This is a genomic window from Asticcacaulis excentricus CB 48 (assembly GCF_000175215.2).
Classification (GTDB): Bacteria; Pseudomonadota; Alphaproteobacteria; order Caulobacterales; family Caulobacteraceae; genus Asticcacaulis; species Asticcacaulis excentricus.
In genome coordinates, this window is the sequence record NC_014816.1 from 612,672 (window position 1) to 669,056 (window position 56,385).

The following is a 56,385-nucleotide window of genomic DNA, read 5'->3' on the forward strand; positions in this document are numbered from 1 at the left end:
TGCATTCTGAGGTAAAAGTTGCGTCCTGAGAGGCGATGAAATTGTTGCTCAGTTTTTCGTCCGCGCCCATGGCACTGAATAAGACGACGGTCATCTCCTTAGCCTTGTCATAGGTTTCCGGCCCAATAACACCCTGACACTTATAGGAGGTCTCCAGCAGATCGTGCGTCGATAGAACCAACAATTCCGCGGCTTTCTCTTCGGATACTGTCAATGCGGGTTCGGCGGCGAATACCGCTGGAGACACAGCTATCAGAGCCGCCACTAGGCAGCGCGAAAAGGAAGATCGGTTTAGTTGCATGGAAATGTCCTTGGCTAACAGGCTTCGAAGGCTTGGGTGTCGGAATCTCTGCCTGGTCAAGATATGGCGAAAACAAAGTGCAACTGAAAACGATGCCCATAAATCGGGCTTTGGTTCCGACTTTGGGAGTTTGGGGAATAAATGTTCACAAGTCCCGTTACAAACACCGTTAGGGATGCGAATGCACATGCCATTTGAACCGTGGGCAGTGAGCGGGCGGCTTGTGATTTAACAAATTCGCGTTGGCTTCCTAAACCTTGAGTGCGAACGCCACCCATGACGAGCGATGACGCTCAGGTATCGTGCGGTCACGGTCGCTACGTGATTTAAGCCGAAGTTGGCCGGACATCAAACTCGGCTCCCGCTTTTGGGAAAGAATTGCAAACCGCCACTTTCGCGGTTCCATTTCCGGTCAGGGCGCAGCTCCGACAAGGATTCGGGTTTCAGATTTCAGGTTTCAGGCCATTGTCGTGCGGTATGGAGCACTCTCAGAGTCGATATCTTCTCAGCGTCGAAAGTGTATATTACTACGTAGATGGGACGAACCGTCATTTCGCGTGTTTCCGATACTCTGCCCAGTCGAAACAACTTTAGCCGATGTTGGAGTTTCGCTACCTTGGTCTCGATGATATCTTTCAAGCGCTGCGCGGCATCTGGATTATTGTCAGAGATGTAATCGATTATCGCGAGAAGGTCTGCGCGCGCCGCCGAACGCCATTCAAGCGCCAGCACGACGCTTCCTATCAATAAGAGCTTGGGCTTCGTTCATCACCTGCTGATGATTGATGCCGGGACCTTCGTCCTCAAGAGCTTCATAGACCTTCGCTCTAAACCACTCATCATAGGCTTCTGGTGAAGTCATGAGACCAGCTGGCAGCCCGCCGTACTTTGCTTCACGAGTGAGCAAGATGCGTGCGGCATCGGAGATGGTTAGCCCGAAGTCAGCGAGTTTCTCAGCGGCAGCCGCTTTAAGTTCGTCGTCGATTCGAACGTGAAGCATGGAAGTCTGGGCCATAGAAGCCTCCTCTCGCATTGCGCGTATGTCTCTCAATTGAGAGACGCGCAACTCATTTGGCGATTGTATCTGATCATAGACAATTGAACTTTTCGCGACGTCGCCGATGGTCGATGATGGCCGAACAGTTGATTTTCGCCTAAGCTTAAGCCTGTGTGTTTGCCGGGGGGTGACCCAACCCTACCCTTATCGGGTAACGGGTTCATCGCCAAAACGAGGGTCACGGTGAAATGAAAATCTCGACCTTCAAGGGGTCATTTTCTGGTGAGACTCAACAGGCACACCGTCACAGGTGGGCCTTCTGGGGGAGCCATATGCGCCAGACGCTTCAAACCCGCGTCAAGCGTTTCACGACGCGTTCGCGGCCCATGGCAGACATGACCTCATGCAGGTCGGGCGTTTGCGGCTGGCCCAGTAGCAGGACGCGGAAGATCTTGGCGACGTCGGCGACGGTGCCTTTGTAGAGTTCCGGATTGCGCTTGTAATCCCCGGCTTTTTCGGCAAAGCCGCGTTCGCGGGCAATGGTTTTGACCTTATCGAACCAAGCGTCCTTGTTGTCGGCTTCGTCATAGATGCTGAGGAAGTCGCTCACGATCTCACGCACCTCTTCGGCCGTGCGATTGCCGAGAACGCTCAGCGCGTCTTCCGCGGTCGAGGTAAATTCGGAGTCGAAGAAGGGCGCCATCAGGGCTTTGGCGTCCTGCCATTTGGCGATGTCCTTGCGCGCGTTCGGACCGCCGCGCTCGATCGACAGGATGGCGATGGCGTAGGCCTTTTCGGCCTCCAGTACCGCCGCGAAGTGTGCGTCGTGGGTTTTGGCCCATTCGACGATCTGCGCATAGACCGCTTCGGCGCTCAGGCGGGCTACGATGTCGCGGCTAATGTTATCGAGCTTGGTAAAGTCGAACAGTGGTCCGTTGCTCTTGGCCAGACGCTCGAACGACAGCGGGAAGCTGCGGTAATCTGCAGTGGGGTTTTCCTTGCGCCAGTCTTCGAAATTGGAGTTGGCGAGGTTGAGCAGATATTCGATCAGGGCAGCGGGCGGATAGCCGTGATCCATGAAATAGATGACGCTGGCCTCAGGGTCCTTGCGCTTGCTTAGCTTGCGCTTGGAAGACCCGTCGAGCTTGTTGATCGGCGCGATATGGGCATAGGTCGGTGGTGCCCAGCCCAGCGACTGAAACAGTTGCAGGTGCGTCGGCAGCGAGGCCAGCCACTCATCGCCGCGGATGACGTGGGTGGTGCGCATCAGGTGATCATCGACGGCGTGCGCCAGGTGGTAGGTCGGCAGGCGATCGGACTTCATGATGACGATGTCCTGATCGCTTTCGGGGAAGGTGCGATCACCGAAGATCAGATCGGTAACGGCGACCTTTTCAGCCGGATTGCCGGGCGAGCGGAAGCGGATCACATACGGTTTGCCAGCTTTGAGGGCCTCAAGCGCCTCTTCAAGCGATTTGTGACGCCAGATGGCCCACTCGCCGTAATAGCCGGGAGCTACGCTGCGCAGTTGCTGTCGCGTGCGGAGTTCATCCAGTTCCTCGGGCGAGCAGAAGCACGGATAGGCTTTGCCTTCACGCATCAGGTGGCGGACATAGGCCTGATAGAGGCTCATGCGGGCGCTTTGGGTGTAAGGACCGTAGGCGCCGTGTTCTACGCCCTGAACGTCACGGCCTTCGTTGACCACGACGCCGAAGTGCTCAAAAGCGCTGGAGATGAAGTCCGTGGCACCTTCGACCTCACGTTTTTTGTCGGTGTCTTCGATACGCAGGAAGAAGACGCCGCCGCTTTGCTGCGCGAAGCGTTCCGAGAGCAGGCCGACATAGAGGGTGCCGATGTGCATCATACCCGTTGGGCTCGGGCCGACACGGGTGACCATGGCCCCTTGCGGAAGGTCGCGCGGGGGGTAGCGGGCTTCCAGCTCGGCCGGCGTCGGCAGGGCGTCCGGGAAGATCAGGTCGATCACTTCGGCCAGTAGCTCGGAATTGTGTGCAGGGGTCATGGTCTTCTAAAAATCAAGAGGCGCAACGAGGAGCGGGTAGTTACATCACATTCAGTATGATGGCTACCCTGTGAGGCGCTAGGGGGCGCGGGGAAACAAGGATTTTTTGAAGCAGAGGTGGTGGTTGGAGGCGGGATCGAACCGCCGACCTGCGGGTTATGAATCCGCCGCTCTAACCATCTGAGCTACCCAACCAGCCGGGTTTCCGCAGGCGGAAAACGTCCACGCCTTGGGAAGGCGCCCGCTATATCCAAATTGAGGCGGGGGTTCAAGTGCGCTTTTTCAGTTTTCCGGCTCAAACTGGTTGATAAGGCTTTTGAGGCGCGTTTGACCCGCAATCAGGCCGTAGGTTTCCAGCGCGTGGGCCTGCGCGTGGCAGGCGCGGTCGAGCACGGGCAGCCAGTCCTGCATCAAAGCCTCAAGGGCGTCAGCCAGAGCGTCCGGGTCTTCGGGTGGGATCAGGGTGGCCAGTTCGCCGTCCCGCAGGATATGTCGTGGCCCGTCGATCCGCGTGGAGACGATGGGAACGCCAGCGGCCATGGCTTCAGCCACCACCAATCCGAACGGCTCAACACGCGACGATAGGACGAACAGGTCGAGCGACGCCACAAAATCATCTGCGGGCTCAATCCAGCCTGTTAGGGTGACACGATCTTCCAGCTTCAGTTCCGTGATCAGGGTGTTTAGCGCCGCCTTTTCCGGGCCGTCTCCGGCGATCAGCAGGGACAATTCTGTGCCGCGGTCGCGCAGCTGGCCAATAGCGCGGATCAGCACGTCAAACCCTTTGTTGACATGTAGCCGCCCGAGCGAGCCTATTCGCGGGCGATCGAGGGGGAAGGTCTTGACCGGGTGCATGACCAGAGCGGTGAAGTTTTCCAGCATGTGCGTGTCCAGGCGCGGATAACGGGCGGTAATGGCCGCCTGAACGGCGGGAGACACGGCAATGGCGGTGCGCAGTTTGGTCAGGCTCGGCTTGAAGCGGAAATTGTGCACTACCCCCAGGCTCTGACGACCCAGCCCGGCCATCGGATGCCCGGCCAGAGCGATGGCGCGGTTGCCGTGGGCGATGACCAGTGAGGCCTGAAAGCGTTTGGCCAGGGCTTTCAGGCTCAGGGCCGCCAGCGGGTCACCGGTAAAGCCGCTGTTGAGGCGGGCGAACTGTTCGGGTTTGATCTTTTCGGCCAGCACGCCCTTGGCGTGACCGACGCTCAGCACCTCAAAGCCTTCAGCCACCAGCGCCTCGTGATATCGCACGGCCATTCTCTCCAGCCCGCCGCGTCCCTTGGCCAGCATCAGATTGAGAATACGCATGAGTGGCTCCCTTTGCCCCGGTTTACTCTTCCCAGCGCCCAGCGCAAAGCCCCCGCGACACAAAGGGGCGGTTTTCTTGTAATTGCTCGCAGTTTTGGCATTGGCGCACAGACGTGGCTAGACCGCAGCTTTTCATGCCATTGTTTTGTTGAATAATTTTCCGATTGAGCCTCTATCATGTAGCCTCATGATACCGCGAGTGGCCAATCCCGAGAGCCATTACGATTTCTCGTCGAACAAAGGCTGGGGAGGCGGAATAAGGGTGGATTTTTTTGCAAAATGCGCTTTTATGGAAATGTCTTTTCATAAAATGCAAGCGAGGGGGCAAGGGTGTCCGCTGATATCGATGAACTGGATGCGCGGATACTGACTCTGGTGCAGGAAGATGCCAACCTGTCGGTGGCCGAGATCGCCGAGAAGGTCAATCTGTCGCCCTCACCGTGCTGGCGACGTTTGAAACGGCTGGAAGACATCGGGGTTATCCGCAAACGCGTGACGCTGCTGGAGCCCGATCAGCTGGGGCTGGGGTTTGAGGTCTATGCGGCGGTCAAACTGTCCCTCCCGTCGCGTGATAACCTCGAAGCCTTTGAAGCAAGGTTGGCCGAGTGGCCGGAAATCGTCTCTTGCGCCACGGTGACCGGCCGTGAAGATTATATGCTGCGTATCGTGACGCGCGATATGCACGCCTATGACGATTTCATGCGCGACAAATTATTGGCCTCTGACCTCGTTTCCGCCATAGAAAGTCGTATCGTCATTCGCTCTGTGAAAACCACGACGGCCTTGCCGTTGAAACTTGTCGTCCCTGGAGCCGAAGGCTAGTTTCCGGTCAGGGCGTACTGACGAGAGAGGACCGGATGAAGACTTCCCTGATCGCGTTGGCGGTATTGGCGACGGTAATCGCGGGCCCGGCAGCCGCGCAAAAGATTGATCCGGCCTCTGACCTTGGCCGCTTTCATGCCCTGCGCACCGAAGGCATGGCCGCCTTGCAGAAGAATGATCGGCAGACCGCACTCGATCGCTTGACGCAGGCCGGGGAGATTTTGCCGGATTCGCCGTCGGTCCTGCTGCTAAAGGCACAGGCGGCGCTGGAACTGAAACGAAAACCGGCGGCACGGGCGGCACTGATAGACTATCTCAAGCGCGGTCTGGTGCTTGATCTGGCGCGCTATCCGGAGTTCAATGCGATCTGGGACGCGGATCTTGAGTCGCTGCAGGCGGCCAATACCGCCCGCACGGGCAGCCTGAAGACGCTCAATCGCCTGACGGGTCTCAACCTGATGGAAGGGGTGGCGGTGCTTGACGACGGGACGCTGCTGGCCACTAGCCTGCGCAACGGCGTCGTCGGTCCGTTGAGTGATATGGGCCTCGAAAAGCGCCTTTCGTTGCGCGCCGGTGCGGCCGCTAACGCCATTGCGGTCAGGGAGGGTGTGCTGTGGGCCTCGACCTCGACGTCGCGTCAGACCGTAGGCTATGCGCCCGATGCCAAGATTACCTCCAAGTTGATCAAGGTTGATCTGGCCACTGGCAAGATACTGGCGCAGTTTGAAGACACGCGGCCGGACCGGCGGCTGGCTGACCTATATGCCGGCAAGGAAGACCTATATGTGTCCGATGGCAATACGGGGGAGGTGCTGCGCCTGAACGGCTATCAGGGCAAGCTACAGGTGCTCATCCCCGAAGGGTATCTCGGCTCACCGCAGGGTCTTGTTGAGAATGCCGACGCCAGCGCACTGATCGTCGCCGACTATGCGTCGGGGCTTTACCGCGTCGATCTGGGCAAGGGGACCTTAACGCGCCTGATCGCGCCCGACGGGGCAGCGCTGTTGGGGATTGACGGGCTCTATCGTTACGGCAACGATCTGATCGCGGTGCAAAATGGGTTTAAACCCAACCGCATCCTCCGCTTGCGGATGCGTGCGGACTGGAGTGCGGTGGAAAAGGCTGAGGTCCTGCTGCGCGGGCACCCCGACCTTGAGGAACCGAGCGGCGGCCAGGTGATCGGTGATCGCTTCGTCTTTGTGGCGCGCAGCCAGTGGTCGGAGTTTGACGATAAGGGCAATATCCGCCGCGCTACCCCGGCCCCCGTGGTCATCGGTGAAATCGCGCTCAAGCCATAAATCTGGCCCAAGACCCTTTTGAAGCGTCTCTTTCCGAAACATGAAGCGTTAACCGCGTTACGCCGGATGCGCGAAAAACCTAATTGTCTCAGTCCCGTATTTGGTTAACAAAAGAACTTTACCGCCGTTAACCTTTGTGGCAGTGGTTGGCACCGATCCTGCTTAGAACAGGACACGCAGCCTATCTTGTACTCATACGGGATAACAGCGCTGCACAAAGGCGGAGACGACGATGCGGGCACTGGCAGTGGCGATGGTGGGTATGATGTTAGCGGGCAGCGCCTGCGGCGCTGATCTGCGCACTGATGTGTCCAAGGCCCCGTTTAATGGTCTGTCCACCTTGCTCAAGGGCGACTTTGATGGCGATGGCCGTATAGACGACGTGGTGTTCAGCGCCGAAGAGGGCGACCGTCAGGCGGTCTATATGCGCCTAGGCCGCGGTGAAGAGGTCAAGGTCATCAGTCTCGATGCGCGTCTGGCCGCTCAGGTGCAGCGCGCCCCGGCGGCCACCTATGCCGTCGATTGCGGCAGCTTCGCCGACCACTGCAATGGCGATATCGAAACGCACACGGACGGTCTGATCTTGTCTCTGGATGACGGTGTAACGGTACTTGTGCACTGGAACGGTCAGGCCTTTGATCAGGACTTTGTCCATAGCGATGAGGTGCGCCTGAGGCGCGCCGTAGCGACCCTGTTTGCGTTTAATCCGTAAGCAAAAACAATGCTCTGGTGTCTAAATACCGGCACGCTTAATATAGCTTTGTTTTTTAGATTTAATCGCATTCTCAGGCCTGCGTTAGCCCTGAATTTTAGGTTTTCATCAACCCACTGTCCGTAAGCCTTGGACATGGGGTGTGGCGACGCCATGGCTGGCATCGCACAGAAGAAAAGACGTATTATGGGACGATCGGCTGACTATTCCGGCGAAAGGTGCGCCATTGCGGCGGCCATAGACATCGTCGGAGAACCGTGGACCCTGCTCATTGTGCGCAATGCCTTTCTGGGGCATAGCCGCTTTGAGCAATGGCAAAAGAGCCTGGGCGTTGCGCGCAACGTACTCGCGGCGCGACTGAAGCGTCTGGTGGCGCTGGGCCTGATGCAGGCTGTGGTGTATTCCGAACGGCCACTGCGCCACGAATATGTGCTGACCGAAAAGGGGCGCAGCCTCAAGGGCGTTCTGGTCGCGCTCTATGGCTGGGGGCGTCAGCACGTCTACGACGACAACGATGGCCCCTTCTTTGAGTTGGTCCACGACGACTGCAAGGGTATCTTTATCACTCAGCCCAAGTGCGAGGCCTGCGGTGAGATGATCGACGAACACAGCGTGCTTAAGGCGCGCGAAGACGGCCGGGGTATGACCCTCTCGGAACTCTATGTTCGCAAAGGCATTGGTGTTGACTAGAGCGCCAATTCTACGGGGCGGGTGCGTTCAATAAAGCCGCCCCCCAGCACGCGGTCCTCGTCCGCTGGATCATAGAGGACGCAGGCCTGGCCGGGAGCGACGCCTTCTTCCGAAGCGTCAAACACCACCTCGACCTGGCCCTCGCGCAGGTTGAGCCGCGCGGGGACCGGCGGGCGGGTCGAACGCACTCGCGCCAGCACTGGTAGGTGGGCGGCCGCGGCGCTCTCTAGCGTTTCGTGATCGCCCAGCCAGTTGGTTTCCTTCATGACGAGGGCGGCGGTATTTAGCGCTTCACGCGGGCCGACGATAACCCGGCGCGTCTCGGCATCGAGCTTGATGACAAACAAAGGCTCGCCCACGGCGATATTGAGCCCGCGCCGCTGACCAATCGTGTAACCGGTGATGCCCTGATGCTTTCCCAGAACGCGCCCGTCGAGGTGCACGATATCACCCGCCTCACGGCCCTGCGGACGCAGCCGGTCGATAAGCGTGGTGTACTTGCCTTCCGGCACAAAACAGATGTCCTGGGAATCCGGCTTGGCGGCGACATTGAGCCCCATCTGGCGGGCAATGTCGCGCACTTGCGGCTTGGGGATATCGGCCAGCGGAAAGCGCAAGAAGTCGAGCTGTTCACGCGTGGTGGCGAACAGGAAATAGGACTGGTCGCGGTTGCGATCGATAGCACGGCGCAGCTCGGCGCGGTTACCCGTGTCGCGGCGTTCGACATAGTGGCCGGTGGCCATCGCCTCGGCCCCCAGATCGCGGGCGACGTCCAGTAGATCGCGGAATTTGACCGTCTGGTTGCAGCGGATGCAGGGCACCGGGGTTTCACCGCGCAGATAGGAGTCGGCAAACTCTTCGATCACCGAATCCTTGAAGCGACTTTCATAGTCCAGCACGTAGTGGGCAATACCGATCTTTTCGGCGGCGACGCGGGCGTCGTGGATGTCCTGCCCGGCGCAGCAGGCTCCGGTCTTTTTCAGCGCCTGCCCGTGATCATAAAGCTGAAGCGTAACACCAATCACCTCATAACCAGCGGCATGCAGAAGGGCTGCGGCGACCGACGAATCCACACCGCCAGACATGGCAGCGACGACGCGCGCGCCTTGCGACAGGCCGACGCTTTGGCGCACGCGGGCAATCGCTTCGCCCAGATCGGCGGTGTCGAAAACAGGGACGGGGCAGGCGGGTGCAGACGCAGTCATGGCTCGCTAAATAAGGCTTTTGAGCGGAAAAGAGTAGGGGGCAGCCGAAGTATTTGGCTGGATCACTATCACTTCTGATAGACACCAAATGATCTGGATCCTTGTTTTTGCCCGTCTCCGGTGCGGGCTGCGCTATTTTGGCTGGCGCTTCAACAGCGGCTCGGTCAGAAGGATCCCAATAGAAATCAACCGGCTCTAATCAGAAGGCCCCGTCGGAAGACGGGGCCTTTTTGCTTTCATCCCGAATGAGCAACTCAGGCGCGGGTACGAAGACTTGGGGCGACGATCCGGCGGGAGGGCGTCCCGGGTTTTCATCTCAAGGCCTTCGGACCCAGGCGTGAACGGCACAACATTCAGATGGCCCCGCGCGGGGTCTTTGGATGTGGCTTACCACGGGCTTATAATAGACCCTGTGGCCTTGTGGATAAATTCACAAAGCGGTGAGCGTGTTTATCTTAACAGGTCGAGCAGCGACACCGACTTGAGATTGGCCACCACCTGTGATGCCGCCTGCACCGTCAGGTCCGCTTGTTCCAGCTTGGTATAGGCTTCGGCCATGTTGATATCGGTTTTGTTCGAGATGAGATTGTTCAGGCTGCTTTCCTGACCTTCCAGCGACTTCAGGGTGTTTTCGACGCGATTTTGGAACGTACCGTTCAGGGCTGTATGGTCCACCATCTTTGTGTAGGCGGCATTCATGCGTGTAGCGAGGCCCTGAAGCGTCGCTTGCTGCGCATCGGTCATCGCGCCCTGCATGGGCGCGTTGGCATCAATAAAGGCTTTCAAGTCGCGAAAGAGGGTAGCGCCTTCGGTGCCAATATCGCTGGCGAGCATGCCGGTTTGCAGGGTGGTGGTAGCGTCGATCTTGGAGGCTTTTTTCACACTGCCGTTCTTGAAGACATCCGCAGCTGGCGTTCCGGCGAGGTCATTCAGAGACATGGCTGCCAGCGGGGCTTCGCTCTCATTGCCGCCGCCGAAAAGGTAGGCACCCTGATGTTTGTAGTTTAGGCCGTCGGCAAACGCCATATAGCTCGACTGCAGCACGGTGGTCAGCCCATCTAGTGACTTGCTGGCGATGGCGTCCATGATGCCGTCCTTACCGGTGGCTATGCCGTCGCTGGCGCGTTCCAACGCGATGTTCTGGCTGGCGAGACGGTCAGACACGCTTTGCGCCACCTGGCTGTAGGCGGTGATGCGTTCCAGCGATGACTGATAGGCGGCGATGATTTCCGCACCTCGGCCATAGCCCGCGAAATCGGTCGCCACTTTTTGAGTCGACAACTGGTTATTGGCCTCGTCCTTGCGGATCTGGGCCTGCATAAGGTTCGACAGGGCATTGCCCCACATCTGACCGGTTGAGATACGCATCCGTGTTTACCTCAGAACATGTTGAACAGGACATCGTACATCTCCTTCGCCGCCTGAATAAGGCGCGAGGAGGCCGAATAGGCCTGCTGATAGGTGGTCAGGTTGATCAGTTCCTCATCGAGGTTGACGCCTTCAGCGGCGGTTCGGCGTGAGGTGGCTTCGGCGGCGAGAGCGTCGGCCCCGTCCATGCGCGACTTGGCGGTCGCAGCGGTGGCCCCCACCTGTCCGGCGAGGTCGGCGGCATAGCGGGTGAGCGTGGAGTTGCCGCCGGCATTACCCCCGGCCGCTTTGAAGGTGACGCTCTTTGTGGCGATTGTTGCTAGGCGCTGAGCCCCGCTGCCGTCCCCGGCCACAAGTGCCGGTGTCCCCGAAGCCGCCGTCAAGTTCAGCGTGGCCATCGACAGACGGTCGAGATTGTTGGCAATAGTCGGGTCGAGCGCCAGGCTATCGGTGCGTTCGGCCGCCAGTCCACCCAGGCCGAACATCTCACTAAACGAGGCTCCGGTGCCGAGGCGCGTCGTAGAATCTTCGGCTATACCCAGACTGTTGGCCGGGTTTCCAAAGCCGCGGAAGGTCAGTTCGCCCGACGTGCTAAGCGAGAAGGTGCCATAGCGACCAAGCCCGCTCGAGGTATTGTTCAGCGTATTGACGAGGTCCGTCATGGTGCCGCCCGCGGGGAAGGCGATGTCCACGGTTTGCACGCGTGACCCCGAACCATTCATCACGTTGAACTTCACGCTGCCACTGTCAAAACCGTGGGCAGAGCTGGCCGTCAAACCGGTGGCGTAGTCAAAGGGCACGTCGCTACGCACCAGATCGTTCAGGCCGAATAAGTGCGAGAAGCCCTTACCGTTTTTCAAGGCGGGGTTGCTCGGGTCGTCGGCGATGGCCACGCCATAGGTGCTGTTGGTGGCAGCGAAGCTCAGCTTGCCGTCGGAGAAGCTGAGGGTCCCTGTGCCATTCAGGGCGGTATTGATTTGCGACAGCAGGGTCGAGTCGGAGGTTAGGACCGCTGTCCCGCCGTTAATAGACACCTGGCTGTTGCCGGAGGCGTCGCGGCTGAAGGTCAGGTCGACCTTGCTGGCAATCTTATTGGTGTTGTCGAGTACGGTCAGATTGGTCGTCCCGCTGCCCGTGCCGCTGGCGTCCGCAAATCCGTTGAGAGCCTCGGCTAGGGTCTGGTTCATCGCCTTACCCGTCAAGGAATTCGGGGCGGGCACAGCGGAGGCCGCGTTATGCGCGGCGTTAAGCTGATCGGCATAGACCGACATATATTCGGCCAGTTGCGCGCTGACGGCAACGGACTCTTTATCGCGGACGTCCAGGAGGCCGCGCAGTTCACCGGTCTTAATGTGCTCGGAGAAATCGCGCTTTTCCCCGTTTGGCCCGGTAACGATGACCGAGTTAAAATTTGTTGCGGCGCTAACAGGGCTGGTCGGCTCGTAAGACAAGCTCGCCCGCTGATCTCCTGCCAGTACCATCCCCGAGGATGTGCGGACAGTTACACCACCGTTGCTATTGGTGCTGACTTCGACGTCGATCAGCTTGGACAGCTCGTCAATATATCCGGTCTGTTTCGTCTGGGCACCCGAAGCGTCGCTGCCGTTGATCGTGGACTGAGAAATGGTCGGGTTGAGGTCCGAAATGTTCTTGATCAGGTCATTGATGGCCTTGACCGTTGTCGCTATGCGGCTGTCCGCATTGGCGCGTGCGTTCTGGATTTCTCCGGAGATGCGCTTGCTTTCGTCCAGAAAGCTCTCAAACGCCGACAGGACTTCCTGACGCGCCGCGCTCGAAGCGGGTGTTTCTGCTGCCGAGGCCGCGGCCGATAGGGCCTTGTCCCCCAGATTGAATAGACCGTTTGTGTCGGTTAGGTCGCCAAATTGCGACTGAATCTGGTCGAAAAGTTCGTGAAAAACCTCGGCTTGTGAGGCCGATGAATTCGCCCGCATCGCCGCTTGTTGCAAGTATTTGTCGGCCGCCAGCATGACTTGACCGGACATGACACCGGCCCCCTGAGAGCCGATGACGCTGGCTTGCTGCGTGCCCACCTTTCGGATGTAGCCCGGAGTATTGACGTTAGAAATATTGTCCGAAACGACGCGCAACTGGCTTTGGGCCGTCATCAGACCGGAGGCGCCGATATTCAGAATCGAGTTGAGCGACATGATCAGGCCTCCTGGTGAAGCGTTTTAGGCAAGCCTTGCCCGACAGACGGCAGAATTTGCCGTGCCTTTCGAGCCGAGTTAGAAAATTTGTTCATAATTTTCATTGACTTGCTTTTCTTCGCGCGCATCGCAATGCGTAAACTAAAGACTGGGTTTCAAATAGGATGCCACTCTGACATCGCGGCGCCGGCCGGCGGCAGAGACCTCTCGTCCCCGGCAAGTTTGTTCCGGTGGATGCGCCAAGTTACCGGCAAAATACGCCGGGCATAATTTATTAAAATGAATAAAAACAATAATTTAGGGTTTGGCACAACATTTGCGATCCTCGGTTGATGATTTTCGGACGCAAAAGGCGTTCGTCTGACACTCGCCGTCGACCGTGAACGGAAGCGACGGCTCTCAGCGAAGATGATCCTTTTGCCCGCAGACCTGCAGCCTTCGAACGCGTCCCCTGTGCCAAGCTCCCCTGCGGTTGCTCCGGGTGGTGTGGGTGTGGCCTCTGCCGAGGTGCGGTCGGCGAAGTCAACGCTTTTCAATCATGCGCTGGAGGCGGCGCAAACTGAAGACGCCGGTGCGCTGCCGGAAAAGGTCTCTTCGCAATCCACCGATGATAGCGAAGAACAGACAAACGAGACGGGAGAGCTGAGCCCTGGACTGTTGGCTGTTTTACTAGGACAGCAAGTCCCCCAGCCCGGTGCTGCGCTCGCTCAGGTTCAAGCCGAAGAGACTGTCGACGAGGCGCAGCAGACGCAAGCCCTTGCTGTGGGAGTGCGGCCGCCACCTCTAGACCCCCAAGCGGTAGGGCTGCCCCTAACGGCCTTGATGGCTGAGGCCGCAGCTAAGATATCCGATGAGATTTCAGAAGACGCGACGCCCGATGATCTAATGCCTGAAACAGGTGAGGACGGAACTGCAGCGACCTTGGTGACGGCTTCGACGAAGGCCGAGCTTCGTTCCTTGGCCGACACTTTACAATCTCTGTCCGGCGCACTGAAAGGTGATGGAGCCACGGAGGCCAGCAACCGCCAAGTGGCGGCGCAATCCCAAGCCGCCGCCAATTCGGCACTCAGCCAAATTCAGGCGCAGACCTTGCCCCAAACCGACAGCGGCGTGCGTTTCACGCCGCCTGCCACGAACGCTCAAGAAACCGCGCGTACCTACAGTCAGTCCGCCCACGCGTTAGAAAACATTGCTGCCCTCAGCGCCCAGATCACGCGACGGCTTGGAAGCAAATCGACCAGCTTTGATATGGAACTGCGCCCCGCTGATATGGGTAGGGTGGAGGTAAAGCTTGAAATTGCGCATGATGGCAAGCTCACGGCTCATCTACGTTTCGACAGTCCGGTGGCAGAAAGCGAATTCAAGGGTCGCCAGGACGATCTGCGCCGTCAGCTGGAACAGGCAGGCTTTAAGATGGATGACGCCTCTCTGAGCTTTGCCTCGGGCGATCAGGGCCGCGGTCGTCAGCGCACGCCTTCGGAGTCGTCAGACTACGGATCACCAGTGAGCGATACCGAGGTCGCATCTGCCGACGCTCATAGTCTCATTGATGCTCAGTTGCTTGCTGAAGCCTCTACTGACCTCGCCTTTTATAACCGCTTGTCTGCCGATGGCTACGGCCCGGCGCGCACCCTTTCTCTCAGTCTGCTCGTGTAAGGCACTGTCATGGTCACGTCTGTATCCAATACCTCCGCCACGAATTCGAGCGCCACCTCTTCGACCTCATCCACCAATGGGCTGGCCACCACCTATGAGACCTTCTTAGGGCTCCTGACCGCGCAGATCAAAAATCAGGATCCATTGTCGCCGATGGATTCTACGCAGTGGACCAACCAGCTTGTCCAGTATACCAGCGTCGAACAGCAGCTTAAGGCAAATGAATATCTGAAGTCGCTCGTGGGGCTCGGGGCGGGCAATATGGCCAGTTCAGTCAATATGATCGGCAAGACCGCAATTGCCGACATTGACACCCAGACCTTCAAGGACAAGCCGCTCACATGGCATTACGAACTGGCCAGCACGGCGTCACAGGTGGGGGTCGAAGTGCTCGATGCTGACGGCAAAACCGTCTGGAAGGGCACCTCTGATCAACTGAATAAAGGGGACAACACCTTTACCTGGGATGGCAAAGATTCGACCGGTAATACGGTGAAAGAAGGCGATTACACGCTCAAGGTCACCGCTACATCAGCCAGTGGCTCGGCTATCGCCAATGCGATCTCTGTCCAGCAGCGCGTCGATGCCACCGAACTGATCGATGGCGAGATTGTCCTGCGCATGGGTAATTCGCTGATCGCCATGTCCGCCATAACGGGCGTTCGGGAAACCGCCGATGCCTGATCCCATCTTCCCTTCTTCTGCGTTTTCGTCCGGAGTCTGAACTATGAGCCTGAGCGCCTCGATGCAGGCCGGCGTTGCCGGTCTGGCCGCTAACTCTAACGCCCTGTCGGCGATTTCTAATAACATCGCCAATTCCACGACCACCGCCTATAAGCGCGTGCGCACGGATTTTCAGTCCATCGTGACCGCATCCTCGACGCCGACGGGTTATAATGCCGGCGGGGTCATTTCGACGACGCGGCATATGATTTCGACCCTTGGCACCTTACAAAAGGCGTCGAGCCAGCTCGACCTCGGTATCGACGGACAAGGCTTCTTTATCACGACCCAGAAGTCCGAGCCGGGCGCCGAAGACGCGCGATTATTCACAAGAGACGGCTCTTTCTTTGCCGATGAGGATGGGTATCTGCGCAACGCGTCGAATCTCTACCTTCAGGGCTGGCCAATCACGGCCGGTGGTGGTCCAACCTTGTCGGCAGCGGACCTCAGCCAGTTGCGCACAATTAATGTTGAAAACATTGCGGCACAGATTGAACCGACGACCTTCGCGGAGATTGTTGGCAATCTAAATGCCAATCAGACGATTTCGGATCGTGCCGATGAATATGCGGCCAGTCCGACCACTCTGCCGATGGCGACCTATGACGCCTCCGCGCCGGATACGACGACCTCCACGCGCCCTGATTATGAAATTACCATCCCGGTGTCAGACAGCCAGGGCGGCGAGCGTAGGCTGACCGTTTCAATGATTAAGCTGGCCGCTGATCCGACCGCGACACCGCCCATCGCGGCAAATACCTGGGCCTATGAAGTCTGGTCGCCCGATGTAAAGGATTCGACCATATCGCCCGCTACCGAGGCCTCTACCAACGGGATCGTCTCACGCGGACATCTGGTCTATAACTCGGCTGGCAAGCTCACGGATATTGTGGACTCGACCGGCACCTCCACAGGGGCCACGTCGCTGAACCTCAGCTTTAACTGGAACAGCGCAATCGGCGTGGCCGCTCAAACGGTTCAGGTTGAATTCAATGGGGATCAAGGTGGCCTGACGCAGCTCAATTCCGCGAGCACCAATCGCGTCGACGCCGATGGTACGCCCTTCTCTGGCCTGGATAAGGTGCAGATCTCCAAAGAGGGGCTTGTCACCGCTGTCTTTAAGAATGGTTCGACCCGTGACATCGCCCAATTGGCTCTGGCAACCTTTGTCAATGCCGACGGACTAACGCCAGTGTCCGGCAATGCATACACAGTGTCAAATGACTCTGGCCCCCTGACGCTGAAGGTGCCTGGCGTTTCCGGTGCCGGTCTGCTTGGGGTGGGGACCCTTGAGGCCTCGGATGTCGATCTCTCCGAAGAATTTACCAACCTGATTGTCACCCAGCGCGCTTACTCGGCAAATTCCCGAACAATCACAACGGCGGATGAGATGTTGCAAGAATTGCTGAATATCAAACGCTAATTATTGACTTTGATTAACTTGTAATAACGCGCGGTAAAGCATGATGAATGGAGTGTTAATATCCTGAAGTGCCGTTATTAGTAATATATTTACTAAGGCAATTAAGTGGATATTAGATTCCATGCGTTATCTTGTCATCCATGGTGATGGTAAGAAAGGCGTGAAGAATCATGCTGCAAGAACAACGCCGCGATAGCAAAGGCGAAAAATACGTGATTGGACCAACCGGTGCCAAATTAACCCTGAACGACCTGCCGCCGCCGGGAACGGAGCGCTGGGTCATTCGGCGCAAGGCCGAAGTCGTGGCCGCCGTGCGCGGGGGCTTGCTGACCTTCGAAGAGGCCTGCGAACGCTATGGCATTACATCCGAGGAATTCCTCGGTTGGCAAAAGGCGATCGACAGCCACGGTATGGCGGGCTTGCGCACCACGCGCATCCAACAATACCGCTAAGGATGCAGGGACCCGGTGAAAGCCGGGTCTTCCTGCTTCACGACCGCAGCTTTTCGCCGGTCCGTGTTAAGAATTTACCCGTTTACCTGATCCCTTAACGGCTCGTTTACGCTTCACTGGGAAATTACTGCCTAGTGACCCGCAAACGGGTCCATAGTTGTGTCTGATGGCAGGGTATCGGGGTCGTGGATTTCCTCAAACAGTTTGGGCTTAGCCGTCTGGCCGTCATAATTGGCGTTTCAATCGGTGTGGCTGCCGTGCTGGCGGCGATTGCGCTGAACATGACGGGCAAGCCGCAGGCGTTGCTCTACTCCAATCTTGATCTGAAAGAAGCGTCTGAAATCACCGCTGCGCTCGATCAGGCGGGGATCAAATATCAGGCAAAGGGAGACGGCTCGACCCTGATGGTGGACCGCGATACGGTGGGCGAGACCCGCCTGATGCTGGCCTCCAAGGGGCTGCCGACCGCTGGATCAGTCGGGTACGAGTTGTTCGACAAGGCTCCGGCGCTAGGCCAGACCGAATTTGTACAGAATCTCAATAACCAGCGCGCCCTCGAAGGCGAGCTGGCGCGCACCATTGCTACGCTGAAAGGCATTAATTCGGCGCGCGTACACCTCGTCATGCCCAAGCGCGAACTGTTTCAGGAAGAGGCTGCGGCTCCCACGGCTTCGGTCGTGGTCGGCCTGAGCAATACAGAGCTGAGCGGCGAGCAGGTGCGCGCCATCCGCAATCTCGTCGCCGGTGCTGTGCCGAACCTGAAGGCCAATGCTGTCACGCTGGTCGATGACAAGAACCGTTTGCTGGCCGCCGGGGGGGAAGATGACAACCTGCTGGGGGCCGGTGGGGCCGAGCGCAAGACTGAGATTGAGGAAACCCTGCGCAAGCGGGTGAAGGATATTGTCGAAGGCGTGGTCGGCCCCGGTGCGGCGCGCGTAACCGTGACGGCCGACATCGACCTCAACTCGCTGACACGCGAACAGACGCAGTATGATCCTGACGGTCAGGTGGTGCGCTCCACCCGCACGGACACTTCGACCGACTCCTCCACCGACAACGCCAATAACGGCACTGTGACAGCGCAGGCTAATATACCCGGCGGCGCGGCGGCTCCCGGGCAGGGCACGACGGGCAATCAGAGCGAGACGACCGGCGAACTGACCAACTACGAAATCTCCAATACCAAGACGACCGAAGTCATCGCGCCCGGTGCTATCAAGAAGCTGGCCGTGGCGGTGGTGGTCGATGGCACCTGGACGCCGGCCGCTGATGGCAAGTCGCCGCCGACCTATGCCCCGCGCTCGGCGCAGGACATGCAGCAGATCGAGGAACTGGTCCGCGCCGCGATCGGCTATACGGATCAGACGGCCACCAATCCAAATGGCCGCAAAGACGAGCTTAAGGTCACCAATATTCGCTTCGCGCGCGATGCGGCAGGTCTGGGCGGCACGACCGCATCGGCGGGCATGTTCGATTTCACCAAGGACGACATCGTGACGGCCATTCAGTGGCTGATCCTTCTGGTGGTGGCTCTGCTGGTGCTATTCTTCGTTGCCCGCCCGCTGCTGAAATTCGTCAATAACGGCGCGGTGCCCGCGCCGGGTGGTGTGCCGGCACTGGCCGGAGCAGGGGGCGCGGTCCAGATGGTGATGGGAGCCGATGGTGTACCGGTCGCCGTACCTGCCGGGGCGCTGGACTATCAGGGCGTGCCGGGCACCGGACTGGCGCTTTCACCGGTCGATAGCCGCATTGATATTGCGAAGATCGAAGGTCAGGTGAAGGCCTCATCGGTCAAGCGCGTATCGGAATTCGTGGAACGCCACCCGGAAGAATCGATCTCGATTCTGCGGTCGTGGCTGCACGACGGTTAAGGCGTAACCTATGGCGAAGAACATCATAGACGACCCCAAACGACTGAACGGCGTGGAAAAGGCCGCCGTGGTCATGCTGGCGCTCGGCGAAGACCATACCGAGCTGTGGCGTCAGCTCGACGAGGAAGAGATAAAGGAAATCTCTCAGGCCATGTCGTCGCTCGGCACGGTGTCCTCGAACGTGGTCGAAGAATTGCTGGTCGAATTCGTGTCGGGTCTGTCGAATTCCGGCACCATCATGGGGTCTTACGAACAGACCCAGCGCCTGCTGCAATCCTTCCTGCCGTCGGACAAGGTCGATGCCCTGATGGAGGAAATCCGCGGTCCGGCTGGTCGCACCATGTGGGATAAGCTAGGCAATGTTAACGAAGGGGTGCTGGCCAACTACCTGAAAAACGAATACCCGCAGACGGTGGCCGTCGTGCTGTCGAAGATCAAGTCCGACCACGCGGCGCGCGTCCTGTCGGCCCTGCCCGAAGACTTTGCGCTGGAATGCGTGCAGCGGATGCTGCGTATGGAGCCGGTTCAGCGCGAAATCCTCGACAAGATCGAACAGACCCTACGTGTTGAGTTCATGTCGAACCTTGCGCGCACCTCCAAGCGCGACTCGCACGAACTGATGGCTGAAATCTTCAACAATTTCGACCGTCAGACCGAGAGCCGCTTCGTTGCCGCACTCGAAGAACGCAATCGCGAGTCGGCCGAGCGAATCCGTGCCCTGATGTTCGTGTTCGAGGACCTGTCGAAGCTCGATCCGGGCGGCGTGCAGACGCTTCTGCGGGCAGTGGAAAAAGATCAGCTGGGGCTGGCGCTCAAGGGAGCGTCGGACAGTTTACGCAACCTGTTCTTCTCCAACATGTCCGAACGCGCGGCAAAGATCATGCGCGACGATATGAACTCGATGGGGCCGGTGCGGCTGAAAGACGTCGATTCCGCGCAGATGGCCATGGTGCAGGTCGCCAAGGACCTCGCGGCCAAGGGTGAAATTATGCTGGCCGGTCAGGGAGGCGATGATGAGCTTATCTATTAAAGCGCTAGTCTCCTACCTGTCGCGCAGCGATCAGCAGGTGGTCGCGAAGCGGTCTCAGAGGGATTGCGCTGCCCTCTCAGCGCGTGATCCTATTTGGCGTTACCCCCTTCCGTCCCGCCGTCTCACGATGTCGATTGCAGCCCGCTCCGGCGACTTGCAGGGGGCCTTCGCATGACCCATACCCCGCCCCGATACAAGAAGTTCGACTTCGGCACAGTCTATGGCGACGGCGGGCATGTACTTGCCAGCACCCCGAAGGAAAAGAAATTCTTCACCCCCGATGAGGTCGAGGCCATCCGTCAGCAGGCCTATACTCAAGGCGAGCTGTCGGCCATGGCGCGCGCTCAGGCGGCGCAGGCTCAGGCTGTGCAGGCTCTAGCCGATGCGGCCGGTCATGGGCTTGAGGCGCTCAACTCTGTGCTGATGAGCCACAAGGCCGAATGCGTCGAACTGGCACTGGTCTGTGCGCAGAAGATCGCCGCTCAGGCGCTGGAGCTGTTCCCCGAAGCGCCGGTCAAGGCGGCTCTGGAGGCGCTGGGCGAAGAGATTTCCGGCGCGCCGCGCCTGATCATCACGGCCTCTTCGCCAGACGCCAATCTACAAAAGGCCGCGCGCGAAGCCGCCGCCCTGACGGGCTTTCAAGGCGCGATTCAGTTTCGTGAGGCCGGTGGTCGCCACGTCGGCGCGTTTGAGATCCAGTGGCCGGAAGGGCGCGCCGCCTATGATCCGGACCGCATCACCGAAGCGCTGCGCGCCGCGCTCAAAGAAGTCTTGCTGGCCGAAATGGCCCACAGTCAACACCCGGCCCACACGCCGGCAACCCGAGAGGCATCATAGCCATGTCTGAGAATTTCCAGCTGGAAGAGTTCGGCGAAGGTCAGGCCATGGTGCCCGGCGGCGACGACGAAGGTACCAAGGCGGCGGCCGACCTCGCGCCGGTTTTCGACGTGCCGGTTAATATCTCCGCCGTCTTGGGTAAGGCCTATATGTCGGTGTCGCAGCTTCTCAAGCTGGGGCAGGGCAGCGTGCTGGAGCTGGACCGCAAGGTCGGTGAAGCCATTGATATTTACGTGAATAACCGCCTGGTCGCGCGTGGCGAAGTGGTGGTGGTGGATGAACGTCTGGGCGTGACCATGACGGAAATCATCAAGTCTGAAGATTCGGCCGGGTAAGGAGTAGGGATATGAGACTGCTGGTTGTTGGACGCCTGAGCGGGCAACTCTCCGCCGCCGTGAAGATGGCTATGGATGCTGGCGCCAAGGTGGCGCACGTCGAAACCGTGACCCAGGCCACGGACGCATTGCGCAAGGGGCAGGGTGCGGACCTCCTCATGGTGGACTACGAGCTGGATATCGGCGCGCTGATCGAGGCCAATGAGCGCGAACGCATCCACGTTCAGGTCATAGCCTGCGGCGTCAATCCCGATCCACGCAAGGCGGCGCAGGCCATTACCGCCGGGGCCAAGGAATTCATCCCCCTGCCGCCCGATGCCGAGCTGATTGCCGCTGTGCTCGCCGCCGTCTCTGACGACTCGCGCCCGATGATTTCGCGCGATCCGGCCATGCAGGCGGTGATCAAGCTGGCCGATCAGGTGTCGGCGTCTGACGCCTCGATCATGATTACCGGTGAAAGCGGTGTCGGTAAGGAGGTGATGGCGCGCTACGTCCACGAAAAGTCGAAGCGCGCACAAAAGCCCTTTATCTCGGTCAACTGTGCCGCCATTCCGGATAATCTGCTGGAATCGGAGCTGTTTGGTCACGAAAAGGGGGCGTTCACCGGGGCCATGGCGCGGCGCATCGGCAAGTTCGAAGAGGCCGATGGCGGCACCTTGCTGCTCGACGAAATTTCCGAAATGGACGCCCGCCTTCAGGCCAAGCTGCTGCGCGCTCTTCAGGAGCGCGTTATTGACCGCGTCGGCGGGGCAAAGCCTGTGCCGGTCAATATCCGCGTGCTGGCGACCTCCAACCGCAATCTGGCGCAGGCGGTCAAAGAGGGCACCTTCCGCGAAGACCTGCTCTACCGCCTCAATGTTATCAATCTGGCCATCCCGCCGCTGCGCGAACGCCCGGCCGATATCGTGGTCCTGTCGGAATTCTTCGTGAAGAAATATTCCGAGGCCAATGGCATCCCGCTGAAGCCCATCGGGATGGAGGCCAAGCGCCGGCTTCAGGCGCACGGCTGGCCCGGCAATGTGCGTGAGTTGGAAAACGCCATGCACCGAGCTGTGCTTTTGTCCGCCGGGTCGGAAATTGACGCAGAAGCTATTCGTCTGCCGGACGGTCAGCCGCTCAATCCGGTGGCCCCGATTGGCATGGACTATATCAACCGCGCCGCGCAGGCCGCCGAGAGCGCTGCGCGGACCTTTGTCGGCTCGACTGTGGCCGAGGTCGAGCAGAAGCTTATCCTCGATACGCTGAGCCACTGCCTTGGTAACCGCACCCACGCGGCCAATATCCTCGGCATCTCGATCCGAACTCTGCGTAACAAGCTGAACGAATATGCGGCTCAGGGCTTAAGTATCCCGGCCCCGCAATCGGGTGCTTCGGCGGCGTAAATGTCGGTCTTGAGCCTGTCCGGACGTGTCAAAAGTTTTGTATACGCCTTTGCCGGTATAGGTTTCATGCTGCGCACCCAGCATAATGCCTGGCTTCATGCCATAGCCTCCGTCGGGGTCGTAGGTGTTGGATTGTGGCTAAAGGTTACGCCTGCCGACTGGCGCTGGTTGATTGTCGCTATGGCTATGGTCTGGGTGGCGGAGACCTTTAACACAGCGATCGAATATGTCTGTGATGTGGTCTCTCCCGGCTATTCCGAGAGTGTAAAACGCGCCAAGGACATAGCCGCAGGAGCGGTTCTTCTCTGTGCCTTTGCGGCGGTTCTGACTGGTGGGTTCACCTTGTGGCCCTATATCAGGTCGATAGGGTAGGAAGTGGCCCGCGCCCGCCTGATCCGGGTGCAGGCCCCGTGCCTCTGCCCGCCGGAGGCCCTTTTAAAAACGGCTCTCGTTAACCGGCTTTAACCCTTTCTTCACCACGCCATAGGTAATTTTTGCCTAATGCCCGCAGTGCGTCTGCGGGTGCGTAGAGGCTTTTGTTTCGGGGACAGTGAGTGGCGGACGCGGCAACAGCCAATACAGGGGTTCAGCCCTTTAAGCTGTCTGAGGTCGCGGGCTGGCTGAAGCGCGGTGAAGTCGTGATGGCCGTCGGCATCATGATGATCATCGTCTTTCTGATCATCCCGATCCCGGCCATCCTGCTCGACCTGCTTCTGTCTATCTCGATTGCCACCTCGGTGCTGATCCTGATGACGGCCATCCTGATCAAGAAGCCGCTGGAATTTTCCGCCTTCCCGACGGTGCTGCTGATCACCACCCTGTTCCGACTGGCGCTGAACGTCGCCTCAACGCGCCTGATCCTCAGTCACGGCCACGAAGGTCACGCCGCCGCCGGTGCGACCATTCAGGCCTTTGGCCAGTTGATCATGCAGGGTAACTTCATCATCGGGCTGATCGTCTTTGCGATCTTCATCCTGATCAACTTCGTGGTCATCACGAAGGGGTCCGGCCGGATTGCCGAAGTGTCGGCGCGCTTCACCCTCGACTCTATGCCGGGCAAGCAGATGGCCATTGATGCCGACCTGTCTGCGGGCATCATCGACATGGAAGAGGCCAAGCGCAAGCGCAAGGAAGTCGAGATGGAGTCGAACTTCTTCGGCGCCATGGACGGTGCCTCGAAGTTCGTGCGCGGCGATGCGATCGCCGGTCTGATCATTACCGGCATCAATATCGTCGGCGGTATCCTGATCGGCATTCTGTCGCACGGTATGCCGGCGGGTGAGGCGGCTTCGACCTATATCCAGTTGACCGTCGGTGACGGTCTGGTGACGCAGATCCCGGCCCTAATCATCTCGATGGGTGCGGGTTTTCTGGTGTCGAAGTCAGGCGTCGATGGCTCGGCCGACAAGGCGCTGGTGGCTCAGCTGGCCATGAACCCGGTCGTGCTCGGCATGGTGTCGGCCACGGCGGGCGTGCTGGGCCTCGTGCCCGGTATGCCGATCATTCCGTTTGCGGCGATTGCGATCGGGGCGGGTTTCCTGGCGTGGAAGCTGGGGCGCAAGCCCAAGGAAGATCCTGCCGCGGCAGCCGCCGCTCTGGAGGCCGCGCCTGCCGCGCCGACCGAAGAAACCATGGCCGAAACGCTTGCTATTGACGATGTGAAGGTCGAGCTGGGGCTGGGGCTTCTGGGCCTGATCAACGATAATGACGGACGCAAGCTGACCGATCAGATCAAGGCCCTGCGCCGCACGCTGGCGCAGGAATACGGCTTCGTCATGCCGTTCGTTCGCCTGATGGACAATATGCGCCTGCCGACTCAAGGCTATGCCATCCGTCTCAAGGAGATGGAGGCCGGTGCCGGTGAGGTGCGTCTGGGGCAACTGATGGTGATGGACCCGTCAGGGCGTCAGGTCGAACTGCCGGGCGAGCACATGAAGGAGCCGGCGTTTGGTATTCCGGCGACCTGGATCGACAATGCCCTGCGCGAAGAAGCGACATTCATGGGCTACACGATTGTCGATCCAGCCACCGTCCTGACCACGCACCTGACCGAAATTCTCAAGGACAATATGTCGGAGCTGCTGTCCTATTCGGAGGTAGCCAAGCTGCTGAAAGACGCGCCGGAAGGTCAGAAAAAGCTGATCGACGACCTGATCCCGTCTGTGGTGACGGTGGCGACGCTGCAACGGGTTTTGCAGGCGCTATTGAAAGAGCGGGTCTCAATCCGCGACCTGCCCGCCATCCTCGAAGCGCTGGGCGAAGTGGCCCCGCATACCAAGTCGGTGACCCAGATGGTCGAGCATGTGCGCTCACGTCTGGGGCGACAATTGTGCTGGCAGAACCGCGCCGAAGATGGAGCCTTGCCCATTGTTACCCTGTCGAACGACTGGGAAAACGCCTTTGCCGGATCGCTGATCGGAGTGGGCGAGGAGCGGCAGCTGTCGATGGCCCCGTCGCAGCTTCAGGAGTTTATCCGCGCGGTGCGCGATACGTTCGAGCAAGTGTCCATGTCGGGTGAAGTCGCCGTCCTGCTGACCAGCCCCGGCATCCGCCCCTATGTGCGTTCGATCGTTGAGCGCTTCCGCGGCAACACCACCGTCATGAGCCAGAACGAAATCCATCCGAAGGTCCGCCTGCGGACGGTGGGACAGGTTTAGGATGACGAATGCACTCGATAGGGATGATGAGCATTTCAGTGACTACGAACGTAAGATCGTTCGTTGCGTGCGTGAACATGGCTGGTTCGCGACAAGTGTGTCAGCGGACGAGGAAGGTCCGGATTTCACCTATTCTATTGGGTTTGAAGCCACGGTTTCGCAACCTGAAATCATCATGTTCTCTATCAAGCACGGGCATGATTTTCTTGGCGATATCTACAGCCTTATGAAGAACGGAAGAACCTTAGAATTGGGCATCAGGGTTCCCGAAATTTTGCGAAATCTCGATGTTGTTTTCCTTCCGGTTGATAAGCGGTTTTATGCTGAATACCCCTTATCTGCCCGTTGGTTTTACGGACATGAGAATTTTGCCCTTTGGCAAATGGTATGGCCGGATCATAACGGGCTGTTTCCATGGCAGGATGGCTTTGCACCTGAGTTCGCGGAGTCTCAACCTGACCTGAGTTTTGGCAATTGGGGTGGCTTGAAAGCGGCATAGTTTGGCTCTTATGCCTTTAGCGATTCTCCGCTATCACTTGACAGAGGCGGCCGTTTTCCGGCTTTAGAACCAAGGCGCTTCAGCGTTTCAAAGGAACCAACATGGGCGTTATCAAAAAAGCCTTCGGCAGCACAAAGCCGAAAGACATCGTCGTCGATTTGATGACCTTTGACCGCCTGCTGACCAAGCCGGTCATCCATATCATCTACTGGGCCGGTCTGGCGCTTGTGGCGCTGGGCCTGTTTGCCGTGGTCGGTGGCGCGGTCGGCATCGCCATGCGCGAAGAAATGCCGTGGGGGATTTTTCTGGCCGTGCCGTTCCTGATCGGCGGGCTCCTTTTCCTCCTCGCGGCGCTGCTGCTGTGGCGGTCCTTTTGTGAGTTTTACGTCGCCATCTTCCGGATCGCCGATGACCTCCGCGCCTTGCGCGCGGTGACCGAAGGCGTAAAGCCGGTGGTGGCGGAGCCCGCCGCCAATCCAGTGTTTACGGCCCCTGTCGAGGCCCCGGCCGCCGAAACGGTCGAAGGTGATGTGCTGGAAAATCCGTTCTTCGTCGCCAAAAAGGCGGACTGAGCTACAGCGCCTTAACGAAGGCCTGACCGACGGGTTTCAACTGCCCCGCATCATCGAACAAGAGTGGCTCGTCGGCGATCAGCCCTTTGTCCTTGCGATTATACCACGAGTCCTTGTCGCGCAGGCCCCAAACGGTCAAGCCGAACTGTTGAGCAGTGGGCAGGGCCGCATAGGCTTCGGCGGCCTCTTCATAAAGGGCGCGCTGGGCGTCGCGGTAATTGCGAAAATCGAGCGCGTTTTTCGCCGCTTCTTTCAGGCTGATGTCGAGCTCTGACAGATGGATTTTCAGGCCCGTTGCCGCCAGATCACGCAGGGTTTCGCGGATTGCGCCTCTGGGCAGATCAGCGGCGATATGGGTTTGCGTGCCCAGAACCTGCAGGGGCACGCCGCGTTTCAGCATCCCCTCGACCAGAGCGAGGAAGCGTTTGCGCTTGGCCGGATAGTATTCGAGATTGTAGTCGTTGAGGATCAGCGGGCAGGCGGGGTCGGCTTCATGCGCGGCCTGATAGGCGATATCGATGTAGTCGTCGCCCAAAACCTCGCGCCACAGGCAGTCGCGCAGGTCCGAACCGTCGTCGAGGATTGGTTCATTGACCACGTCCCAGCCATCGACATAGCCGATGTAGTGGGCCATCACGTCGCGGATATAGGCGCGATAGGCGGCCTCGAACGCCTGGCGTTGGCTTTTCAGCTTCTGGAAATAGTCGCCGTCCTGCGCGTACCAGATCAGGGTGTGCCCCAGAACGGACTGACCATAGTTTCGGGCCTGCTGCACGATGCGGTCGGGCGCATCAAAGCGCAGGCTGCCGTCGGGCTGGAGGATGTATTCCATCTTCATCTCCCATTCCGGCGTGATGCGGTCGAAATGGGTGGCGATCATGGCGGCCCATTGCGGGTCGCCCATCTGCGCGGTCATCGCGCAGACGCCGAGCGGAAACGGCACGTGCGATTTCAGAGGCGCGATGGCACCGGTGGCCGCTTCGCCGCGCCCGCAGGCGCTGAGCAGGGCGGCGCCCATAGCGGCCAGAGCCGTTCGACGGGGAAGGGCCTGGGATTTCGACGTCACCTGTCCCCCCGCGATAGTGTTAACCGGCAAAGCGCAAACGCAGGGCGGCTTCGTCCATAGCCGCGCTTTCGCGCTTCAGTTCAGCGGCCATCTTCGACAGCCGGGTCGTTTCGGCGACGTGCTCAAACTTTTTTAGTTCTTCAAAGGCCCCGTTCAGCGAGTCGCGGATACCGGCTTCTTCGTGCGCGATCAGCTCCAGCTCAGAGACGCACTGTTCGCGGCGTTGAGTCCAGCCTCTTTTATAGGCGGTCAGGTCGAAGCTGAAGGCGGGTTCCTGCGCGGCGCGGGCGATTTCAAGCGCCAGTTCGGCATCAAGCGTCGAAATTTTCATTTCGACATGCGTGCGGCGGGTGGCGACCTCGGCCAGACGTTTCTGCAGCGTCTCCACCTCGAAAGTCGAAATACGGATCAGAGACTTTACCCACGAGGCCATCACGCTACTCCCTTATTGAGAGCTGAGAATCTGGCCCAAAAGGGTAAAGGAGTCGTCAAGACTTGTGGCCTCATCGGGGCTTTGCGACAGAAATTGTTCGATGCTGGGGTTGAGCTGAATCGCCCGATCGACCAGCGGATCGGCGCCTGTGCGATAGGCCCCGATGCGGATCAGTTCTTCCATGTTCGTATAGGCCGACATGACGGCACGGGCATTGCGCACCACCTCACGTTCGGCGAGCGTCTGGCACCCTGGCATGGTGCGGCTGATGCTTTTTAGCACGTCGATGGCCGGGAAGCGGCCGCGCTCAGCAATCGAACGGCTCATAACGATGTGGCCGTCAAGGATACCGCGCACGGCATCGGCAATCGGCTCATTGTGGTCATCGCCATCGACCAGAACGGTGAACAGCCCGGTGATGGGGCCGGTTTGCGTCCCGTCGGGCAGCAGCGGGCCGGGGCCAGCGCGCTCCAGCAGCTTGGGCAATTCGGCGAAGCAGGTAGGGGTATAGCCCTTGGTCGTCGGCGGCTCTCCGGTGGCCAGACCGATCTCGCGCTGGGCCATGGCAAAGCGCGTTACAGAGTCCATCAGACACAGGACCTCAAGCCCCTGATCGCGCAGAAACTCTGACAGGGCCAGCGTCATATAGGCGGCCTGACGGCGTTTCAGCGCGGGCTCATCGGAGGTGGCGACGACGACGATGGCGCGGGAAATGCCAGCTTCGCCCAACGTCTCTTCGACAAATTCACGCACTTCGCGGCCGCGTTCGCCGATCAGCCCGACCACGACCGCGTCACAGGCCGCTTCGCGCGCCAGCATGGACAAAAGCACCGACTTGCCGACGCCGGAACCGGCGAACACCCCCAGACGCTGCCCGCGGCAGCAGGTGGTAAAGACGTTCATCGCCCGCACACCGAGGTCAAGGCGCTCCCCCACCCGCGCCCGCGAATGGGCAGGCGGCGGTGCGGCTTTCAGCGGATAACCAATGCCGCCCTTGGGCAGGGGGCCCAGCCCGTCGATGGGATCACCAAAGGCATCAATAATCCGCCCCAGCCAGGCGGTCGAAGGATAGACCTTCGCCCCTTCGTTGGAGATGCGGATTTCTGCACCGGGCGCCACGCCTTCGACCGGGCCGAAGGGCATCATCAGGGCGCGGTCTTCGCGGAAGCCGACGACTTCGACGGGCAGGGGGGTGTCGTGCCGGCGCATGATCTCGCAGCGCGAGCCGACCTCCATGAACGACATGCCGCCCTTGGCTTCGATCAGCAAGCCATTGACCACAGCCACACGGCCATAGACCTGCATCGGGTCGATATTGCGAGCGGTATGGAGAAGGTCCTGCATGGCCACGATTATGGTGAACGGGGCCTTAAGAAAGGTTAACGGATTGCCGGTTTTCAATAGTCAGAAGACCTGGCAGGTTGGCTTCTTAAGGGGAACAGATGCGCGCCTATTATACTGCCGACCGGGAGAAATTCTTCAGCGATTCCGATGATCAGATCCTCGGTGAACTGGCACGCGCCAATCCCTTTGCGTTTGATCTGGAACAAAGGGCGCGTGGCTTCAACGGCTGGCAGCACTACAAATTCGCCGGCACCAAATGGCGCCATGTAAACGATGCCTATGCGCAGCTTTATCTGAAGAACGCCTATCGGGTTATTCTCACCCGCGTGCGGCAAGGCATGGTTGTCTTCGTGCCCAAGGGGGATGCCGATGATCCGACCCGTCCCCCCGGATTCTATGATGCGATTTGGCAGTTTCTGATAGACTGCGGCTTGCCGGCGCTGGCGGTATCGGGTTAGCTCCGCCGCAGGTTCCGGAAGGTCGTCACATATGCTGTCTGTCAAAAATTTCGGTGCCACGGGCACTGGGGAGGCGCTGGATACCGCTGCCATTCAGGCGGCCATTGAGGCGGCGGCGGAGACTGGCGGTGTGGTGCGGTTTCCGGCCGGGCGGTATCTCAGTTTTTCACTGCATCTTAAATCGGGCGTGACCCTGCATCTGGACAAAGGTGCGGTGCTGATCGCCGCCGATCCGGTCCGGCATGGCGGGCAATACGATCTGCCCGAAGACAACCCGTTTGACCTCTATCAGGATTTTGGCCATTCGCATTGGCGCAACAGCCTGATCTGGGCCGAAGGGGCCGAGCGCATTGCGATCACCGGCGAAGGCATGATCGACGGCGAAGGCCTGACCCGCGAAGGGCCGGGATCGCAATGGAAAAAGCAGGCGGGTGAATTTCCGCTGTCGATGCGCGGTCTGTCGGCCGAGGTGATGGCCGAACTGGCCCCCGAGATGTCGGCCATGCAGGGGCTGGGCAACAAGGCCATTGCGCTGAAAACCTGCCGCCATGTGACGCTGAAAGACTTCACGATAAAGAATGGCGGGCATTTCGCCCTGCTAGCCACCGGGGTCGAGGATATGGAGATCGACTCCTTAAGCCTCGATACCAACCGCGATGGGCTCGATATCGACGCCTGCTGTCGCGTGACCATCCGTCGTTGCCGCGTCAACACGCCCAATGACGATGCCATTGTTCTGAAATCGAGCTTTGCCCTGGGCGAGACGCGGTCTTGCGAGGACATCATCATCGAAGACTGCACCGTGTCGGGTTATGACTTAGGCACACTGCTCGATGGCACCTATGGCCGCACGCAGGACCGCGCCCCGGATCAGGACCGCGTCACCGGCCGCATCAAGATCGGCACCGAATCCAATGGTGATTTCCGCCGCATCCGAATCCGCAACTGCCGCTTTGAGCGCTCGCGCGGACTGGCTTTGGAGACGGTCGATGGGGGCGTCATCGAGGATGTGGTGTGCGAAGATCTCAGCCTGAGCGAGATCACCACCGCGCCTATCTTCTTTCGCGTCGGAGCGCGCCTGCGCGGGCCGGAAGGCACCACAGTCGGCGCCATCCGCGACGTGACCCTGCGCAACCTGACGGCCACGGACATCCTGCCCGACTACTGCGCCCTGATCATGGGCCTGCCCGAAAGCCCCATTCAGAACGTCACACTCGAAAACGTCGCCCTGACCTATCGCGGCGGCTTGAACCCGACGGTAGTCGCGCCTTTTGTCGATGATCTGCCGGGCGCCTATCCGGAGCCGTCCATGTTTGGGGTAACGCCTGCCTGGGGGCTATGGGCGCGGCACGTCGAAGGGCTCGAGCTAACGGGGCTGGAGATGGCGACGCAAACCCCGGATGCGCGGCCACAGACCCTTTATCATGGCGTCTCGCTTAAGCGATAATTTTTCGCATATGCAAAATTATACAGAAAATTCCGTGTGTTAATTTTGTGACGATTGCCGCCAAAACGTCACAAATTGACGGTGCGTCACACTTGTCATTCCTACCAAACGGGCATTCCCTCCTGTGTATAACATAAACCCCGTACAGGGCGGACCCACACATGAAACACACCAGCCTTATCGCGCTGACCTCCCTCCTTGCCTTGTCGGCAGGGGCGGCCTCGGCCCAGACTTATGATCGCGTCATTACCTTTGGTGACTCGCTGAGCGATTCCGGCAATCTCTACGCCGTGACAGGCGGGACGCAGCCGCCGGCGCCGTATAATCGTCGCTTCACCAATGACAAGGTATGGGTCGAATATCTGATCGGGACGATGAACGGCTATACGACGGCCGGAGTGCCGACGGGCAATGTCAATTTCGCCTTTGGCGGGGCGCGCACCGATGCGCAGGCCAATCCGCCGGGCACAGCTGTGCAGCTTCAGGCCTATCAAGCGCGCGGCGGCACCTTTGGGGCGCGCGACGTTGTTACAATGTGGGCTGGGGCCAACAACCTCTTTCAGGGCCTGCCGGTCGCGGCAACTAACCCCGCCACGGCGACGGGTGTAATGGGCAGCCTCGCCTCTTCGGCGGCTGGCGATATCGCGTCTCAGGTCAATACGATCGCCGGCGCAGGGGCGGGTACGGTGCTGGTGCTGAACCTACCCGATCTCAACAATACGCCACAGTTCAAAGGCACCGCAGCGCAGGATCTGGCCGGGTTCTCCAGTTCGTCCTTTAATTCTGCGCTGAACACGGCCGTGAAGACCGTCGCCGCTAGCCGTCCCACCACCAATATTGTGCAGGTGGACATCAATACGGCGTTCAAGCTGATTATCGCCAATCCGTCGGCCTTCGGGCTCAGCGACGTGACCTCAAGCTGTGTGGCGACCACGGCCTGCGTCACCGGCGGGGCTTCGGTTCAGAATAATTACCTGTTCTGGGATGGGGTGCACCCGACCGCTGCCGGGCATAGGCTCGTGGCCGCCGTCGCCACGCAATACCTCTATACACCGACCCTTTCCGAGGGGGTGAGCCTGTTTGCCGATGTGTCTTATGCGGCACGGCGCAATGCCATGCTGGGCTTCAATCATCGTCTCTATGAAGGTCAGAAGGGCGTCTTTGTCGAAGTGATCGGCGATCAGGCGCAATCGGAACGCACGGTTAACCTGCAATCGGCCCCAGGTGCGACGGCGGCGGGTTTGAAGACCAAGGCTTATGATTACGACCTGACGGGGCTGCGCTTCGGCACGGTGTTCGGACATGGCGAAGCCGCCACCTTTGGCGCGGGTGTGACCCTGCTGAAGGGCGATGCTACGGGCTATCTTTTGACCGCCAAGCCGACGCTGATCAGCTTCGATGCCGGGGCCAAGTGGGATAAGGGGCCGCACTTCGTCACCCTGGGTCTGGGCATGGGCTATGAGGAGTTTGAGGACTATCGCCGTCAGACGACGCTGGCCGCTGTCACCATCCAGCAGGAAAAGGTTCAGGGGTGGTCAGCCTCTGCGCAGGTCGAAACCGGTTGGCGGCACGATATGGGGACGCTGTCCCTGACGCCGGTGGCGCGCCTGTCGTGGGTCAGCGGCCATATGCGCGGCTTTGACGAAAACTATACCGTAGGCGCCGTCAGCTTTGACGGGCGCAAGGTTTCGGCCCTGTCCGGAGCACTAGAGCTGCGAGCGCAGGCACGCTTGAGCGACAAGACGCGTCTGACGGGTTCGCTAGGCTATGAAGACGTGCTGAGCGGTGAGACAGACCCGCTGAAAGGCCAGTTGATCAATAACACCGCCCTGCCGTTCAGCCGCGAGATGGGCGAACGCCCCACGGAAGGTGTCATAGCCGGGGTCGGCCTAACGACCGAGGTGATGGGCTTTGGCGTGACAGCGCGCTATGCGGGCAGCTTCGGCAAGGATGACCACAAGACTCAGTCCGCCCTGATCGCCCTGACCAGGGCCTTCTAAGCCAATTTTATAAAATACCTGATCATCTGATACGGAGGCTTCCGGCAGGAGGCCTCCGTTTTCCTTTGCCGGGGAAGGTCTTTTCGGATTCAAGCGGGGGAAAAAATCTTGAAAATCAGAAGTGTAAGGGCATCCCTTGCCGCATTTCGCCCTGACTGTGTGCGAAAAAAGACTCTTTCTTAAAAAAGAATGAAAAAAGACCTGGGGAAAAGCCACCCTCTTGACTCGCGACTCTTGTCAGCGATTCGCAAATCAGCGTACCCCTTTTTGAGATTTTGTTAGGCTTAACTAATCTTAAGGGATTTGCAGGCTAGCCTCCAATTCTCACCAACGGGGGCGTTTGCGCCTTCACCTTTGTGTTTGCCTTAGCCGGGAGGGGCTACATGCGCGTACTGCTGATTGAAGACGACAGCGCGACTGCTCAAAGCATTGAGCTGATGCTGAAATCCGAAGGGTTCAATGTCTATACGACGGACCTGGGCGAAGAAGGCGTGGATCTGGGTAAGATCTACGACTACGACCTGATCCTGCTCGACCTGTCGCTGCCTGACATGTCTGGCCTCGAAGTGCTGCGTCAACTGCGCGTCGGCAAGGTCAATACGCCGGTCATGATCCTTTCAGGCACCTCCGAAATCGAAACCAAGGTCAAAACGCTCGGCGGCGGTGCCGACGACTATATGACCAAGCCGTTTCACAAGGACGAGCTGATCGCCCGCATTCATGCGGTGGTGCGTCGCTCCAAGGGCCACGCCCAGTCGGTCATCAAGACGGGCGACATCATCGTCAATCTCGACGCCAAGACGGTCGAAGTCGCGGGCAACCGCGTGCACTTGACCGGCAAGGAATATGAGATGCTGGAGCTTCTCTCACTGCGTAAGGGCACGACGCTCACCAAGGAGATGTTCCTGAACCATCTCTATGGCGGCATGGACGAGCCGGAACTTAAGATCATCGACGTCTTCATCTGCAAGCTGCGCAAGAAGCTGGCCGTGGCGAACGATGGTAACTCTTATATCGAAACCGTCTGGGGCCGTGGCTATGTGCTGCGCGACCCGCAAGAGCAGGGCGGCATTGTCGCCGCCTAACCTTTACGGTTCAAGACTGTAAAAAACGCCTGCCGTCCTCTCGCGGCAGGCGTTTTTGTGTTTTGATGCCCGTCGGATCTAATCCGTTACGCATTGGGTTGGCATCTTCTTGCCGACGGTCCAAGTCGCGTCACGGCCCTTGCCGCGGAAATCGTGCTTGCCCGACGAATACCAGATACCTGAGGCCGCAACCTGCTGCGGCAGGTGAAGTCTCGTACCGTCTTTCAACGTTACGGTTGCCGCCTTTTCGCTAAAGGCGATACGGAAAGTCGTCCCGTCCTGGCAGGTATAAAGCACGCCGGTCGGGGCTTCCACGACGGGCGGCGGAGGCGGGGGAGGCGGGGGTGGCGCGGCCATGCCGCTATCGGTCGGGGTGGTCACGCAGGCCGCCAGGTTCAGGGCGAGCGCGCAAAGAGCGACGATAGACAGGCTGCGACGCATAGGGTCCTCCACATTTCTCCGCGGTAGCATAGCCCGTTTCCGGGGCTTGCGAAATAAGCTCACGATAAGGTTTACCGGCTCTTTTTGTCAGGACTTTCTTTACCGTGTCTGTAAACCGCAAACTCATGAAGCTTTGATAACGTGGTTTCGGGAAGGGCGTTTTCCTCCCACCTGCAGACGGCCGCCGGGGTGTGGGGCCGGGGAGAGCCTAAATGTTTCACCGTCCGATCCATGTTCTGTTCCTGGCCGAGCGCAATTCCTCACGTTCCATTCTGGCCGAAGCGCTGCTCAACCGTCTGGGGGCCGGGCGCTTTGAGGCCTATTCCGCGGGTGTGACCCCGGCCGTAGCCATTAGCCCCTATGCCATCGCACTTTTGCACCGCATCAACTACAATATTCAGACCCTGGTGCCCAAGGGGATCGAAGCCTTTGGGGCGCCAGATGCCCCGGAACTCGACTTCGTTTTCCGTCTGTCGCACCACTTGCCGCAAGGCCGCCTGCCGCAATTCAAGGGCAATCCGCGCCTGATCGACTGGTTCCTGCCCGATCCGGAAGACGTCATGGGCTCCCCGGCCATGATCGCCACCGCCTATGCCGATCTGTTTGGCGCCCTTTGCTCGCGAATCGAAACGCTGAGCCAGATGAGTCCGACCTTTCTGGCGGGCGAAGCCGCGCCTGATCGACTGGAGCGCATGGGCGAAGCCTATATCCGCCTGGCCGCATAACAGCTGTTTTCTTTGTTTCTCCCTGACCTTCGGGGCGGTTGCCATCGGCGACCGCCCTTTCTTTATGCGTTCCTTACGTTCGATGGCTGAAAAAGCTGGCCAATTCGTTTGCAAATTCCCGCGCCGGGGGTTTTTACCCACATCTCTTTCATGTATGGTTTTCGCATGGAAATGGATGATGCCGTCGTTGCCTTGTTCGCCCTTGCCCATCCGGGCCGGTTGGAAGCCTTTCGCACTATTGTGCGCGCAGGTCCGTCCGGTATGCCCGCCGGTGAGATTGCCCGCGCGATCAAGGCCCCTGCCAATACCACCTCGACCCACCTCAGCATTCTGACCGGAGCGGGCCTGCTTAAAGCTTACCGTAGCGGTCGCTCGATCATTTATAGCGCGGAGCTGACGCATTTGTCGGGGCTGGCCGACTACCTGCTGAATGATTGCGCGCAGGGCAAGCCTGAGGCGTGGAGCCAGTTGACTGTCCCGGAGCCCGCTACCAAAAAGACGGCCTGATCGTCATCAAGACTTTCGAAAAGTGCGCAAGGGTTTTGGCCTAGGCCAGCTCCGCTTCGGACTGAAATGCGGGTTTTCACAAAACATAACAGGCAACAAAAAACCCCGCAGGTCTTACTGCGGGGTTTTTCATGTCGAAAACGGTTCGAACTCAGCTGCCGAACTTGCGTAGGGGCTGGGCGCCTACGGCCTGATTTTTGATATAAAGGCCGCGCATCCCCGCCATGGGCTTGAAGACATCAGTGATCCCCAGCACGGTTTCCGCCGCCCCAAGGAAGAGGTATCCGTCATCGGCCAACAGGGTGGCCATCTGTTCCAGCACGCGCTTCTTGGTTTCGATATCGAAATAGATCAGCACGTTACGGCAATAGATCACGTCCTGACGACCGACGGAGCGCAGATCGTCGAGCAGGTTGAGCTTTTTGTAGCGGACGGCCTGACGGATCTTAGGCGAGATGCGCCACATTTCGTCGATCTTCTCGAAATGCTTGACCATCATCTGGATGGGCAGGCCGCGTTGCACTTCAAACTGCGTGTAGAGGCCGGCCTGCGCCTTTTCGAGGCAGCGTTCGGAAATGTCGGTGGCCAGTATGTCGAGATTGACGCGCGGAAACTGGGCGCGCGATTCTTCCATCATCATAGCCAGGGAATAGGGCTCCTGACCGGTCGAACACGCGGCGCACCAAATCTTGATGTCGCCACTGCGGGCCTTGGCGAGCGCCGGCAGGACGTCGGATTTGAACTGATCAAACGGCGTCTTGTCGCGGAAGAAAAAGGTCTCGTTCGTCGTCATCGCGTCGGTGACGGTATAGATCAGCTTCTCGTCGCGTTTGGTGCGAAGGGCCGTCAGCAGGGCGGCGACATTAGCATAGCCTTCGCGGCGCGCCACGGGGGCCAGACGACTTTCGATCAGATAGGTCTTGTCCGAGCCGAGGATCAGTCCGGAGCGTTGCTTCAATAGGGCGGCAAGGTGTTCGGTATCTTCCGGGGTCATATTATTCTCTCACCTTTGGCGATGGCCCGGCACGTCTGCGCCAGACCGTCGATGGGTTTTATAAATTCGGCCAGGCCGGCTTCGGCGACGGCACCGGGCATCCCCCAGACGACCGACGACTTTTCGTCTTGCACCATGACGGTGGCATTCACATCAACCAGAGCCCGCGCGCCGTCACGGCCATCGTGGCCCATGCCGGTCAGAACGACGGCAACGACGTTCTTGCCGTACAGTTCTGCGCCTGATTTAAACAGCGGATCGACCGCCGGACGGCACCAGTTGACGGGGGGCGACTGATCGAGGCGAAGCGAAGGCTGACCAGGTGTGCCTTTCAGCGTCATGTGGAAATCGCCCGGCGCAATATAGATATGGCTGCCCTTCAGGCTCATACCGTCCTGCGCTTCGACCACGGTCTGTGGGAGGGCTTTGTCGAGGTGTTCGGCGAGAATTGTGGTAAAGGTCGAGGGCATGTGCTGAACGATCAGCACTGGGATGCGCCAGTCCGGACCAAGACCTGCGAGGAAGTTGCGCAGCGCCGGGGGGCCGCCCGTAGAGGCGCCGACCAGAAGGATGTCGCAACGGCGCGGGCCGGTCATGGTGCGCACGCGCGGTGCGGCGGCGACGTGGCCGTTCGGCGTTGCCGGTGCCGGAGCGGGTGCCGGAGTTCCTACCGGACGGTCGATGCGGCGGATCGGTGCGACGATACCGGGGGTGGGGGTATTAAGGTTAACCGGGGCGCTTGGGCCCGTAGTTGACGCACCGGCAGCCGCGGCATTTGGCCAGGCGCGCGTGCGACCACACAGGGCGCGTACCTTGGTCAGTAGCTCGCTTTTGAAGCCGTCTGCCCCGCCGATACGGGCGGAGTCGGGCTTGGGCACATAGTCGGCCGCGCCCAGTTCAAGGGCGCGGATGGTGACCGAGGCCCCTCGCGTCGTCAGGGTCGACGCCATCAGGATCTTCAGGCCCGGCTTGGCCGCCAGCATCTTGGGCAGGGCTTCGAGGCCATTCATGTTCGGCATCTCGATATCAAGGATCAGCACATCGGGCTGAAGCTCCTTGAGTTTGTCGATGCCTTTCTGACCGTCCGTGGCGGAGCCGACGAGAACCATGTCGCTTTCCGCTTCGATCCAGCGGGTAACAAGGCCGCGCACGACCGCCGAGTCATCAACGATCATCACCCGCAGAGGGCGCAGCGATACCGAGGGATTGGGGTTAAGCGACATACGCTGGGAATACCTTAGATAAGCCCGACTTCGGTGAACTTGGCTTCGAGGATTTCGCCGTCGAAGGGTTTCATGATGTATTCCGAAGCGCCTTCAGTCAGGGCCTCGGTGATGTGGGCCAGATCGTTTTCAGTGGTGCAGAAGACCACGACGGGGTCTGTACCACCCTCTTCCTTACGCAACTGACGCAGGAAGGTGATGCCGTCCATGACCGGCATGTTCCAGTCGAGCAGGATGGCGTTGGGCATAGACGACTTGCAGTAGTTAAGGGCTTCGAGGCCGTCATTGGCCTCGGCCACTTCAAACTGGAGGTTTTCCAGAATGCGACGCGCCACCTTGCGGATAACGCGGCTGTCATCGACGACGAGGCAGGTTTTCATATCGCTTTTTCCTGAGCCCGAAAGCGCAATCCGAAAAGTGGGCACCGCTTTTCGGAGTCAATCGCGCACCCTACTTTAGGCAGCCTTGAGATGGGCGGCGTCCAGAAGGGTGTGCGGATCCAGAACTATCAGAAGTTCCTTTTCCAATTGATAAACGCCGACGATAATTTCGGCCCAGCGCGGCGGAAGGTTGCCCGGCGGGGCGTGGAATTTTTCGTCGTCCAGCTTCAGCACCTCATCGACCGAGTCGATGACAAGCCCGTAGGAATCGCCATGCACTTCGAGACCGATGGCCAGCGGTTCCGGCGCATCGGCCGGACGCGGCGACAGGCCCAGACGGCGACGGGCGCAGACGGCTGTGACGATGCGGCCGCGCAGGTTGAGCACGCCGGCGATTTCGGTGCGCGACAGCGGTACGGGCGTCAGGCCGCGCGGATGGAAGACATCATGGACGCGGGCGGCATCGACGCCAAACAGCTGGCCACCGACACGCAGGGTCACGTAATCACGGATACTCATAATGAACCTCAGGCAGCTTCGGTGATAAGGTCTTGGGCGGGTTGACGGCGGGCGTGCTCAGCCAGACCGCGCAGCAGGTAGTGATCAACGTCGAGAATTTCGCAAGCGCGACCCGTGATAACGGCGGTGCCGCGCACGCCCGGACGATCCGGCGACAGTTCAATATTGAGGAAGTCCTCGACCACATCGACGATCTCGTCGACGGCCAGAGCCATGGCATAGCCCTCGCCGGTGAAGACCAGCAGCGGCTGGATGTCCTGCTCCTTAAAGCCGTAGGCATCGGCGACGTTGAGGATCGGCATCAGCTTGCCACGGTATTGCAGCGCGGCGCGGCCATCCATACGCTCGATTTTTTCGGCTTCGATGTGTTCGAGGCGCGTGATGTGCTCCAGTTCGACCGCCTTTGGGGCCCCGCCACCGGCGCGGAACAAAAGCATGGCCACCTTTTGGCCTTGTGCGCTTTCGGCGACGGCGTCTTCGGCCGACTCTTCGACCTTTTCTTCCAACATGTTGCCAGCGCGCTCGGACAGAGCGTTAGGATCAAGGATCAGCACCACCGAGCCGTCACCCAGAATGGTTGCGCCGGAGAAGATGTCCACATCGCGTAGGATGGAGGCCAGCGGCTTGACGACGATTTCTTCTGTATCCAGAACGTCATTGACGACCAGACCGTAGCGGCGCTCACCGACCTGAATGACCATGACGAAGGTGGCGTTTTCTTCGGTGGCCGCTTCCAGTTGCAGTGTCGGCCCAAGCTGGACCAGCGGTAAGAGCTTGTCGCGCAGACGCAGGACAAGGGCGTCGTTGATCTTTTCAATCTTGTGCTCGGCATTAGTGCCGGTGCGGACCAGTTCCATGACCGATGTCTGCGGCACGGCGAACTTCTGACCACCTGCACCGACGATCAGGGCCGAAACAATGGCAAGCGTCAGCGGGATCTTGATGGTAAAGGTCGTGCCCTGCCCGGCGATCGAGTTGAGGTCGATCTGACCGCCGATCTGCTCGATATTCGTGCGCACGACGTCCATGCCGACGCCGCGACCGGATAAGTTGGTGACCTTGGCCGCCGTCGAGAAGCCCGGCGCGAAGATATACCGGTGAATCTGCTGATCGTTCATGCCGTCCACTTCGGCACGCGTTGCCAGACCCTTTTCGACGATCTTTTCACGGATGCGCGCAGTGTTCAGGCCGCGACCATTGTCCGAAATGCGGATGACGATGTAGCCCCCTTCATGGAAGGCCGCCAGTTTCACCTGGCCATTGGCGGGCTTGCCCAGCGCAATACGTTCTTCGGTGGGTTCCAGGCCGTGGTCGGCCGAGTTGCGCACCATGTGGGTCAGCGGGTCACGGATCAGTTCGAGAACCTGACGGTCCAGTTCCGTACCTTCGCCTTCCATTATCAGGTCGATCTTCTTACCCAGTTCGTGCGACAGGTCGCGCACCAGACGGGGCAGTTTTTTCCACGCCGCGCCGATCGGCTGCATGCGGGTCTTCATCACGCTGTCTTGCAATTCGCCGGTCAGGGTCGAAAGGCGTTGCAGCGGCGTTGCAAAAGCGGAGTCTTCGCGGTTACGCGAAATCTGAAGAAGCTGGTTGCGGGTCAGAACCATTTCCGACACCAACGTCATCAGGCCTTCCAGCACATCGACCGACACGCGGATGGATTGGGTGGTGGCGATGCCGCCGTTTTCATCACCAAGTGCAGCCGCCAGCGCACCGGACGCCGCCTCAACCGGCTCGGCCTTCGGTGCCGGCGCGGCAGGTGCCTCGATCTTCGGTTCTGGTTTCGGTTCCGCCTTGGGAGCTTCGACCCTGATTTCGGCTACGGGCTCTGGTTCCGGATCGCTCATCCAGTCGGGGGCTTCGGCGGCGAGGAAGGCGGCTTCCAGTTCGTCGAGCGAGACTTCGCCCGGGCGCAGTGGACGCTCCAGCTCCGGCTTGACTTCGGCGATGACGACTTCGGGGATATCGGCGTTGATGGGGCGGTCGGGGACCTGAACGGGCTGCACGGTTTCGATGGCCACTTCGCGACCTTCGGCCATTGCCTCCAGCTGAGAAATCAGGTCTTCATCATCGCCGTCGGGCTCATTACCCGTTTGCTCTAAACCGTTGAGAATCAGCTTGATGCGGTCGATGGAGTGAAGAACCAGCGTAACCGCCGTCGGCGTTACCTCGAGCTTGCCATCGCGGAAGCGACCCAGCAGAGTTTCACCCGCATGGGCCACAGCTTCAAGTCGGCCGAGCCCTAGGAAGCCGCAGGTGCCTTTGATGGTGTGCACCAGCCGGAAAATGTTATCAAGCGTCTTTCGTTCGTTGGGGTTGGCCTCGAACTTGACCAGTTCACTATCGACCACCTCAAGGCTTTCGGCCGTCTCGGTCAGGAATTCCGCAATAAGATCGTCCACTTTACACCCCGTCAGAACACTATGGCCGACCCTGTAATGAGGGCGTGGGTCGGACCTTTGACCGCCCATCATCAGATGGTTTGGTTAAAGGAGTGTTTGCAGAAAGCGCTGGAAACGTGAACTTTGTTATTTTTTTGGTAGAACGATCTTAATCCCGAGTGAATCAGGATCCAGAGTGACCCGAAGCGTGCCCCCGGCTTCCTGCACGACGCTGTGCAGCCAGAAGGGTTGTATCCATTGCCCGCTCAGGCCGTCCGACAGGGGCTGACCGTTCAGGCCCTCAACCGCTTCGGGTTTCAGGCGTGCGCGCGGGCCATTGGATTGCGCCGTCAAAGTGATGGCCTCATCGGTCTCTTCGCGACGAAGGGTCGCCGTGCCGCCGGTGGGCAAGGCATTACCGGCAATGTAGCCGAGATTCATCAGGGCACGCGCCGCCGGCTTTTCAAACACGACCTCATCGGCCACGTCGAAATCGAGCGTGGCACGCATGGTCGAAAAGACGTCAGACAGGATCTTGTTCAGCTCTTTGGCCGAAAAGGCTTCGGCTGAGGTCGCCGCGCCGAACGCCACACGGGCAAAGTGGACCAGCGTAACCAGCTTGGTCGCCGAGGCCTGGATCAGGTTGACCGCATCGTCGCGCATATCCTGCGCCGACGGGTCGCTTAGCAGGTCGAGGCCGGAGATGATGGCTCCGGTAGGCGAAATGAAATCGTGGCACAGTTTAGCCACTAGTTGCGTCGCCAGTTCGTGCGGATTGGGCAGGGGTGCGACCTTTGCCTGAGCTTCGGTTTCGGAACCCTGTTCAGGTGTCGCCAGCGAAAGGTCATCCATGGTCTTTAAAGTCTCTGCGTTGGGATCGGGGTAGGTAGTTTAGTTCTGATCGCGCCATGTGTGAGGTGATTTGCCTTATCAGGAAACACCCTTGCGGCTATAATCCGTAAAATTCGCATGACGAATGGCGGTGCGACCTCGCGCCTCTGGTCAGGCGATCCCATCTTCTGTAGGGCTGGACAATTTAGATTACGTGCCTGCTCATTGCGCCGGTCAGCCCATGCGGGACGCCACGCCTCATCTCTAAAACCGTTCTGGAGGTTTTTCATGCCCGATACGCAACCACAATCGACGGCCCCGCGTTATGCCCGCAAAGGCCGCGGCAAGGTGTTTGAATCCATTCTCGACACGATCGGCGATACGCCGCTGGTCAAGTTGCCGCGTCTGTCGGCCGAATACGGGGCGAAGGCCACGGTTTTGGCCAAGCTGGAGTTCTTCAACCCGCTGGCCTCGGTCAAGGACCGTATCGGCGTGGCCATGATCGAAGCGCTGGAAGCGACGGGTCAACTGAAGCCCGGTGGCGTCATCATCGAGCCGACCTCAGGCAATACCGGCATCGCTCTCGCTTTTGTCGCCGCACAAAAGGGCTACGAACTGATCCTCGTCATGCCAGAGTCCATGTCGCTGGAACGCCGCAAGATGCTGGCGCTGCTTGGAGCGCGCCTGGAGCTGACCCCTGCCGAAAAGGGGATGCGCGGGGCCGTCAACCGCGCGCAGGAACTGGTCGCCGCCACGCCGGGCGCCGTCATGCCGCAGCAGTTCGAAAACGCAGCCAACCCGCAAATCCACCGTATTTCGACAGCCGAGGAAATCTGGAACGATACTGACGGCGCGGTCGATGTGCTGATTTCAGGCGTCGGCACGGGCGGCTCGATCACCGGCATCGGTCAGGTGCTGAAAGAAAAGAAGGCTTCGGTTGAGGTTGTCGCGATTGAGCCCGAAGCCTCGCCGGTCCTGTCGGGCGGTGAGCCAGGACCGCACAAGATTCAGGGCATCGGCGCAGGTTTTGTGCCGGGCATTCTGGACAAAGGTGTTATCGACAAGGTCGAGAAAGTGTCAAACGATGACGCGTTCGCCACCGCGCGACAAGCGGCGCAACTCGAAGGTCTGCCCGTCGGCATTTCATCGGGCGCGGCGCTAAAGGCGGCCTTCCGACTGGCGGCGCAGGACGCCTATGCGGGCAAGACCATCGTGGTCATCATCCCGTCATTTGCCGAACGTTACCTTTCGACCGCTCTGTTTGATGGTCTCTAGGTTCAAGTTCATCCCCTGATCTGGCGTCGCCGAAATTCGATGACGCGGCAAAATAATCCCCCGGAGGCATCCGCTTTCGGGGGATTGTCCTTTTAGCCTCTTTTAATATCTCGCTAGGCATAGTGCCGGCTATGAGTACGTCCCCTGATCCGGAAGCCTTAGGCCCAGAAGACGAAATGTCCGTTGATGACGGCCTGATCGTTGGCGGTGCGCATGCCGATAAGGCCGCCGAACAGGTCTTTCCGGCGCGTCAGACCCTGCTGAAACGGCTTGCCGATGTGGTCTGTTTGCCTGAAACGCGGGTCAATGCTTTTGAGCGCGCGGTTACCGCGGACCTGCTGGTCGAAATGCTGCGCGAAGCGCAAAAGGGCGAGCGTCTGCGCGTGGCGCGTCGCCTCAGCAAGCTGAGCGAAGTCCCGCATACGCTGGTACGCCTGCTGATTACCGATGAGCCCGAGGTCGCCCGCTTTCTGATCGAGGATTGCGATTCGCTGGCTGAAACCGATCTTCTCTATTGCATTCGCCGCGGTACACCTACCCACTGTCGCCTTCTGGCGACGCGTAAATATATCGGGCCTGTAGTGGCCGAAGCTCTGACCGACACCGGCGATATTGCTACGGTCGAACAGTTATTAAAGAACCGCACCTCCACCCTGTCGCAGGGCGCGATCGAGGCGGCCGTGTCGCTCAGTCAGGACGCACCGCGACTGGTACCGCATCTGATCCGGCGGCTGGAACTGCGCCCCAGTTCAGCCTATGTGATGTTCTGGTGGGCCGATGCCGATGTGCGTCGCGTCATCCTGAGCCGCTTTGCCGTCAACCGCGAAGTCATGCAGGATTCCGCCGGCGATGTGTTCGCTATGGCCGCCAAGGAGGGGTGGAGCGATCCGCTGGCGCGTAAGGCGTTGCAATTTATCGAGCGTCGTCAGCGCAACCGAGAGGCTCTGAAAAAAAGCCCGTTCGCCAGTCTGGAAGCCGCCATTGCCGAGGCCGCGCGTAGCGGTATGACGCGGCACACGGCCGAGGAAATCTCTTATCTGTCCGGTATTAAGCCCTCGACCGGGGCCAAAATCCTACGCGATGGCGGCGGCGAGGCGCTGGCCGTTCTGTGCAAGGCGACCGGGCTGAAAAAGGCCGATCTGCGCAACCTGTGGCGGGCTCTGCGCCGTCCTGGGCAGAAGGACGGGGAGGTGCACCCTGACCTTGAGCGCGTACTGGTGGTCTATGACACCCTGGCCGTTGATCGCGCCCAGACGGTGCTGCGCTACTGGAACTGGTCTCTGTCTTCGGCCCTTACACCGATGATGATCCGCGCCCTGTCGCAAGGGGAGTCGATGGAGATAGACGTCTTATCGGTACCGCAACGGGCCGCCATGCTGGCCTTTGCGCAGGATCTGAAGCGGTAAAGCGCTCGCAAAAGTGTGCGAGGGTTTTCGCAAGCATATACGCGACCAGGCAAAAGGTTGAAGCGGTATTTCGACCCAATCTGAACGAAATCCGGTCTAACAGGCGAAACGGGCTGGCAATAAATATAGAGTCGCCTCGCGCGACCCGTCGCGCAAGACTCGGCAAAGTACCAAACCGCTCAAGGAATGAGATTTTGTGCCTTTATTGGCATTGTAAACAGATAAGAGCGGCATTTTGTCCCAAACCGCCCAGCGTGATGAGAACAAAAGGAGTCTAAATCATGTGGGCCCCATCCCAATGCCCGCATCTGTGGATAGGCGGCGGTCTTAACCGGGCTTAAATCTCTGGTTAACCCTTTTTTGCTTGCCAAGGAATCACTGATTAAGAGAAGGTGAAGATCAGTGATTCGTATACGGGGCAAGGTTTCAGGCGATTATGACGGGCATGGCAGCGGAAATGCTGAGCGCTTTGCGCATGCATGAAGAGGTCTTCCGTTACTGGAAGAGCCTGCGCCGCTCCGGACGCCTACCGTCGCGCGCTGATATCGATCCGTGCAGTGTACGCAAGCTGCTACCAACCATTTCCCTGATTGACGTGCTGGCCGCCGATCCGGCCAATGAACCGGAGCGGTTCCGTCAGCGGCTGGCGGGCACCGACCTCTACACAGCCTACGGCATGGAGATCACGGGCAAGTCGTTCACAGACATCTATGGCGCGGATGAAGCGCGCTACTGGGCCGAAGAGCTCACCTTCGTTGTGCGCACGCGCAAACCCGGTGTCGGTCTGCATTCCATGGCGTGGCGCGGTTCGAAATCGCTGAGCCTGTTCTGGCTGCGTCTGCCGCTGGCCTCGGACGGGGTCAATGTCGATATGATTCTGGGCCATGATGCCCTGATCGGCCAGCCGGAACTGACTGGCCCCAGCGGTATCCGCGCCGCCTGATGTTTCTGTCATAATGATTTTGACTTTGGCGCAGGCGACAAATCACCCTGGCGCGCAGAGGGTTGTGCCATGGGCGGCTGGACATCTATCCCCCCACCTCAGACTAAAAAATAGGCATAGCTACCCAAATGTTCACTTGAAATAGGAAAACTATCCTCTCAATATCCGCGCCGCTTAACATGAGAACAAATTGGCAACATGCGAGTCTCGTGAAAGGGGATAGCTATGAAACGAAGGGTGCAGACAGAGGCGGAAATCGCCGCCGACGCGCGGGCGGACCTGTCGCAGGCCAACTATGTGATGGGGCTGGTGTCGGTGGTGACCGGGGTGCCGCTTAGCGATATGCGCGCCTTAGACCGCAAAGATGCGCGCACATCGCGTGCCCGGCAGCTGTGCATGTATCTGATCTCGGTGGCCTGGCAATGGCCGCTCCACCGTATCGGGGCGGCCTTCGGACGTGACCGCACGACGGTTGGCCACGCTTGCCGCCGCATCGAGGATTTGCGGGACAACCGCCTGTTGGACGAGCAGATAGAGCGGCTGGAGGCTTGCCTGCTCGACATGCCCTCAGGCCTGGCTCTGCCGCGTAGGAAGGCTGCCTGAAGCGCGTTGCACCTGACCGTGGCTGGCCGTCGCCGTGCCGCGGCCAGTAACCTTCCGTTCTACGATCTTCGAGGGGCGTCGCCGCCGTAAAAGGCGGCTTTGGCGCCGGGTGACTGGCCGGGCCGGTGCGTTATTAGGTGGGTCGAGAAGGTTGGCGTTTATCGTGGGCGCCCCGTGGTCTGCAAGCATAGACGCAGTCTTTACTCGACTGTCTGGTTGTCATCCCATGTGCGGTTGCCCCATTCTTGTCCCACAATGAAACGAAAATACCGAAAACTACAGCATATTTAATACACTGTTAACAAAAACCGCCGTTACCCGATTGACCTTCATAACGCCTGCGCAGAGGATATATCGACAGCTCGGGAAAGGACACATTATGTCTGAAGACAAGGCCAACCCCACCATTGTGACTCCGCTCAAAAACCCTCCGCGTAACACGTTGGAAAAGCCATTGCGCCATGTCGTGTCGAACGAAGAGCTGGATGCCTTGTGCGATGTGCGGCGTGAATACGTGACAGAATACGTCTGGGGCGCGGTCGGCGTGGCCATCGGCTCTGTGCCCGGCACAGTGGCCTTGCTATATGGCTATCTGACCTCTGGCACCGCCTATGGCTTCCGCCCGGAAGGACTCATTCAGTTCGGTCTGTTCTGCGCCGCCGTGTCGGTCATCGGCAGTATGGGCATGATCGCCAAGCGCCGCGCCAGCCGCCTGCGCGATATCGAAGCTGACATCCGTATGCGGGCCTAACCGTCTCAGGCCTTTTCTACGGAGCGAGCGGTGGTCTCAGAGTGCTAAAACAAGGTGCTGCGACTGACAGCAATGTCTGGGGCGCTCGGCGTGGTTTAACCGATCGGTTGCGTGCAAAAGAAACAGAAGACACGGGTTCGCGGTCGGCCGCCTGCTCAGCTTACAAAGCAACTCAAAGCCTGCCGTGATGATCCTCACCGAGAAGGGGGAGTAACGGTGCAGGGATAAGTAAACGCGGAAGCAACCTCCCTGGATCAGGCCGCCGCCTGCTTCAGGCGCTCGACCATCGAAATCAGGCCATTGGTGCGCTGTGACGACAGGGCCTCATCCAGCCCCAGACGGGTCAGGGTTTCGCGGATCGAAAAGTTGCGCACCTCGGCGCGCGGTAGGCCGTTTAGCAGTCGCACCAGAATGGCGATCAGCCCCTTGACGATATGAGCGTCGGAATCGCCGCGGAAGCGCAAAATTCCGTCGCCGGTTTCATCCATCATCAGCCACACTTGTGAGGCGCAACCGCGCACGCGCGTCACCTCGTTGCGCTCGGCTTCGCTCAGCGGCACCAGCGTCTTCCCCAGGTCGATGATATAGCGATAGCGGTCTTCCCAGTCATCGAAAAGGTCAAATTCTTCGAGAAGGTCGCTCAGGCGGGCGTCGAATGTATCGGTCATGGCGTCGCTATAGCGCGTTAGCCGGTTGCGATTCAAACCGAAAACTCACCGTCGTTTCAGGCGCACGGTGGCTTTGAGGCCGTTGCTTGGGTCTGATTGTACCGAAAAGCCACCGCCCATGGCTTCTGAGGCCAGTTTGACGATCGACCAGCCGAGCCCAGCGCCTTCGCGGCTGCGGTTATAGTCGCCGGCCCCCTGCTCGAACGGCCGCATCAGGCGCGGAATCTCGGCGGGGTCTGGGGCCTTGCCTGGATTGAAGATGGCGATATCGACAAAGTCGCCGTCCGGTCGGGCGGTAATTTCGACATCGCGGCCTTCGGGTGTGAAGTCGATGGCATTGCTGATCAGGTGATCGAGACACAAGCCAAGGCCGCGCGGGTCGAAGCGCCCGCTGAGTTCGGCGTCGGTCAGGCCGGGCAGGATATTGACGCCGCGGGCCTTGGCGCAGGCGGCATGACGGCGCGCCGCGTCATGGATATGCGGCGGAATGGTTTCGATTTCCGGGCGCAGCAAGCCGGGCTCGCTCTCCAGCCGCACCAGTTCCAGCACATCATTGAAAAGGCTAAGTAATTTCTTACCGCTGTCGCGGATAATGCCGGCATATTCGGTATATTGCGGCGCGCCGAGCGGCCCGTAGAGTTCATGTGTCAGCACCTCGGCGAAGCCGATTATCGAGTTGAGCGGGGTGCGCAGTTCGTGGCTCACCATCCGCATAAAGGCACGCTTGCCGAAGTCGCTTTCCGGAAGGGAGCAGGCAGACGGGGTGAGGGCCGCCGATTGTTTGTCCATAAGCGTGCGCCGCAAGAGTAAGGGGAGGAATTAAACTTTGGGATGAATCGTACAGTTAACGTCTTAAGCAGAGGTTTCCGGGGCGAAAGACGACTTTTCTTTGACCTTTTCTCGCTTTGCGGGGGATAGCCTTTCTCTTTTGGCGGCAGTTGGTTAGGATGGCGCGTGTAGTCAAGAGTTAACACGTGCCGCTGAAATCCTATCTTCAGGAACTGAGATCACCCAACGGGGCTATGGCCACGCCGCGCAGTCGTGTGCGGCTCGGGGTCATTGGGTGGCATCTCGGCTGGTCGGCGGTGAGTCTGGCCTCGATGATCTATCTGATCTTTCTGCCGGCCTCGGTCAATGTGTTGGCGGCGTTGGCGGCGGCGGCCCTGCCGGGTGTGTGCAGCGTCTTCCTGCTCAGCCGGGATGATTTCCGCACGCGGCAGATGCTGGTGTGGGTGTGGGCCCTGGCCTGTCTTGCGGCGCTCGGTCTTACTGGGGGTGTGCTGGGGCCGCTGGCACCCTGGGTGGCCGCGCCGATGGCGGCGGCCGTGGCGCTCAATCAGCGGCGGCTGATCCTTCTTGGGGCGGCACTGTCGGTGGCCGTGACCTTGTTTGCCATCCTGTTTTCGCTGATGCGGCTGTTTCCCCTGCCGGATATTGTCGAAAGCTTCTGGCTGTCTTCGGTGGCGGTGATCACGCTGGTCACGGGTCTCGGCCTGTCGTTGCTGCCGGCGCTGCGCATGCGTACCGAGGCGGTGCGCGGCGTCGAACACGACCGCATCCGTTTTCTGACCCTACTCAGCGAACAGCCGCATCTGATCATTGTCGTCGATGGCGAGGGCCGCCTGCTGTCGGCCTATGGCGAGACGCCGCCGGGGCTCGATATGGCGCTTCTGATGAAGCACGGCCTGATCACCTGCGCCCACGTTCCTCATCGACTGGGCCTGATGCAGGCGCTTGAGGCGGCGCAAGACACCGGTCGCGCCGAAGCTGGTTTCATGCCGCACGCCGCACTGGATCACTTCATTCGCCTCAACCTGCGGCGCGGCGCGGATGGCAAGCTCTATGGCGTCCTGTCCGACGCCTCGTTGCAACACGCGCGCGAGGACGAGTTGGAGACAGCACGTCAGGAAGCGCAAGCGCTCAATGAGGGCAAGTCGCGTTTTCTGGCCGGAATGAGCCACGAACTGCGTACGCCGCTCAACGCCGTCATCGGCTTTTCAGACATCATGCGTCAGCAAATGTTCGGCCCGCTGACCGGCAAATACGCCGAATATTCGCAATTGATCTGGGAGTCGGGGCAGCATGTACTCGATCTGGTCAATGACGTGCTCGACATGTCGAAGATCGAGGCCAGCCGCTATGAGCTATCGCTGGAACGTTTCGACGCGCGCGAACCGGTATCGGCTGCGCTGCGTCTGATACTTGCCACGGCGCATGAAAAAGGCGTGACGGTGAAGTCGGTCCTGCCGCCAACGCCGCTTGAGGTCACCGCTGACAAGCGCGCCATCAAGCAGATGTGCCTTAACCTTCTATCTAATGCCGTGAAATTTACGCCGCAGGGCGGCACGATCACCCTAATGCTCAGCGAAACGGGTCAGCACAGTATCGACATCCAGATCACGGACACCGGCGTCGGCATCGCCCCCGAAGACCTAAAGCGGCTGGGCAAGCCCTATGAGCAATCCGGGCCGATGGAACAGCGCGCGATGGGAACGGGGCTGGGCCTGTCGCTAGTGCAGGCCCTGGCGGGGCTGCACCGCGGGCGTATGACGATCGAGAGCGAACTGGGTGTCGGCACGAGCGTGAGCGTGTTGCTGCCGGTGGTGGTCAATTCCGATCAGCCGGAACTGCCGCTCAGCCCGCCGGGCGCATCGGAGAATGAAATGCGGGTGGCTCTTTCCACAGAAACGCCCAAGCCGTTGGAAGACCGCCTCTACATGCCGCCCGACCTGACCGGCAGCGACTTTGTGATCCGCCCAGCGAAGTCGTGAGGGATTACACCTGCCTGCACGACCTGCGGGGCGAGGTGGTAGGTATCTTCAATGGGTTGAAAAAGACGTATTCCAAGGTAGGTTAGTCAGAACGCCCACCACATCTTACTCGCTTCGCCAGCTCGTGCGGTCCCCACGGTAAACAAATTGGGGCGGTATGAGGGTTTACTTCACCCCATAGGGCGAAGGTAGGGTAGCGAAGACCAGCCCCGGCACGAAATCCCCGGCTTCGAAGCGCGCATACTGCGTGCCGCTGTTGAAGTCGAAGGCCACCACAATGTCTTCGCGCGGGTCGAGCTTTCCGATGGCGACCGTGGCGCTCATCGGAAAATCAAAGCGCAGGGTGTCGCGTTTTTCGGCGTGACCGGCGAATTTTCCATCCACTGTAAAACCGGCCAGATTGACGCGTGGCGCGTTCGTCAGAGCGATCTGTGTGGTGCGACGGCCGGAGGCACTGAAGCTCAGATCAGACGGGCCAATGCCTTTGGGCATCTGCGCCGACACGGCCAAAGCATCGCGGTTGATCAAGCCTGAACGGCGGGCCGTGTCGCGCACAATCAGTCGCGCCGCAAAGGGCGTCTCGCCCCTGAATTGGGCCATCACACTGAGCGTCTGGCCTTTCAGCGTGCCGAAGAGACCAAAGCCCATGGCCACATCGCCGGTCTGCTGATACTGCACAAGACGCCATTTCGACAGGCTCTGTTCGGTGCGGTCGGCCAGCCATTCGCTCCGCAGCCCGCGCAGCGTAAGGCGGTTTTGCGCCACAAAGCCGCGATAGGCGCCGCGCAGGGTTTCGACCTCCTTCACCAGCGCCGGGTTGTTGCAGTCGGCGCGGGCAGCTGCGGCGCGGGCGTGGTCGATCGTGGCATAGACGGCGGACGGGGCGACGCCGTGATTAAGCGCCGCATTGCGGTTTTGCAGCAGCCCGGCCTTCAACGCCAGCAGGGTGGGGCCATCGAACCAGTTACAGCGCGAATTGGCGCTGCTGATGAACTGACGACGGGTCAGGGTCTCCAAAGACACAGGCTCCGCCGCCGCCGCGGTGGCGGTCAGCATCAGAGCCAGGGCCGAAGCCAGTATTTTGTAACGGTTCACGTTCGACATCCCTTCGCGAGCCGACTATAGACGAACGTGTTTAAGTCCCCGTGAGCAAACAGGGTAAACCGCATGTTACTGCCGACCGACCTTTGGGTATCGGCCCTGATACGACGCGCCGAGCAGGCGGGGGCCTTTGCCTATGTGCTGAAAAAAGGCGATGCGCGCGCCGGCGCTGTGATTCTCAAAATCACCCATCTGCGCGAAGGCGAAACTTACATCCTGCGTCAGGTTAGCGCCGGGGACGAGGTGAAGTGGATAAAGCCCATCACCTCACACGATTCTGAGGTCATTGAGTCCTATATAGAGCGAGAGCGCCGCTTTGACGCCGATCTGTGGGTCGTCGAACTCGAGGATACCGAGGGGCGGCACTTCCTGACCGAGTCTATTCAGCTTTTGTAAACCCTGTTCCTAAACGGGATTTCAAACCCTCTGTGTCAGGGTGATCGCCTAGTTGTTCATAAAGGTGATCGCCTTGCATTTTCTCCTCAACGATGTCGTCTTCGATCTAGACCCCTCGCGCATGATGCATCCGCTGGATGCGCAGCGCTTCGAGGCCTTGTCGATCGACTACATCGCCCAACTGGGTAAGGAGATGTTTGCCGAAAACCCGCAGGCTCACCGCTACAATCCGGAACGCGCCCGCCGCCTGTGCTATCTGCTGCATCTCAAAATGCCGCGCGTAAACGCGGCGCAGTTTCTGGATCACGGCGGTCGTGGTCAGGCCGCCGAGGTGTTGGCTGACTTCAAAGCGCTTAATGAAATGGCGCTTAGCATGATGTATCAGCAGCAGGTCACCGGACAACTCGATGCCACGAAGGTGGATGGGGCCGTCTGGCACCGCCACGCCGCGTAAAGGCCTTACTTCTGGGGCTCTGCGGCGTCGCCGTCGCGTGGTTTTAGTCACATGTAGCCTGCGCCGGGCCCCTGGCATTTCATCCAAAATTCAGCCTTTTACCGGCTTGGAGCGGGTGAAGATGCGGTCTTACGTTCGCCGTTGAGAAAGAGGACCAGACCGATCACAGGGGCGACGGTGCCGGCCACCGCAATGGCCGTCCAGCCGCCCAGACCATAGAGCGGGCTCGCCACCGCCGAGCCGATCGCACCGCCTACAAAGATCGAAGCCATATAAAGCCCGTTGAGACGGCCCCGGCTGTGCGGGTCAAGTCCATAGATGGCGCGCTGCCCCTGAATCATCGTCAACTGCACACAGGCATCGAGGACGATCCCAGCGACCATCAGTGCCAGAATGCTGATCAGAGCAGGGACGGTGCCGCTCAGCATGGCCAGCGCCGCGCCGATTAGGCCTAGCAGCGTTACCTTCGCTCCGTGCCCGGCATCGCCCAGCCATCCGCTGAGTGGGGCGGCCAGAGCGCCTGCGGCCCCTGAAAGGGCAAACAGTGCGATCTGCGACTGGCTGAGGTGAAACGCCCGGAACAACTCCATCGGCACAGCGGTCCAGAACAGGCTGAACGCCCCAAACATAGTGGCCTGAAGCAATGAGCGTTGCCGAAGTACCGGCTGGCTAAGCCACAGCGACGCCATCGACCGCAGCAGCGCCCCGTAAGAGGCCGTGTGCGTCGGGCGGCGCTGCGGGAGGGTCAGGGCCAGCACCAGGCCAATGGCGATCATCAGCCCGGCGGCGATAAAAAACACCGACCGCCATCCCAGATGATCGGCTACAAAACTTGACAAGGGCCGTGACAGCAGGATGCCGGTCAAAAGCCCGGCCATGATTTTGCCGACCGTCCGACCACGCGTTTCTTCCGGACTCAGATGCGCGGCTAACGGTATCAGCATCTGCACAGACACCGCCCCCAGACCGGTCAGAAAGGCCACGAAGAGGAACAAACCGCCGTTTTGCGCCGTGGCGCTGAGGATCAGACTGGCGAAGGCCAGACCGAGGGTAACAAGGATCAGGCGCTTGTTTTCAAACAGGTCAAGCAAGGGCGTGATGAACACCATGCCCGCCACATAGCCGACCTGCGTTAATGACACGATCAGGCTTGCCGTCGTCTGCGACAGGCCGACATCCGGCGCGATCAGCTCGATAATCGGCTGGGCGTAGTAGAGATTGCCGACAATAGCGCCGCACGTGAAGGCGAACAGCGCCACAAGCGGGGGCGATAGGTGAGGCGGGGCGGGGGCGCGGGCATCAGTCATGGCGCACATATAGGTGCCCTTTCAGCAGGTTCAAACTTTTGGACGGGACGCGGGCGAAAGGGACTTGCCTTTCCGTTGCGGCAGGCGGTTATAATGCAATGCTATGCAATAGGGTTTTGATTGACCCTGACCAGCCTTCGCGCGATCCTCTGCTTATGAACATTTCCCTGCCCCCTTCGCCGCACTATCCCACCCGTTGGGCGCGTCACGCCGATCTGATCGTGCACGTGACGGGGTTGGCCTTTGCTCTGTTCGGGGGCGGGGTCGCGCTGGGTCTGGCCGTGACGCAGGGGTTGCTGGGCATGGTGGCCGCCGTCATCATCTATGCGGTGGGCATGATCGCCATGCTGGCCTTTTCGACGGCCTATAATTTCGCCAGCCCGCGTTTTCAGCCGTTTCTTCGCCGCCTCGATCACGCAGGCATCTTCCTGATGATTGCCGCCAGCTACACGCCTTTTACCACGCAGGCCTTAAGCGGGCCGTGGGCCTGGGGCATGACGGCCGGCGTGTGGACGCTGGCCGGGCTCGGCATATTGGGCAAGCTGTTCCTGCCCGGCGTTGGTAAGGGCGTGTGGGTGGCCCTTTATCTGATCCTCGGCTGGCTGGTAGTCATTGCGCTCAAGCCGATGATCGCTGATGTGCCGCCCGCGGCGATGATCCTGCTGGCGACCGGCGGGTTGGTCTACAGCGTCGGGGCCATCTTCTACATGATGAAGCGTCTGAAATTCCGCCGAGCCATCTGGCATGGCCATGTGATTACCGGGGCCGTCCTACACTGGTGCGCGGTGCTGGTCGGTGTGGTCCTGGTCGGGCATTGATGGCTCAAGGCCGAGAGTTCACCAAGCGTTCGAACGGCGTTTCCGAAACACGTTGATCCCAGGTGAGGTTTTTCAGCCTGCTGCGACAACGAAGCTCTTTCGCTTCGTTAATAGCCGGATGCTTCGCTCGAACGCGTTCGATCTCGTCGGTAAGACCTCGCGGTTGTGGCTCCATCGCTAGATATGTTCAGCCGTTTCCCCGGCAGATTCCAAAGAACCATGGCGGGTGCCGATTCTGGGATGTACATATTGATCAACGCGCTCTAACTCCGACCCAGACAGAGGCGCAAAGCCAAGCAAGCTCATTTCGGGAATACTCTGTGGTCGCAAGCCGTCATCCGCCCATACCTCCAACTAAGCGAGATCAGTTTCCCTGTAACATCGGCCTAAGAGCTTCGGCTGTAAAAGGTCTCTGAGTAGCGGTCGACTTGGCCAGATGTCTTTCAGTGTCGCGACAATGAACCGCGTTGAATTGGCGTAAAGCATTTTTACAGCGACGTATCGTTTCGTTTCTGGCGCTGAGAACTCGGTCGCGGAAGGCGTGCGGAAGTTATAGATCTCGCCCTCTGTCCGATAAGGCACTGCCTTCGACGCGTCTTTCGGCATCTTGGTTCCCGCTGAGTTCGTCGTGGTGTAAGCCCAGCGCTCATAAAAGTCATACCGAGACACCCTGCCTTTGACTTTTCCGCCCCAAAGCCTTATCCGCAGCGCATGTCCAATACCCCCGCCACCGAAGCGCCCCGCCGTCGAACCTTCGCCATCATCTCGCACCCGGACGCCGGTAAAACGACGCTGACCGAGCACCTTTTGTTGGCGGGCGGGTCGATCCGTGCCGCCGGTCAGGTGCGCGCGCGCGGTGAAAACCGCCGGACCCGTTCCGACTGGATGAAGATCGAAAAGGAACGCGGCATTTCGGTGTCGTCCTCGGTGATGACCTTTGAGCACGATGGTAAGGTGTTCAACCTGCTCGACACGCCAGGCCACGAAGACTTTTCGGAAGACACCTACCGCACCCTGACCGCCGCCGACGCCGCTATCATGGTGCTCGACGCCGCCAAGGGGATCGAGCCTCAGACGCTCAAACTGTTCGAGGTGTGCCGCCTGCGCGACATCCCCATCATCACCTTTATCAATAAGATGGACCGGGAGGCCGAGGACTCGCTTGCCCTGCTGGACGAGGTGGCGTCAAAGCTGCAACTCGATCCGTCGCCGCTCTACTGGCCGGCGGGGTCGGGTAACCGCTTCCGCGGAATGCTGGAGCTGAAGACCGGGCTGTTTTACCCCTTCACCCGCCGCGAGTCGGGTTCGGAATACGACCAGGGCCATGAAGCCCCGGCCCTGCTGGATCAGGCCGTGGCCAAAGGCTGGCTCGACCAAGCCGAACTCGACGAACTGCGCGATACGGCGGAACTGCTTGAAGGCGGTTTCAAAGCGTTTGACACGATAAGCTTCCTCGAAGGCCATATGACGCCGGTCATCTTCGGCTCGGCGCTGCGCCATTACGGCGTCAACCAGTTGCTTCAGGCGATTGGCGATTTCGCTCCGGCCCCCAAGACGGTGGCAGCGTCGAAGGCAGGGACCGACACGACGGTCGATCCGACGGACAAGGAAGTTACCGGCTTCGTGTTCAAGGTGCAGGCCAATATGGACCCCAACCACCGCGACCGCATCGCCATGCTCAAACTGACCTCGGGTAAATTCCAGCGCGGAATGAAGCTCAAGGTGC

At 59.6% G+C, this 56,385-nt stretch carries 55 protein-coding genes and 1 tRNA gene (2 of these 56 running past the window's edge); 33 read left to right on the forward strand and 23 right to left on the reverse strand.

Annotation, left to right across the window (positions count from 1 at the left end; genetic code table 11):
* The 6 genes from ASTEX_RS02845 to ASTEX_RS02870 all read right to left on the reverse strand — a co-directional run.
* Positions 1–301 carry the 5' portion of a hypothetical protein gene (locus tag ASTEX_RS02845; RefSeq protein ID WP_013478098.1) on the reverse strand. The gene continues 143 nt to the left of window position 1, outside the view, so 301 of the gene's 444 nt are visible here — the first part of the coding sequence; the start codon lies at positions 299–301; its stop codon lies off the left edge, out of view.
* A 450-nt stretch (positions 302–751) separates the two neighbouring features.
* A complete protein-coding gene (locus tag ASTEX_RS02850) occupies positions 752–1,033 on the reverse strand; it encodes a type II toxin-antitoxin system RelE/ParE family toxin (protein WP_013478099.1) in 282 nt (93 codons plus the stop codon).
* A complete protein-coding gene (locus ASTEX_RS02855; protein ID WP_013478100.1) occupies positions 1,020–1,316 on the reverse strand; it encodes a type II toxin-antitoxin system RelB/DinJ family antitoxin in 297 nt (98 codons plus the stop codon). Before ASTEX_RS02855 ends, ASTEX_RS02850 begins: the two co-directional genes overlap by 14 nt.
* 328 nt (positions 1,317–1,644) lie before the next feature.
* Entirely contained in the window at positions 1,645–3,318 is a 1,674-nt protein-coding gene (gene gltX, locus ASTEX_RS02860) for a glutamate--tRNA ligase (RefSeq protein ID WP_013478101.1), read from the reverse strand.
* Positions 3,319–3,436: 118 nt separating this feature from the next.
* A tRNA-Met gene (locus ASTEX_RS02865) sits at positions 3,437–3,513 on the reverse strand.
* 87 nt (positions 3,514–3,600) lie between these two features.
* Positions 3,601–4,629: a glycosyltransferase gene (locus tag ASTEX_RS02870; RefSeq protein ID WP_013478102.1), complete on the reverse strand. Its 1,029-nt coding sequence runs from the start codon at positions 4,627–4,629 to the stop codon at positions 3,601–3,603.
* 330 nt (positions 4,630–4,959) lie between these two features.
* Between ASTEX_RS02870 and ASTEX_RS02875 the strand changes: the two genes are divergently transcribed.
* From ASTEX_RS02875 to ASTEX_RS02890, 4 genes are all read left to right on the forward strand, one after another.
* Positions 4,960–5,451, forward strand: a complete 492-nt coding sequence (locus tag ASTEX_RS02875; RefSeq protein ID WP_013478103.1) for an Lrp/AsnC family transcriptional regulator — start codon at positions 4,960–4,962, stop codon at positions 5,449–5,451.
* Between the two features lie 35 nt (positions 5,452–5,486).
* Positions 5,487–6,749: a tetratricopeptide repeat protein gene (locus tag ASTEX_RS02880; RefSeq protein WP_013478104.1), complete on the forward strand. Its 1,263-nt coding sequence runs from the start codon at positions 5,487–5,489 to the stop codon at positions 6,747–6,749.
* A 232-nt stretch (positions 6,750–6,981) separates the two neighbouring features.
* Positions 6,982–7,461, forward strand: a complete 480-nt coding sequence (locus tag ASTEX_RS02885) for a hypothetical protein (protein WP_013478105.1) — start codon at positions 6,982–6,984, stop codon at positions 7,459–7,461.
* Between the two features lie 186 nt (positions 7,462–7,647).
* On the forward strand, positions 7,648–8,151 hold the full coding sequence (locus ASTEX_RS02890) for a winged helix-turn-helix transcriptional regulator (protein ID WP_041658477.1): 504 nt from the start codon (positions 7,648–7,650) through the stop codon (positions 8,149–8,151).
* Here ASTEX_RS02890 and mnmA read toward each other — a convergent pair.
* The 3 genes from mnmA to flgK form a co-directional block, all read right to left on the reverse strand.
* Complete coding sequence (gene mnmA, locus ASTEX_RS02895) at positions 8,148–9,356, reverse strand: tRNA 2-thiouridine(34) synthase MnmA (RefSeq protein WP_013478107.1); 1,209 nt, start codon at positions 9,354–9,356, stop codon at positions 8,148–8,150. The genes ASTEX_RS02890 and mnmA overlap by 4 nt on opposite strands.
* Before the next feature lie 450 nt (positions 9,357–9,806).
* Complete coding sequence (locus ASTEX_RS02900) at positions 9,807–10,724, reverse strand: flagellin (protein ID WP_013478108.1); 918 nt, start codon at positions 10,722–10,724, stop codon at positions 9,807–9,809.
* 11 nt (positions 10,725–10,735) lie between these two features.
* Positions 10,736–12,892 carry a flagellar hook-associated protein FlgK gene (gene flgK, locus ASTEX_RS02905; protein ID WP_013478109.1) on the reverse strand — a complete coding sequence of 719 codons (2,157 nt, stop codon included), beginning with the start codon at positions 12,890–12,892 and terminating at the stop codon, positions 10,736–10,738.
* A gap of 492 nt (positions 12,893–13,384) precedes the next feature.
* Here flgK and ASTEX_RS19180 point away from each other — a divergent pair, with 492 nt between their 5' ends.
* From ASTEX_RS19180 to ASTEX_RS02970, 13 genes are all read left to right on the forward strand, one after another.
* Positions 13,385–14,548, forward strand: a complete 1,164-nt coding sequence (locus tag ASTEX_RS19180) for a flagellar hook-length control protein FliK (protein WP_049781589.1) — start codon at positions 13,385–13,387, stop codon at positions 14,546–14,548.
* Between the two features lie 9 nt (positions 14,549–14,557).
* Complete coding sequence (locus tag ASTEX_RS02915; RefSeq protein WP_013478111.1) at positions 14,558–15,232, forward strand: flagellar hook assembly protein FlgD; 675 nt, start codon at positions 14,558–14,560, stop codon at positions 15,230–15,232.
* A 43-nt stretch (positions 15,233–15,275) separates the two neighbouring features.
* Positions 15,276–16,694 (forward strand): flagellar hook protein FlgE, encoded by a 1,419-nt coding sequence (locus ASTEX_RS02920; protein ID WP_013478112.1) that lies wholly within the window; start codon positions 15,276–15,278, stop codon positions 16,692–16,694.
* 170 nt (positions 16,695–16,864) lie between these two features.
* Positions 16,865–17,146 carry a CtrA inhibitor SciP gene (sciP, locus tag ASTEX_RS02925; protein WP_013478113.1) on the forward strand — a complete coding sequence of 94 codons (282 nt, stop codon included), beginning with the start codon at positions 16,865–16,867 and terminating at the stop codon, positions 17,144–17,146.
* 185 nt (positions 17,147–17,331) lie between these two features.
* A complete protein-coding gene (gene fliF, locus ASTEX_RS02930) occupies positions 17,332–19,017 on the forward strand; it encodes a flagellar basal-body MS-ring/collar protein FliF (protein WP_013478114.1) in 1,686 nt (561 codons plus the stop codon).
* Positions 19,018–19,027: 10 nt separating this feature from the next.
* Complete coding sequence (fliG, locus tag ASTEX_RS02935) at positions 19,028–20,047, forward strand: flagellar motor switch protein FliG (RefSeq protein WP_013478115.1); 1,020 nt, start codon at positions 19,028–19,030, stop codon at positions 20,045–20,047.
* 171 nt (positions 20,048–20,218) lie between these two features.
* The gene (locus ASTEX_RS02940; protein WP_013478117.1) at positions 20,219–20,884 is read left to right on the forward strand and encodes a FliH/SctL family protein; all 666 of its coding nucleotides are present in this window, start codon (positions 20,219–20,221) and stop codon (positions 20,882–20,884) included.
* Between the two features lie 2 nt (positions 20,885–20,886).
* On the forward strand, positions 20,887–21,219 hold the full coding sequence (gene fliN, locus ASTEX_RS02945; protein WP_013478118.1) for a flagellar motor switch protein FliN: 333 nt from the start codon (positions 20,887–20,889) through the stop codon (positions 21,217–21,219).
* Positions 21,220–21,230: 11 nt separating this feature from the next.
* Positions 21,231–22,601 carry a sigma-54-dependent transcriptional regulator FlbD gene (gene flbD / locus ASTEX_RS02950; protein WP_013478119.1) on the forward strand — a complete coding sequence of 457 codons (1,371 nt, stop codon included), beginning with the start codon at positions 21,231–21,233 and terminating at the stop codon, positions 22,599–22,601.
* Positions 22,602–22,973, forward strand: a complete 372-nt coding sequence (locus ASTEX_RS02955) for a diacylglycerol kinase family protein (RefSeq protein WP_013478120.1) — start codon at positions 22,602–22,604, stop codon at positions 22,971–22,973.
* Between the two features lie 182 nt (positions 22,974–23,155).
* Positions 23,156–25,258, forward strand: a complete 2,103-nt coding sequence (gene flhA, locus ASTEX_RS02960) for a flagellar biosynthesis protein FlhA (protein ID WP_013478121.1) — start codon at positions 23,156–23,158, stop codon at positions 25,256–25,258.
* A gap of 1 nt (position 25,259) precedes the next feature.
* On the forward strand, positions 25,260–25,757 hold the full coding sequence (locus ASTEX_RS02965; protein WP_013478122.1) for a DUF4262 domain-containing protein: 498 nt from the start codon (positions 25,260–25,262) through the stop codon (positions 25,755–25,757).
* 101 nt (positions 25,758–25,858) lie between these two features.
* Entirely contained in the window at positions 25,859–26,329 is a 471-nt protein-coding gene (locus ASTEX_RS02970; protein ID WP_013478123.1) for a DUF4282 domain-containing protein, read from the forward strand.
* 1 nt (position 26,330) lies between these two features.
* Here ASTEX_RS02970 and ASTEX_RS02975 read toward each other — a convergent pair whose 3' ends face one another.
* From ASTEX_RS02975 to fliI, 3 genes are read right to left on the reverse strand one after another with little or no spacing between them, the layout of a single operon-like run.
* Entirely contained in the window at positions 26,331–27,395 is a 1,065-nt protein-coding gene (locus tag ASTEX_RS02975; protein ID WP_245532523.1) for an endo-1,4-beta-xylanase, read from the reverse strand.
* Positions 27,396–27,414: 19 nt separating this feature from the next.
* On the reverse strand, positions 27,415–27,828 hold the full coding sequence (locus tag ASTEX_RS02980; RefSeq protein WP_013478125.1) for a flagellar export protein FliJ: 414 nt from the start codon (positions 27,826–27,828) through the stop codon (positions 27,415–27,417).
* Between the two features lie 12 nt (positions 27,829–27,840).
* Entirely contained in the window at positions 27,841–29,172 is a 1,332-nt protein-coding gene (gene fliI, locus ASTEX_RS02985) for a flagellar protein export ATPase FliI (RefSeq protein WP_041658785.1), read from the reverse strand.
* 98 nt (positions 29,173–29,270) lie between these two features.
* On the opposite strand from fliI, the gene ASTEX_RS02990 reads away from it, so the two are divergent.
* The 4 genes from ASTEX_RS02990 (at position 29,271) to ctrA (ending at position 34,162) form a co-directional block, all read left to right on the forward strand.
* Complete coding sequence (locus tag ASTEX_RS02990; RefSeq protein WP_049781590.1) at positions 29,271–29,630, forward strand: DNA/RNA helicase domain-containing protein; 360 nt, start codon at positions 29,271–29,273, stop codon at positions 29,628–29,630.
* A 31-nt stretch (positions 29,631–29,661) separates the two neighbouring features.
* Positions 29,662–31,077: a rhamnogalacturonidase gene (locus tag ASTEX_RS02995; protein WP_013478127.1), complete on the forward strand. Its 1,416-nt coding sequence runs from the start codon at positions 29,662–29,664 to the stop codon at positions 31,075–31,077.
* Between the two features lie 161 nt (positions 31,078–31,238).
* Positions 31,239–33,077 (forward strand): SGNH/GDSL hydrolase family protein, encoded by a 1,839-nt coding sequence (locus ASTEX_RS03000; protein WP_013478128.1) that lies wholly within the window; start codon positions 31,239–31,241, stop codon positions 33,075–33,077.
* Positions 33,078–33,460: 383 nt separating this feature from the next.
* The gene (ctrA, locus tag ASTEX_RS03005) at positions 33,461–34,162 is read left to right on the forward strand and encodes a response regulator transcription factor CtrA (protein ID WP_013478129.1); all 702 of its coding nucleotides are present in this window, start codon (positions 33,461–33,463) and stop codon (positions 34,160–34,162) included.
* 78 nt (positions 34,163–34,240) lie between these two features.
* Here the strand turns inward: ctrA and ASTEX_RS03010 are convergent, their stop codons facing one another.
* Positions 34,241–34,603 carry an MliC family protein gene (locus ASTEX_RS03010; RefSeq protein WP_013478130.1) on the reverse strand — a complete coding sequence of 121 codons (363 nt, stop codon included), beginning with the start codon at positions 34,601–34,603 and terminating at the stop codon, positions 34,241–34,243.
* Between the two features lie 212 nt (positions 34,604–34,815).
* On the opposite strand from ASTEX_RS03010, the gene ASTEX_RS03015 reads away from it, so the two are divergent.
* Together ASTEX_RS03015 and ASTEX_RS03020 are read left to right on the forward strand one after the other, a co-directional pair.
* Entirely contained in the window at positions 34,816–35,328 is a 513-nt protein-coding gene (locus ASTEX_RS03015; RefSeq protein ID WP_013478131.1) for an arsenate reductase/protein-tyrosine-phosphatase family protein, read from the forward strand.
* 165 nt (positions 35,329–35,493) lie between these two features.
* A complete protein-coding gene (locus tag ASTEX_RS03020) occupies positions 35,494–35,835 on the forward strand; it encodes an ArsR/SmtB family transcription factor (protein ID WP_049781677.1) in 342 nt (113 codons plus the stop codon).
* A gap of 151 nt (positions 35,836–35,986) precedes the next feature.
* Here the strand turns inward: ASTEX_RS03020 and ASTEX_RS03025 are convergent, their stop codons facing one another.
* The 6 genes from ASTEX_RS03025 to chpT all read right to left on the reverse strand — a co-directional run bounded on the left by ASTEX_RS03025 (position 35,987) and on the right by chpT (position 42,187).
* Positions 35,987–36,829 carry a CheR family methyltransferase gene (locus ASTEX_RS03025; protein ID WP_013478133.1) on the reverse strand — a complete coding sequence of 281 codons (843 nt, stop codon included), beginning with the start codon at positions 36,827–36,829 and terminating at the stop codon, positions 35,987–35,989.
* Positions 36,826–38,052 (reverse strand): protein-glutamate methylesterase/protein-glutamine glutaminase, encoded by a 1,227-nt coding sequence (locus ASTEX_RS03030; protein WP_013478134.1) that lies wholly within the window; start codon positions 38,050–38,052, stop codon positions 36,826–36,828. The genes ASTEX_RS03025 and ASTEX_RS03030 overlap by 4 nt, the downstream gene beginning before the upstream one ends.
* Positions 38,053–38,066: 14 nt before the next feature.
* The gene (locus ASTEX_RS03035) at positions 38,067–38,432 is read right to left on the reverse strand and encodes a response regulator (protein ID WP_013478135.1); all 366 of its coding nucleotides are present in this window, start codon (positions 38,430–38,432) and stop codon (positions 38,067–38,069) included.
* 75 nt (positions 38,433–38,507) lie between these two features.
* Complete coding sequence (locus tag ASTEX_RS03040) at positions 38,508–38,951, reverse strand: chemotaxis protein CheW (RefSeq protein ID WP_013478136.1); 444 nt, start codon at positions 38,949–38,951, stop codon at positions 38,508–38,510.
* Between the two features lie 8 nt (positions 38,952–38,959).
* Complete coding sequence (locus tag ASTEX_RS03045) at positions 38,960–41,356, reverse strand: chemotaxis protein CheA (RefSeq protein ID WP_041658480.1); 2,397 nt, start codon at positions 41,354–41,356, stop codon at positions 38,960–38,962.
* 126 nt (positions 41,357–41,482) lie between these two features.
* Complete coding sequence (gene chpT, locus ASTEX_RS03050) at positions 41,483–42,187, reverse strand: histidine phosphotransferase ChpT (protein ID WP_013478138.1); 705 nt, start codon at positions 42,185–42,187, stop codon at positions 41,483–41,485.
* 267 nt (positions 42,188–42,454) lie between these two features.
* Between chpT and cysK the strand changes: the two genes are divergently transcribed.
* From cysK to ASTEX_RS03075, 5 genes are all read left to right on the forward strand, one after another.
* Positions 42,455–43,441, forward strand: coding sequence for a cysteine synthase A (gene cysK / locus ASTEX_RS03055; RefSeq protein ID WP_013478139.1), 987 nt, complete (start codon positions 42,455–42,457; stop codon positions 43,439–43,441).
* Between the two features lie 131 nt (positions 43,442–43,572).
* A complete protein-coding gene (locus ASTEX_RS03060; RefSeq protein WP_013478140.1) occupies positions 43,573–44,847 on the forward strand; it encodes a DUF2336 domain-containing protein in 1,275 nt (424 codons plus the stop codon).
* A gap of 436 nt (positions 44,848–45,283) precedes the next feature.
* Positions 45,284–45,790 carry a motility/cell cycle regulatory protein MopJ gene (gene mopJ, locus ASTEX_RS03065; protein WP_013478141.1) on the forward strand — a complete coding sequence of 169 codons (507 nt, stop codon included), beginning with the start codon at positions 45,284–45,286 and terminating at the stop codon, positions 45,788–45,790.
* Between the two features lie 225 nt (positions 45,791–46,015).
* On the forward strand, positions 46,016–46,393 hold the full coding sequence (locus ASTEX_RS03070; RefSeq protein ID WP_013478142.1) for a helix-turn-helix domain-containing protein: 378 nt from the start codon (positions 46,016–46,018) through the stop codon (positions 46,391–46,393).
* Between the two features lie 379 nt (positions 46,394–46,772).
* The gene (locus tag ASTEX_RS03075; RefSeq protein WP_013478143.1) at positions 46,773–47,144 is read left to right on the forward strand and encodes a hypothetical protein; all 372 of its coding nucleotides are present in this window, start codon (positions 46,773–46,775) and stop codon (positions 47,142–47,144) included.
* Positions 47,145–47,398: 254 nt separating this feature from the next.
* On the opposite strand, the gene ASTEX_RS03080 is transcribed toward ASTEX_RS03075, so the two are convergent.
* Both ASTEX_RS03080 and ASTEX_RS03085 read right to left on the reverse strand, forming a co-directional pair.
* A complete protein-coding gene (locus tag ASTEX_RS03080; protein WP_041658482.1) occupies positions 47,399–47,812 on the reverse strand; it encodes a SufE family protein in 414 nt (137 codons plus the stop codon).
* Positions 47,813–47,857: 45 nt separating this feature from the next.
* Entirely contained in the window at positions 47,858–48,601 is a 744-nt protein-coding gene (locus ASTEX_RS03085; RefSeq protein ID WP_013478145.1) for a sensor histidine kinase, read from the reverse strand.
* A gap of 185 nt (positions 48,602–48,786) precedes the next feature.
* Here ASTEX_RS03085 and ASTEX_RS03090 point away from each other — a divergent pair, with 185 nt between their 5' ends.
* Positions 48,787–50,583, forward strand: coding sequence for a sensor histidine kinase (locus tag ASTEX_RS03090; RefSeq protein WP_013478146.1), 1,797 nt, complete (start codon positions 48,787–48,789; stop codon positions 50,581–50,583).
* A 165-nt stretch (positions 50,584–50,748) separates the two neighbouring features.
* Here the strand turns inward: ASTEX_RS03090 and ASTEX_RS03095 are convergent, their stop codons facing one another.
* Positions 50,749–51,678, reverse strand: coding sequence for a hypothetical protein (locus ASTEX_RS03095; protein WP_144004597.1), 930 nt, complete (start codon positions 51,676–51,678; stop codon positions 50,749–50,751).
* A 72-nt stretch (positions 51,679–51,750) separates the two neighbouring features.
* On the opposite strand from ASTEX_RS03095, the gene ASTEX_RS03100 reads away from it, so the two are divergent.
* Positions 51,751–52,080: a DUF1491 family protein gene (locus ASTEX_RS03100; RefSeq protein ID WP_013478148.1), complete on the forward strand. Its 330-nt coding sequence runs from the start codon at positions 51,751–51,753 to the stop codon at positions 52,078–52,080.
* Between the two features lie 52 nt (positions 52,081–52,132).
* On the forward strand, positions 52,133–52,534 hold the full coding sequence (locus ASTEX_RS03105; protein ID WP_013478149.1) for a hypothetical protein: 402 nt from the start codon (positions 52,133–52,135) through the stop codon (positions 52,532–52,534).
* A 98-nt stretch (positions 52,535–52,632) separates the two neighbouring features.
* Here the strand turns inward: ASTEX_RS03105 and ASTEX_RS03110 are convergent, their stop codons facing one another.
* Complete coding sequence (locus tag ASTEX_RS03110) at positions 52,633–53,850, reverse strand: MFS transporter (protein ID WP_013478150.1); 1,218 nt, start codon at positions 53,848–53,850, stop codon at positions 52,633–52,635.
* Positions 53,851–53,996: 146 nt separating this feature from the next.
* On the opposite strand from ASTEX_RS03110, the gene trhA reads away from it, so the two are divergent.
* Positions 53,997–54,659 carry a PAQR family membrane homeostasis protein TrhA gene (trhA, locus tag ASTEX_RS03115; RefSeq protein ID WP_041658797.1) on the forward strand — a complete coding sequence of 221 codons (663 nt, stop codon included), beginning with the start codon at positions 53,997–53,999 and terminating at the stop codon, positions 54,657–54,659.
* 711 nt (positions 54,660–55,370) lie between these two features.
* Positions 55,371–56,385, forward strand: partial view of a peptide chain release factor 3 gene (locus ASTEX_RS03120; protein WP_013478152.1) — the 5' portion only. Its footprint extends 590 nt past the window's final position; 1,015 of the gene's 1,605 nt are visible here — the first part of the coding sequence; its start codon is at positions 55,371–55,373; its stop codon lies off the right edge, out of view.

Coding starts and splice junctions, on each gene's coding strand:
- ASTEX_RS02990 (WP_049781590.1), top strand. CDS start 29,271: ATGCGCGCCTATTATACTGCCGACCGGGAGAAATTCTTCAGCGATTCC.
- ASTEX_RS02940 (WP_013478117.1), top strand. CDS start 20,219: ATGACCCATACCCCGCCCCGATACAAGAAGTTCGACTTCGGCACAGTC.
- ASTEX_RS03100 (WP_013478148.1), top strand. CDS start 51,751: ATGTTACTGCCGACCGACCTTTGGGTATCGGCCCTGATACGACGCGCC.
- ASTEX_RS02965 (WP_013478122.1), top strand. CDS start 25,260: ATGACGAATGCACTCGATAGGGATGATGAGCATTTCAGTGACTACGAA.
- ASTEX_RS03015 (WP_013478131.1), top strand. CDS start 34,816: ATGTTTCACCGTCCGATCCATGTTCTGTTCCTGGCCGAGCGCAATTCC.
- ASTEX_RS02900 (WP_013478108.1), bottom strand. CDS start 10,724: ATGCGTATCTCAACCGGTCAGATGTGGGGCAATGCCCTGTCGAACCTT.
- ASTEX_RS03040 (WP_013478136.1), bottom strand. CDS start 38,951: ATGAGTATCCGTGATTACGTGACCCTGCGTGTCGGTGGCCAGCTGTTT.
- fliN (WP_013478118.1), top strand. CDS start 20,887: ATGTCTGAGAATTTCCAGCTGGAAGAGTTCGGCGAAGGTCAGGCCATG.
- ASTEX_RS02980 (WP_013478125.1), bottom strand. CDS start 27,828: ATGGCCTCGTGGGTAAAGTCTCTGATCCGTATTTCGACTTTCGAGGTG.
- sciP (WP_013478113.1), top strand. CDS start 16,865: ATGCTGCAAGAACAACGCCGCGATAGCAAAGGCGAAAAATACGTGATT.
- ASTEX_RS03080 (WP_041658482.1), bottom strand. CDS start 47,812: ATGACCGATACATTCGACGCCCGCCTGAGCGACCTTCTCGAAGAATTT.
- ASTEX_RS02870 (WP_013478102.1), bottom strand. CDS start 4,629: ATGCGTATTCTCAATCTGATGCTGGCCAAGGGACGCGGCGGGCTGGAG.
- fliI (WP_041658785.1), bottom strand. CDS start 29,172: ATGCAGGACCTTCTCCATACCGCTCGCAATATCGACCCGATGCAGGTC.
- flbD (WP_013478119.1), top strand. CDS start 21,231: ATGAGACTGCTGGTTGTTGGACGCCTGAGCGGGCAACTCTCCGCCGCC.
- ASTEX_RS02855 (WP_013478100.1), bottom strand. CDS start 1,316: ATGGCCCAGACTTCCATGCTTCACGTTCGAATCGACGACGAACTTAAA.
- trhA (WP_041658797.1), top strand. CDS start 53,997: ATGAACATTTCCCTGCCCCCTTCGCCGCACTATCCCACCCGTTGGGCG.
- ASTEX_RS03020 (WP_049781677.1), top strand. CDS start 35,494: ATGGAAATGGATGATGCCGTCGTTGCCTTGTTCGCCCTTGCCCATCCG.
- ASTEX_RS03035 (WP_013478135.1), bottom strand. CDS start 38,432: ATGAAAACCTGCCTCGTCGTCGATGACAGCCGCGTTATCCGCAAGGTG.
- ASTEX_RS03010 (WP_013478130.1), bottom strand. CDS start 34,603: ATGCGTCGCAGCCTGTCTATCGTCGCTCTTTGCGCGCTCGCCCTGAAC.
- flgK (WP_013478109.1), bottom strand. CDS start 12,892: ATGTCGCTCAACTCGATTCTGAATATCGGCGCCTCCGGTCTGATGACG.
- ASTEX_RS02885 (WP_013478105.1), top strand. CDS start 6,982: ATGCGGGCACTGGCAGTGGCGATGGTGGGTATGATGTTAGCGGGCAGC.
- gltX (WP_013478101.1), bottom strand. CDS start 3,318: ATGACCCCTGCACACAATTCCGAGCTACTGGCCGAAGTGATCGACCTG.
- ASTEX_RS02890 (WP_041658477.1), top strand. CDS start 7,648: ATGGGACGATCGGCTGACTATTCCGGCGAAAGGTGCGCCATTGCGGCG.
- ASTEX_RS03000 (WP_013478128.1), top strand. CDS start 31,239: ATGAAACACACCAGCCTTATCGCGCTGACCTCCCTCCTTGCCTTGTCG.
- chpT (WP_013478138.1), bottom strand. CDS start 42,187: ATGGATGACCTTTCGCTGGCGACACCTGAACAGGGTTCCGAAACCGAA.
- cysK (WP_013478139.1), top strand. CDS start 42,455: ATGCCCGATACGCAACCACAATCGACGGCCCCGCGTTATGCCCGCAAA.
- mopJ (WP_013478141.1), top strand. CDS start 45,284: ATGACGGGCATGGCAGCGGAAATGCTGAGCGCTTTGCGCATGCATGAA.
- ctrA (WP_013478129.1), top strand. CDS start 33,461: ATGCGCGTACTGCTGATTGAAGACGACAGCGCGACTGCTCAAAGCATT.
- mnmA (WP_013478107.1), bottom strand. CDS start 9,356: ATGACTGCGTCTGCACCCGCCTGCCCCGTCCCTGTTTTCGACACCGCC.
- ASTEX_RS03110 (WP_013478150.1), bottom strand. CDS start 53,850: ATGTGCGCCATGACTGATGCCCGCGCCCCCGCCCCGCCTCACCTATCG.
- ASTEX_RS02955 (WP_013478120.1), top strand. CDS start 22,602: ATGTCGGTCTTGAGCCTGTCCGGACGTGTCAAAAGTTTTGTATACGCC.
- ASTEX_RS02995 (WP_013478127.1), top strand. CDS start 29,662: ATGCTGTCTGTCAAAAATTTCGGTGCCACGGGCACTGGGGAGGCGCTG.
- ASTEX_RS03030 (WP_013478134.1), bottom strand. CDS start 38,052: ATGTCGCTTAACCCCAATCCCTCGGTATCGCTGCGCCCTCTGCGGGTG.
- ASTEX_RS03070 (WP_013478142.1), top strand. CDS start 46,016: ATGAAACGAAGGGTGCAGACAGAGGCGGAAATCGCCGCCGACGCGCGG.
- ASTEX_RS03060 (WP_013478140.1), top strand. CDS start 43,573: ATGAGTACGTCCCCTGATCCGGAAGCCTTAGGCCCAGAAGACGAAATG.
- ASTEX_RS03075 (WP_013478143.1), top strand. CDS start 46,773: ATGTCTGAAGACAAGGCCAACCCCACCATTGTGACTCCGCTCAAAAAC.
- ASTEX_RS02970 (WP_013478123.1), top strand. CDS start 25,859: ATGGGCGTTATCAAAAAAGCCTTCGGCAGCACAAAGCCGAAAGACATC.
- ASTEX_RS02915 (WP_013478111.1), top strand. CDS start 14,558: ATGGTCACGTCTGTATCCAATACCTCCGCCACGAATTCGAGCGCCACC.
- fliG (WP_013478115.1), top strand. CDS start 19,028: ATGGCGAAGAACATCATAGACGACCCCAAACGACTGAACGGCGTGGAA.
- ASTEX_RS02880 (WP_013478104.1), top strand. CDS start 5,487: ATGAAGACTTCCCTGATCGCGTTGGCGGTATTGGCGACGGTAATCGCG.
- ASTEX_RS03085 (WP_013478145.1), bottom strand. CDS start 48,601: ATGGACAAACAATCGGCGGCCCTCACCCCGTCTGCCTGCTCCCTTCCG.
- ASTEX_RS02920 (WP_013478112.1), top strand. CDS start 15,276: ATGAGCCTGAGCGCCTCGATGCAGGCCGGCGTTGCCGGTCTGGCCGCT.
- ASTEX_RS03025 (WP_013478133.1), bottom strand. CDS start 36,829: ATGACCCCGGAAGATACCGAACACCTTGCCGCCCTATTGAAGCAACGC.